At 69.7% G+C, this 53,649-nt stretch carries 58 protein-coding genes (1 of these 58 running past the window's edge); 29 read left to right on the top strand and 29 right to left on the bottom strand.

The features are described from left to right. The 3 genes from cysD to LRG10_RS07055 all read right to left on the bottom strand — a co-directional run. A protein-coding gene (gene cysD, locus LRG10_RS07065; protein ID WP_207190396.1) for a sulfate adenylyltransferase subunit CysD crosses the window boundary here: on the bottom strand, positions 1-9 show its 5' end (the start). 906 nt of this gene lie to the left of the window's left edge; 9 of the gene's 915 nt are visible here — the first part of the coding sequence; the start codon lies at positions 7-9; its stop codon lies off the left edge, out of view. 123 nt (positions 10-132) lie between these two features. Beyond that, positions 133-846 carry an RES domain-containing protein gene (locus LRG10_RS07060; protein ID WP_238635025.1) on the bottom strand — a complete coding sequence of 238 codons (714 nt, stop codon included), beginning with the start codon at positions 844-846 and terminating at the stop codon, positions 133-135. A 71-nt stretch (positions 847-917) separates the two neighbouring features. After that, the gene (locus tag LRG10_RS07055; protein WP_201173443.1) at positions 918-1,295 is read right to left on the bottom strand and encodes an antitoxin Xre-like helix-turn-helix domain-containing protein; all 378 of its coding nucleotides are present in this window, start codon (positions 1,293-1,295) and stop codon (positions 918-920) included. 162 nt (positions 1,296-1,457) lie between these two features. On the opposite strand from LRG10_RS07055, the gene LRG10_RS07050 reads away from it, so the two are divergent. Genes LRG10_RS07050 through csx17 form a run of 3 tightly spaced genes read left to right on the top strand, consistent with a single transcriptional unit; the run spans position 1,458 to position 3,620 of the window. Beyond that, a complete protein-coding gene (locus LRG10_RS07050; protein ID WP_201173441.1) occupies positions 1,458-1,697 on the top strand; it encodes a hypothetical protein in 240 nt (79 codons plus the stop codon). 23 nt (positions 1,698-1,720) lie between these two features. After that, the gene (locus LRG10_RS07045; RefSeq protein ID WP_238635024.1) at positions 1,721-2,599 is read left to right on the top strand and encodes a hypothetical protein; all 879 of its coding nucleotides are present in this window, start codon (positions 1,721-1,723) and stop codon (positions 2,597-2,599) included. Then, a complete protein-coding gene (gene csx17, locus LRG10_RS07040) occupies positions 2,592-3,620 on the top strand; it encodes a type I-U CRISPR-associated protein Csx17 (protein ID WP_238635023.1) in 1,029 nt (342 codons plus the stop codon). The genes LRG10_RS07045 and csx17 overlap by 8 nt, the downstream gene beginning before the upstream one ends. 204 nt (positions 3,621-3,824) lie before the next feature. Here the strand turns inward: csx17 and LRG10_RS07035 are convergent, their stop codons facing one another. The 7 genes from LRG10_RS07035 to LRG10_RS07005 all read right to left on the bottom strand — a co-directional run bounded on the left by LRG10_RS07035 (position 3,825) and on the right by LRG10_RS07005 (position 11,882). Beyond that, positions 3,825-4,238, bottom strand: a complete 414-nt coding sequence (locus tag LRG10_RS07035) for a hypothetical protein (RefSeq protein WP_238635022.1) — start codon at positions 4,236-4,238, stop codon at positions 3,825-3,827. Between the two features lie 62 nt (positions 4,239-4,300). Beyond that, positions 4,301-6,067, bottom strand: coding sequence for an SLC13 family permease (locus LRG10_RS07030; protein WP_238635021.1), 1,767 nt, complete (start codon positions 6,065-6,067; stop codon positions 4,301-4,303). A 4-nt stretch (positions 6,068-6,071) separates the two neighbouring features. Further along, complete coding sequence (cysC, locus tag LRG10_RS07025) at positions 6,072-6,671, bottom strand: adenylyl-sulfate kinase (RefSeq protein WP_201173434.1); 600 nt, start codon at positions 6,669-6,671, stop codon at positions 6,072-6,074. 20 nt (positions 6,672-6,691) lie between these two features. Continuing rightward, positions 6,692-7,612, bottom strand: a complete 921-nt coding sequence (locus LRG10_RS07020; RefSeq protein ID WP_201173433.1) for a branched-chain amino acid transaminase — start codon at positions 7,610-7,612, stop codon at positions 6,692-6,694. A gap of 100 nt (positions 7,613-7,712) precedes the next feature. Further along, positions 7,713-10,568 (bottom strand): bifunctional [glutamate--ammonia ligase]-adenylyl-L-tyrosine phosphorylase/[glutamate--ammonia-ligase] adenylyltransferase, encoded by a 2,856-nt coding sequence (gene glnE / locus LRG10_RS07015; RefSeq protein WP_201173431.1) that lies wholly within the window; start codon positions 10,566-10,568, stop codon positions 7,713-7,715. 39 nt (positions 10,569-10,607) lie between these two features. Further along, positions 10,608-11,300, bottom strand: coding sequence for a hypothetical protein (locus tag LRG10_RS07010; protein ID WP_201173429.1), 693 nt, complete (start codon positions 11,298-11,300; stop codon positions 10,608-10,610). A gap of 12 nt (positions 11,301-11,312) precedes the next feature. After that, entirely contained in the window at positions 11,313-11,882 is a 570-nt protein-coding gene (locus tag LRG10_RS07005) for an isoprenylcysteine carboxylmethyltransferase family protein (RefSeq protein WP_238635020.1), read from the bottom strand. A gap of 152 nt (positions 11,883-12,034) precedes the next feature. Between LRG10_RS07005 and folB the strand changes: the two genes are divergently transcribed. Next, positions 12,035-12,391 (top strand): dihydroneopterin aldolase, encoded by a 357-nt coding sequence (folB, locus tag LRG10_RS07000; RefSeq protein ID WP_238635019.1) that lies wholly within the window; start codon positions 12,035-12,037, stop codon positions 12,389-12,391. Further along, on the top strand, positions 12,388-12,876 hold the full coding sequence (folK, locus tag LRG10_RS06995) for a 2-amino-4-hydroxy-6-hydroxymethyldihydropteridine diphosphokinase (protein WP_201173417.1): 489 nt from the start codon (positions 12,388-12,390) through the stop codon (positions 12,874-12,876). The genes folB and folK overlap by 4 nt, the downstream gene beginning before the upstream one ends. Here the strand turns inward: folK and LRG10_RS06990 are convergent. The 3 genes from LRG10_RS06990 to groES form a co-directional block, all read right to left on the bottom strand. After that, a complete protein-coding gene (locus tag LRG10_RS06990) occupies positions 12,873-13,838 on the bottom strand; it encodes a lysophospholipid acyltransferase family protein (RefSeq protein WP_238635018.1) in 966 nt (321 codons plus the stop codon). The two genes, folK and LRG10_RS06990, sit on opposite strands and share 4 nt — an antisense overlap. 163 nt (positions 13,839-14,001) lie before the next feature. Beyond that, a complete protein-coding gene (groL, locus tag LRG10_RS06985; RefSeq protein ID WP_201173411.1) occupies positions 14,002-15,654 on the bottom strand; it encodes a chaperonin GroEL in 1,653 nt (550 codons plus the stop codon). Between the two features lie 75 nt (positions 15,655-15,729). Continuing rightward, the gene (groES, locus tag LRG10_RS06980; RefSeq protein ID WP_201173410.1) at positions 15,730-16,020 is read right to left on the bottom strand and encodes a co-chaperone GroES; all 291 of its coding nucleotides are present in this window, start codon (positions 16,018-16,020) and stop codon (positions 15,730-15,732) included. A 234-nt stretch (positions 16,021-16,254) separates the two neighbouring features. Between groES and cutA the strand changes: the two genes are divergently transcribed. The 6 genes from cutA to LRG10_RS06950 all read left to right on the top strand — a co-directional run bounded on the left by cutA (position 16,255) and on the right by LRG10_RS06950 (position 21,554). After that, the gene (cutA, locus tag LRG10_RS06975; RefSeq protein WP_238635017.1) at positions 16,255-16,575 is read left to right on the top strand and encodes a divalent-cation tolerance protein CutA; all 321 of its coding nucleotides are present in this window, start codon (positions 16,255-16,257) and stop codon (positions 16,573-16,575) included. A gap of 14 nt (positions 16,576-16,589) precedes the next feature. Continuing rightward, positions 16,590-18,419 carry a protein-disulfide reductase DsbD gene (gene dsbD / locus LRG10_RS06970; RefSeq protein WP_238635016.1) on the top strand — a complete coding sequence of 610 codons (1,830 nt, stop codon included), beginning with the start codon at positions 16,590-16,592 and terminating at the stop codon, positions 18,417-18,419. A gap of 187 nt (positions 18,420-18,606) precedes the next feature. Continuing rightward, positions 18,607-19,053 carry a type II 3-dehydroquinate dehydratase gene (aroQ, locus tag LRG10_RS06965; protein WP_201173403.1) on the top strand — a complete coding sequence of 149 codons (447 nt, stop codon included), beginning with the start codon at positions 18,607-18,609 and terminating at the stop codon, positions 19,051-19,053. A 20-nt stretch (positions 19,054-19,073) separates the two neighbouring features. Continuing rightward, the gene (gene accB / locus LRG10_RS06960) at positions 19,074-19,559 is read left to right on the top strand and encodes an acetyl-CoA carboxylase biotin carboxyl carrier protein (protein ID WP_238633302.1); all 486 of its coding nucleotides are present in this window, start codon (positions 19,074-19,076) and stop codon (positions 19,557-19,559) included. Between the two features lie 9 nt (positions 19,560-19,568). Then, positions 19,569-20,912: an acetyl-CoA carboxylase biotin carboxylase subunit gene (gene accC, locus LRG10_RS06955; RefSeq protein WP_238635015.1), complete on the top strand. Its 1,344-nt coding sequence runs from the start codon at positions 19,569-19,571 to the stop codon at positions 20,910-20,912. A gap of 69 nt (positions 20,913-20,981) precedes the next feature. Continuing rightward, a complete protein-coding gene (locus LRG10_RS06950) occupies positions 20,982-21,554 on the top strand; it encodes a YfaZ family outer membrane protein (protein WP_201173386.1) in 573 nt (190 codons plus the stop codon). A 1-nt stretch (position 21,555) separates the two neighbouring features. Here LRG10_RS06950 and LRG10_RS06945 read toward each other — a convergent pair whose 3' ends face one another. Then, entirely contained in the window at positions 21,556-22,422 is an 867-nt protein-coding gene (locus LRG10_RS06945) for a sulfite exporter TauE/SafE family protein (protein ID WP_238635014.1), read from the bottom strand. Positions 22,423-22,469: 47 nt separating this feature from the next. Between LRG10_RS06945 and LRG10_RS06940 the strand changes: the two genes are divergently transcribed. Further along, positions 22,470-23,432, top strand: coding sequence for a complex I NDUFA9 subunit family protein (locus tag LRG10_RS06940; protein WP_238635013.1), 963 nt, complete (start codon positions 22,470-22,472; stop codon positions 23,430-23,432). 3 nt (positions 23,433-23,435) lie between these two features. Continuing rightward, a complete protein-coding gene (locus tag LRG10_RS06935) occupies positions 23,436-24,701 on the top strand; it encodes a multifunctional CCA addition/repair protein (protein WP_238635012.1) in 1,266 nt (421 codons plus the stop codon). Here the strand turns inward: LRG10_RS06935 and LRG10_RS06930 are convergent. After that, on the bottom strand, positions 24,698-25,882 hold the full coding sequence (locus tag LRG10_RS06930; protein ID WP_201173369.1) for a class I SAM-dependent methyltransferase: 1,185 nt from the start codon (positions 25,880-25,882) through the stop codon (positions 24,698-24,700). The genes LRG10_RS06935 and LRG10_RS06930 overlap by 4 nt on opposite strands. Positions 25,883-26,023: 141 nt before the next feature. Here LRG10_RS06930 and plsY point away from each other — a divergent pair, with 141 nt between their 5' ends. The 3 genes from plsY to tsaD are packed head-to-tail and all read left to right on the top strand — an operon-like array spanning position 26,024 to position 28,237. Next, positions 26,024-26,617: a glycerol-3-phosphate 1-O-acyltransferase PlsY gene (plsY, locus tag LRG10_RS06925; protein ID WP_201173356.1), complete on the top strand. Its 594-nt coding sequence runs from the start codon at positions 26,024-26,026 to the stop codon at positions 26,615-26,617. Continuing rightward, positions 26,614-27,189, top strand: a complete 576-nt coding sequence (locus tag LRG10_RS06920; RefSeq protein WP_201173347.1) for an L-threonylcarbamoyladenylate synthase — start codon at positions 26,614-26,616, stop codon at positions 27,187-27,189. Before plsY ends, LRG10_RS06920 begins: the two co-directional genes overlap by 4 nt. Positions 27,190-27,229: 40 nt before the next feature. Continuing rightward, the gene (gene tsaD / locus LRG10_RS06915) at positions 27,230-28,237 is read left to right on the top strand and encodes a tRNA (adenosine(37)-N6)-threonylcarbamoyltransferase complex transferase subunit TsaD (protein WP_201173341.1); all 1,008 of its coding nucleotides are present in this window, start codon (positions 27,230-27,232) and stop codon (positions 28,235-28,237) included. Here the strand turns inward: tsaD and LRG10_RS06910 are convergent. From LRG10_RS06910 to dprA, 3 genes are all read right to left on the bottom strand, one after another. After that, positions 28,230-30,629, bottom strand: coding sequence for a DNA topoisomerase I (locus LRG10_RS06910; RefSeq protein ID WP_201173338.1), 2,400 nt, complete (start codon positions 30,627-30,629; stop codon positions 28,230-28,232). The two genes, tsaD and LRG10_RS06910, sit on opposite strands and share 8 nt — an antisense overlap. A gap of 105 nt (positions 30,630-30,734) precedes the next feature. Continuing rightward, on the bottom strand, positions 30,735-31,205 hold the full coding sequence (locus LRG10_RS06905) for a DUF494 family protein (protein WP_011815110.1): 471 nt from the start codon (positions 31,203-31,205) through the stop codon (positions 30,735-30,737). Continuing rightward, positions 31,202-32,323 carry a DNA-processing protein DprA gene (gene dprA / locus LRG10_RS06900; protein WP_370645239.1) on the bottom strand — a complete coding sequence of 374 codons (1,122 nt, stop codon included), beginning with the start codon at positions 32,321-32,323 and terminating at the stop codon, positions 31,202-31,204. Before dprA ends, LRG10_RS06905 begins: the two co-directional genes overlap by 4 nt. A 174-nt stretch (positions 32,324-32,497) precedes the next feature. Between dprA and def the strand changes: the two genes are divergently transcribed. Genes def through hemF form a run of 4 tightly spaced genes read left to right on the top strand, consistent with a single transcriptional unit; the run spans position 32,498 to position 36,142 of the window. Continuing rightward, the gene (gene def / locus LRG10_RS06895; protein ID WP_201173335.1) at positions 32,498-33,007 is read left to right on the top strand and encodes a peptide deformylase; all 510 of its coding nucleotides are present in this window, start codon (positions 32,498-32,500) and stop codon (positions 33,005-33,007) included. After that, entirely contained in the window at positions 33,007-33,939 is a 933-nt protein-coding gene (fmt, locus tag LRG10_RS06890) for a methionyl-tRNA formyltransferase (protein ID WP_201173333.1), read from the top strand. The genes def and fmt overlap by 1 nt, the downstream gene beginning before the upstream one ends. Next, the gene (gene rsmB, locus LRG10_RS06885; RefSeq protein WP_201173331.1) at positions 33,936-35,225 is read left to right on the top strand and encodes a 16S rRNA (cytosine(967)-C(5))-methyltransferase RsmB; all 1,290 of its coding nucleotides are present in this window, start codon (positions 33,936-33,938) and stop codon (positions 35,223-35,225) included. The genes fmt and rsmB overlap by 4 nt, the downstream gene beginning before the upstream one ends. Beyond that, positions 35,222-36,142, top strand: a complete 921-nt coding sequence (hemF, locus tag LRG10_RS06880; RefSeq protein ID WP_201173329.1) for an oxygen-dependent coproporphyrinogen oxidase — start codon at positions 35,222-35,224, stop codon at positions 36,140-36,142. Before rsmB ends, hemF begins: the two co-directional genes overlap by 4 nt. 49 nt (positions 36,143-36,191) lie before the next feature. On the opposite strand, the gene LRG10_RS06875 is transcribed toward hemF, so the two are convergent. Next, entirely contained in the window at positions 36,192-37,208 is a 1,017-nt protein-coding gene (locus LRG10_RS06875) for a class 1 fructose-bisphosphatase (protein WP_201173327.1), read from the bottom strand. Between the two features lie 151 nt (positions 37,209-37,359). Between LRG10_RS06875 and LRG10_RS06870 the strand changes: the two genes are divergently transcribed. After that, positions 37,360-38,628 carry a 6-phosphofructokinase gene (locus LRG10_RS06870; protein ID WP_201173325.1) on the top strand — a complete coding sequence of 423 codons (1,269 nt, stop codon included), beginning with the start codon at positions 37,360-37,362 and terminating at the stop codon, positions 38,626-38,628. On the opposite strand, the gene LRG10_RS06865 is transcribed toward LRG10_RS06870, so the two are convergent. From LRG10_RS06865 to LRG10_RS06855, 3 genes are read right to left on the bottom strand one after another with little or no spacing between them, the layout of a single operon-like run. After that, positions 38,625-39,893, bottom strand: a complete 1,269-nt coding sequence (locus LRG10_RS06865; RefSeq protein WP_201241829.1) for a 3-deoxy-D-manno-octulosonic acid transferase — start codon at positions 39,891-39,893, stop codon at positions 38,625-38,627. The genes LRG10_RS06870 and LRG10_RS06865 overlap by 4 nt on opposite strands. 4 nt (positions 39,894-39,897) lie before the next feature. After that, positions 39,898-40,869 carry an LpxL/LpxP family Kdo(2)-lipid IV(A) lauroyl/palmitoleoyl acyltransferase gene (gene lpxL, locus LRG10_RS06860; RefSeq protein ID WP_238635011.1) on the bottom strand — a complete coding sequence of 324 codons (972 nt, stop codon included), beginning with the start codon at positions 40,867-40,869 and terminating at the stop codon, positions 39,898-39,900. Beyond that, positions 40,866-41,531: a protein-L-isoaspartate O-methyltransferase gene (locus LRG10_RS06855; RefSeq protein ID WP_201173305.1), complete on the bottom strand. Its 666-nt coding sequence runs from the start codon at positions 41,529-41,531 to the stop codon at positions 40,866-40,868. Before LRG10_RS06855 ends, lpxL begins: the two co-directional genes overlap by 4 nt. Positions 41,532-41,687: 156 nt before the next feature. On the opposite strand from LRG10_RS06855, the gene rpmB reads away from it, so the two are divergent. From rpmB to mutM, 4 genes are all read left to right on the top strand, one after another. Then, complete coding sequence (rpmB, locus tag LRG10_RS06850; RefSeq protein ID WP_201173302.1) at positions 41,688-41,924, top strand: 50S ribosomal protein L28; 237 nt, start codon at positions 41,688-41,690, stop codon at positions 41,922-41,924. After that, positions 41,924-42,094: a 50S ribosomal protein L33 gene (gene rpmG / locus LRG10_RS06845; protein ID WP_011815098.1), complete on the top strand. Its 171-nt coding sequence runs from the start codon at positions 41,924-41,926 to the stop codon at positions 42,092-42,094. Before rpmB ends, rpmG begins: the two co-directional genes overlap by 1 nt. Before the next feature lie 159 nt (positions 42,095-42,253). After that, on the top strand, positions 42,254-43,525 hold the full coding sequence (locus LRG10_RS06840) for an EAL and HDOD domain-containing protein (protein ID WP_201173300.1): 1,272 nt from the start codon (positions 42,254-42,256) through the stop codon (positions 43,523-43,525). A gap of 18 nt (positions 43,526-43,543) precedes the next feature. After that, positions 43,544-44,356, top strand: coding sequence for a bifunctional DNA-formamidopyrimidine glycosylase/DNA-(apurinic or apyrimidinic site) lyase (gene mutM / locus LRG10_RS06835; protein WP_201173298.1), 813 nt, complete (start codon positions 43,544-43,546; stop codon positions 44,354-44,356). Positions 44,357-44,362: 6 nt separating this feature from the next. On the opposite strand, the gene LRG10_RS06830 is transcribed toward mutM, so the two are convergent. Genes LRG10_RS06830 through LRG10_RS06810 form a run of 5 tightly spaced genes read right to left on the bottom strand, consistent with a single transcriptional unit; the run spans position 44,363 to position 48,546 of the window. Further along, positions 44,363-44,743 (bottom strand): hypothetical protein, encoded by a 381-nt coding sequence (locus LRG10_RS06830; RefSeq protein ID WP_201173288.1) that lies wholly within the window; start codon positions 44,741-44,743, stop codon positions 44,363-44,365. 27 nt (positions 44,744-44,770) lie between these two features. Then, positions 44,771-45,265: a pantetheine-phosphate adenylyltransferase gene (gene coaD / locus LRG10_RS06825; protein ID WP_201173285.1), complete on the bottom strand. Its 495-nt coding sequence runs from the start codon at positions 45,263-45,265 to the stop codon at positions 44,771-44,773. A gap of 10 nt (positions 45,266-45,275) precedes the next feature. Beyond that, positions 45,276-45,863 carry a 16S rRNA (guanine(966)-N(2))-methyltransferase RsmD gene (rsmD, locus tag LRG10_RS06820; protein ID WP_201173270.1) on the bottom strand — a complete coding sequence of 196 codons (588 nt, stop codon included), beginning with the start codon at positions 45,861-45,863 and terminating at the stop codon, positions 45,276-45,278. Then, on the bottom strand, positions 45,860-47,215 hold the full coding sequence (locus tag LRG10_RS06815; RefSeq protein ID WP_201173255.1) for a pitrilysin family protein: 1,356 nt from the start codon (positions 47,213-47,215) through the stop codon (positions 45,860-45,862). The genes rsmD and LRG10_RS06815 overlap by 4 nt, the downstream gene beginning before the upstream one ends. Beyond that, positions 47,215-48,546 carry a pitrilysin family protein gene (locus LRG10_RS06810; protein WP_201173253.1) on the bottom strand — a complete coding sequence of 444 codons (1,332 nt, stop codon included), beginning with the start codon at positions 48,544-48,546 and terminating at the stop codon, positions 47,215-47,217. The genes LRG10_RS06815 and LRG10_RS06810 overlap by 1 nt, the downstream gene beginning before the upstream one ends. Positions 48,547-48,673: 127 nt before the next feature. Between LRG10_RS06810 and ftsY the strand changes: the two genes are divergently transcribed. The 4 genes from ftsY (at position 48,674) to rpoH (ending at position 52,371) form a co-directional block, all read left to right on the top strand. Beyond that, positions 48,674-49,621, top strand: coding sequence for a signal recognition particle-docking protein FtsY (ftsY, locus tag LRG10_RS06805; RefSeq protein WP_201173251.1), 948 nt, complete (start codon positions 48,674-48,676; stop codon positions 49,619-49,621). Then, a complete protein-coding gene (gene ftsE / locus LRG10_RS06800; protein WP_201173249.1) occupies positions 49,618-50,298 on the top strand; it encodes a cell division ATP-binding protein FtsE in 681 nt (226 codons plus the stop codon). Before ftsY ends, ftsE begins: the two co-directional genes overlap by 4 nt. Then, positions 50,298-51,344, top strand: coding sequence for a permease-like cell division protein FtsX (gene ftsX, locus LRG10_RS06795; protein ID WP_201241823.1), 1,047 nt, complete (start codon positions 50,298-50,300; stop codon positions 51,342-51,344). The genes ftsE and ftsX overlap by 1 nt, the downstream gene beginning before the upstream one ends. Positions 51,345-51,507: 163 nt before the next feature. Continuing rightward, a complete protein-coding gene (gene rpoH / locus LRG10_RS06790) occupies positions 51,508-52,371 on the top strand; it encodes an RNA polymerase sigma factor RpoH (protein ID WP_201173245.1) in 864 nt (287 codons plus the stop codon). A gap of 47 nt (positions 52,372-52,418) precedes the next feature. On the opposite strand, the gene radC is transcribed toward rpoH, so the two are convergent. Beyond that, complete coding sequence (gene radC, locus LRG10_RS06785; RefSeq protein WP_201173243.1) at positions 52,419-53,093, bottom strand: DNA repair protein RadC; 675 nt, start codon at positions 53,091-53,093, stop codon at positions 52,419-52,421. Between the two features lie 76 nt (positions 53,094-53,169). Beyond that, complete coding sequence (locus LRG10_RS06780; protein ID WP_238635010.1) at positions 53,170-53,559, bottom strand: hypothetical protein; 390 nt, start codon at positions 53,557-53,559, stop codon at positions 53,170-53,172. Positions 53,560-53,649 lie beyond the last annotated feature (90 nt).

The raw sequence follows: 53,649 nt of genomic DNA, 5'->3' as shown, positions 1-53,649 counted from the left end.
GATCTCCATACCCTTGATCACCTGACCGAAAGCCCGCGTTGGTCGAGTATTGTAAAGGATCGCTCGGCGGTCGCGTCAGAGCCGATGGCCATGTCCTTATGGTGTCCGTTCCGGGTCAGCGTGTCGCGTCGTCTATCCGGCCGGGCCGGGCATCTGGAAGACGGTCTTCGGAAAGGTTAGCTGCTCGTCCGGGTTGGCGAATGCTCGACGGGCGTTGGCCTCCTGTTCGCCCAGGTACAGATACCAGGCCTGCGGCGAGCAGTGGTGCCGTGGCTGGAACACCGCCGGGTCGAGGATCCCGACGTTGCGCCCCGCGCCACGGCCCTGGTCGTCTGTCCCGGGGGCACGCACAGATTCGTAGCGTACTGCCCCGATTCCGGCCTGGGCCGCTGTTTCTCCGAGGGACTGCGTCGCGGAGTAGTCGGTCGGATCGGTCCATAGGGCCCGATGCGTAGCCAGATTGCCGGCGGTGAGGTCGAGGCCCAGTGAGGTTCGGTAGCCTGCTGAAAAGACGGTCAGTTGAGCCTCCTGTGCCGGAGGCTCCGTGCCCTCGGAGACGAAGAAGAACCGGAAGCGGTGGAAGGCGAACTCCGCCAGGGCCGTGTGGATCGCTTCAGCCGCGTAGAACACACCGTAAGGCGAGAACGGTCGGCGGAAACGGCTGCCGTTGGGGTTGGGGGGGCGATAGCGGAAAGGGGTCTTGAGCAGGTAGTCCAGCTGTTCGGTGCCCGCCGGGTAAGCTGGCTTGCTCTGCTCCAGAAGGGCCTCCAGGCGCTCCTGATCGGAATGGCTTCTGACGAGTCTCCGCGTGGCGGGGTAGTGCTGGCTCTCAACAGCCCGCCACACCCAGCCACTGCGGGGCGCGGCTTCTTGGAGAAGGTCTTCGGTGTGGAGTGTCAGCGTTGGAGGCATGGCGTTCAAAGCACGGCACGGTGGGCATCAAGATAGTCGACGACTTCCACGAGGCCGTCCACGTGCTGAATCCTGGTTGACGGTACACAACCCAGATCGTGATTGGGGTGTTGCATCCACTGGCGCATGACCCGCTCGTCGCCAGCGCAAATCGCCCCGAGCGACCTCGCCACCCGGACAAGCAGCAGGCTCAGCTCCCACGCCTTGGTGCCGGGCTGGAGGTGGTAGGCCCCCCTTTGCATCCGCGAGACGGTCGACGCACTCACGCCAATCACCTCGGCGAGCTGGCGGTTGGACAAACCGAGGAGATCGGCGGCGTTGGTCACGGCTTCGGTCAGGACACGGCGGTCCGGGTCGGCTTCTTGCGGCGCTTGGGTAGCCATGATTGGCACCTCTTCGGTCCTTTCCTCAGACAACAATACGATAAATATTGTCTGAAGAAAGGGTGTCCCCAGCAAGTGTGCCCCGGCTCAGGGGACTTCCCGGCCGGCGCGCGGTGTGCCAAGTTTTGATGCAGGATCAGGTCAGAAACAGGAGAGGCCGTCATGACCGTGCTCGCACGCAAGACGGAGTGGAACGAGGTGCGCCTGCCGCCGGAGATCGCCGGGCAGTTCTCGGATGTCGATTACTTCGAGGTGGTGGTGACCCGCAAGGGCCGGCTGCTGCTCTCGCCGGTGAACCCGCAGGAGAAAGAGGAGCGGGTCAAGGAGGAGATCCAGGAGCTCGGCGTCGCCGAGGACGACCTGCGCGCCGCAGCCGCTGCGTTGCTGGGCAAGCGTTCTTAATCCCTGTGACGGTGGGTGGTAATGTGGATCCCACAGGGGGTTGGGTGCGGGTCGAGCAGACCGCCCGAAACATCCGGGACTGGCTCAGCCGCCTGGGCGTGCTCGGCGATGCCGGGGAACCGGATCGGGTGGCCGTGCATGCGCTGATGGGCGGTGAGGCGGATCTGCGCCGCGGGGCTTGGGCGGCCTATCCGGAGCAGGACGCCGTGCTGGTGGGCACCCAGGACATGCTCCTCTCCCGCGCGCTGATGCGCGGCTACGGCATGAGCCGTTACCAGTGGCCGGTCCACCATGCCCTGCTGCACAACGACGCCCTGTGGGTGTTCGACGAGGTCCAGCTGATGGGTCCGGCCCTGCCCACCACCGCGCAGCTGGAGGCATTCCGGCGCGATCTGGGCACGACCGGCCCGTCGCGCAGCATCTGGGTCTCCGCCACCCTGCAGGCGGAGTGGCTCGATACCGTGGACTTCCGCCGCCACCGCCAGGATGGGGTCGCGCTGGCCGACCATCTGGACCACGTCGCTGCGGCTGCGCGGGCGCTGGCCAAGGCCCTGGCGTGGCTCGGTTACCGACCAAGGGTGCCTGTGTCCATGGAAAGCTTTGCGGACCCGGTGCAGCGCGACGACTGGATCCAGAACAAACACATGCAGGTGTTCTCGCTCTTTAGCGATACCCACCCTGAAACCACCATCGATGTATTCGTTACGGAACCGTTCTCCTTCGAGGACGAGTACCAGCGGGCTGATCGTTACACCATCGAGTCGGGTGTCGAGATCCGCGCCGTCACCCCGGAAACACTGATCGCTATGAAGCGCATCGCTGATCGGGACCGGGATCGCGATGACATCCAGCACTTGCAATGGATCATCGAGGAGCGTCGCCAGGAGCCGGGTGATGACTAGGAATACGAAAGATCCCTGGGAGTCCGCCACCTTTGAAGGCGCCCGCCGCGCCCAGATCCGGCGGAGCATGCGGCTGTCTCCGCGGCGCCGTCTGGAAGCCATGATCGAGCTCGAACAAACGGCAAAATACCTGGCCGCTGTACCCCGCGCGAGCACAACGGAGGCAAGTACCTCACGGAGTGTCAACGAACCGTCTTCGGGTTATGACGGGATCTCTGTCTCGAGGGAGCATAGCCTTGTCCTCTCCGGCTGCACGCCGGTCCCTCTGGCGAGTTACCTCAAGGCCCTGGGCATTCTGCGCCTGGTCGTCGAGCAGGCGGATCCGGAGGCCCGCGGCTGCTGGCAGAACGAGCAGTTCGTCCTGGAGAGCCGGCTGGATGCGGAGGAACTGAAGCGGTTCTTTCTGGAGGAATATCGGCCGACGCCGCTGCTCGCCCCCTGGGGCGCCCGTTCGGGCTTCTACCCCGGGTCGGCGGAGTCGGGAGCGCGGAAGATCCTGGAAACGATCGAGGCAACCGAGGACGCCCGCCTGGAATTCTTCCGCCAATCTATTCAGGACGTCCGTGCCTTATTGAAGCGGTACGGGTTTTCAGAAAAGCCCGGCGACGATCGCAAGCTGGAGCTACTGCGTCTCTGCCGTGCAGAGCTTCCCGAAGAGCTCGTGCAGTGGTTGGATGCGTGCTACACGCTGACCGCTGACTGGCGCCGTTTTCCGCCGTTGCTCGAGACGGGCGGCAATGAGGGAAGCGGTAGCTACCTCTTCGGCTTTGGGCAGATGGTCGTGGATTGCCTGCACAAGCGAGTCCACGACACAGCGCTGGATGCGGCCCTGCTTGGAGCTAGCGTCCCGGATGCCCAGACAGACCAATTGCCAGGTCAGTTTGCCCCGGATATGGCTGGAGGCCCAAACCAGGGTGCGGGGTACTCCGGGGATCTTACCACTAACCCTTGGGATTGCCTGCTCGCACTGGAAGGGACATTGCTCTTTTACTCGGCAACCACGCGTCGGTCTGGGCGCTAACGCGCCTCTGGCGGGCGAGGGGTCAAGTGGTGGGCGATCCCCCGGGCAGCCCGGAAGAGTGTCGTATGCGGGACCGCTCGCAAGGCACCGCTGTAAACCGCCCAGTATGCGGGTCTCCAAGGGGGCTGAATTCCGTGGCTGAAAGCCACGGCCTCATTGAGCCTATTCTGAGTCCCGCCAATTACCCGGTGCGCAGGAGCGGATTCAGTCCTGCGCGAAGCCCGGCAGATGGAACGCCGCCGCCTCGGAGACCTCCTGCAGGCCGCACTCCCTGGGGATCGGGGGCGGGGCGCCGGCGAGCACCTCCAGGACGGTCCGGACGCCGCCGGCGAGGGCTTCCAGGTGGTAGCCCCCCTCCAGCACAAAGGCCAGTCGGCCCTCGCAGTGCCGGTCGGCGATCCCTTGTACCACACCGGTCGGGGCGCCGAAGCCGGCGAAGGTGGCGTTGAGGGCCAGGTCGAACTGGTGTGCGTCGAAGCCGGCCGAGACCTGCACCAGGTCCGGCTGGAACCAGTCCGCTGCGGGCACCAGGATGTCGTTGAAAGCGCTGAGCAGGGCCGCATCACCGGGGCCCGCCGGCAAAGGGGCCGAAGCGGTGCCGATCTTGCGAGTGGTCATAGGGCCAGTATATGACCAGCGAGCGGCGGGCGTTGGGACAGGGCGGCCGGCGTGAGGTCGGCTCAGAAGGGCCACACCCACGGGATCACGGCCAGCGCTACGGCGCCGGTGACCAGGTTCAGCGGCAGGCCGGCGCGCAGGTAGTCGGTAAAGTGGTAGCCGCCGGGGCCGTAAACCATCAGGTTGGTCTGGTAGCCCATGGGGGTGGCGAAGCTCGCCGAGGCGGCTAGCATGATCGCCACGGCAAAGGGGACCACGCTGACACTCAGATCCGCGGCGACGGACGCGGCGATGGGGACCATCAGAACGGCCGCCGCGTTGTTGGTGATCACGGAGGTGAAGAGCACGGTGACCAGGTAGACAACTGCCAAGTTGAGCCAGGGCACCTCGCCGGCAAGCTGCAGGAGGCCCCCGGCAATGACGGCGGCCAGCCCGGTCTGGTCCATCGCCGCGCCGATGCCGAAAGCGGCGGCGATGGTCAGGATCACGGACCAGTCCACCGATTGCCGCGCGGCGTTGAGCGTCATGCAGCGGGTGGCCAGCAGCGCGGCGCCGGCAGCCAGTGCCCCCTCCAGCATGCTTAGCCATCCGACGCCGACGACCCCGAGCATCACGCCGAGGATCCCCAGCGCCAGCCAAGCCCGGTCGTGGCGCGGCACGGCGGAGCCCTCGATGCCGCGGACGAGCAGAAAGTCGCGGGCGTTGCGCTGGCGCTCGACGAACCCCTCGCCGGCCTCGATCAGGAGGGTGTCGCCGGGGCGCAGGACGATGTCACCGATCTTGCCGTCGACCCGCTCGCCATTGCGGGCGACGGCAATGACCACGGCGTCGTAGCGGGTTCGGAAGCGGCCGTCACGGACCGTCCGGTTGGCCACCGGGCAGGTCTCGGAGACCACCACCTCGACGAGCCGGCGGTCGGAGCGGCGGCCGTCGAGCTTGAAGACCTGATCCGTGGCCGGTTGGAGGCCGCGTATCTTCTGCAGCTCCACCACCGAGTCCACCACGCCGACGAAGACCAGGCGGTCGCCGGCGCGCAGCTTCTCCCGGGGCGAGACCGCGGGCAGGATCTCGCCGCCGCGGTCGATCTCCATCAGGTAGCAGCCGGGCAGATGGCGCAACCCGGCCCGTTCGATGGTCCGGCCGACCAGCGGCCCGCTGGGCTCGACGATCATCTCGACCGTGTACTCGCGCGGATCTTCGAGGGTCTCCGCCGCCGGTCGGCGATCCGGGAGCAGCCAGCGGCTGGTGGCGAACATAAAGGCCAGCCCGACGATCAGCACCGGGATGCCGACCCAAGCGAGTTCGAAGAGCATCAGCCCCTCGCCGGTGCGTTGCTCCAGCGCGCCGTTGACCACCAGGTTGGTGCTGGTGCCGATGAGCGTGCAGGTGCCGCCGAGCATGGCGGCGTAGGACAGCGGCAGGAGGAGTTTCGACTCGGCGAGGTTGTGCTTGCGTGCCCAATCCCCCACCGCCGGGATGAGCATGGCCACCACCGGGGTGTTGTTGAGGAACGCCGAGAAGCCGGCCACCGGCAGGGTCAGCCGGCGCTGGGCATCGAGCAGGGAGCGCGGGCGACCCAGCAGGCGGGTGCTGACCCACTGGACCCCGCCGGTCTCGCGGATGCCGGCCACCACCACGTAGAGCGCGGCCACGGTGAGCACGCCGGGGTTGGAGAGGCCCTCGAAGGCCTCCCTGGGCCCGATCACGCTGCTGACCAGGAGCACGGTCACCGCCCCGAGGAAGGCCATGTCCGGAGCCAGGCGCGTTGTGATTAGGGTGGTCAGCAGGGCGACGACGACGGCGGCCGTCAGGTACGCCTCCCAGCCCATGGCGCTAGATCGCCCCGCGCTGCTGGAGGGCCTGCAGGAGGTGTGCGGTGGCGGTCTCGACGCTGTCCCGGTCGGTGTCGATGATCAGGTCCGGGTCGTCCGGCGCCTCGTAGGGGTCGTCGATGCCGGTCATCCCCTGGAGCTCGCCGCGCCGCGCGCGGGCGTAGAGGCCCTTGGGGTCGCGCTGCTCGCAGGTGGCCAGCGGGGCGCGGACGTGGACCTCCAGGAAGCGTTCGGCGCCGATGGCCTCGCGCACCCGGGCGCGGTCCTCGCGATAAGGCGATATGAAGGCGGTGATCACGATCAGGCCGGCATCGAGCAGCAAGCGGGTGACCTCGCCGATGCGGCGGATGTTCTCCTGCCGCCCGGCGGCGGAGAGGTCCAGGTCCCGATTGAGCCCGTGACGGATGTTGTCGCCGTCGAGCAGGAAGCTGTGGCGCCCCCGCTCATGCAGGGCGTGCTCCAGGGCGTTGGCCAGGGTCGACTTGCCGGAGCCGGAGAGGCCGGTCAGCCAGACCGCCACGGGCCGTTGCCCGAGGGCCGCGGCGCGGTCCTCGGGGCGGATGCGGGTCTGGTGCCAGACAAAGTGCGGCTGTTCCGGCATGGCGGTGACCGCTGCCAGGCTCAGACGAAGGTGAGCCAGTCGGTGTGTGCCGGGTCGCGTCCCTCCACCGCCGCGAAGTAGCGCGACTGCAGCCGCTCGGTGATCGGTCCGCGGTGCCCGGGGCCGATGGTGCGGCCGTCGAGCTCGCGGATCGGCGTGACCTCGGCAGCGGTACCGGTGAAGAAGGCCTCGTCGGCGATGTAGACCTCGTCGCGGGTGATCCGCCGCTCGCGCACCTCGATGCCCTCCTCGGCGGCCAGGCGCAGGATGGTGTCCCGGGTGATGCCCTCAAGCGCCGAGGTGAGCGCCGGGGTGTGGAGCACGCCGTCGCGGACCATGAAGAAGTTCTCGCCGGAGCCCTCGCAGACGAAGCCGTCCACGTCGAGCAGCAGCGCCTCGTCGCACCCGGCCCGGGCGGCCTCCTGCACGGCGAGCATCGAGTTCATGTAGTTGCCGTTGGCCTTGGCCCGGCACATGGCGATGTTCACGTGGTGGCGGGTGAAGGAGCTGGTCTGCACGCGGATGCCCCGCTCCCGGCTCTCGTCGCCGAGGTAGGCGCCCCAGTGCCAGGCCGCCACCATGGTGTGGGTCCGCAGGCCGTCGGCGTGCAGCCCCATGCCCTCGGAGCCGTAGAACGACATGGGCCGGATGTAGGCGCTGCTCAGGCCGTTGCGGCGGACCGCGTCGATGCATGCCTGGTTGATCGTCTCGGGCGTGTGGGCGATCTCCATGCCGAGGATCTTGGCGGAGTTGAAAAGCCGCCGGGTGTGCTCGTGCAGGCGGAAGATCGCCGGCCCCTGATCGGTGGTGTAGGCCCGCAGCCCCTCGAAGACGCCCATGCCGTAGTGCAGGGTGTGGGTCAGGCAGTGGACCCGGGCCTCGCGCCAGGGCAGCATCTCACCATCGAGCCAGATGGAACCGTCGCGATCGGCGAAGGACATGGAATGAATCTCCGTCGGTAGTCATCGGGACCTGGGTGCAGCGCCGCAGTTTGCCATACTTGCCCGGCCGATGCCGCCCGCTGCCGGCGCGAAGGCGCCTTTAACCCTCCATGATCCGCTCCCAGATTCCGCTTACGGCCGCCCGCTCGTCGGCGAGCTCCTCGCTGTCGACCGCGGCGTCCTGATCCTGCAGGGCGAGCTGGTGGACGCGGCGCCGGTAAGCGCGGTAGGCGCCGGCCAGGCGGTTGGCGTCCGCCTCGTCCAGCCGACCGGCCCGGGCGAGCTCGCGCAGCAAGCGGATGTTGTCCGGGTAGCGGGTCAGCTCTGGGTGGTCGTGGGCGGCGTCGAGGACGCCGTACTGGACGATGAACTCGATATCGGTCAGCCCGCCGCGGTCGTTCTTGAGGTCGAAGCGCCCGGCGCGGCGACTGCCTTTCTCCTTGCGCTGGCGCTCGCGCATGCCGGCGACGGCCTCGCGCAACGCCGCTGTGTCGCGTCCCTGGCAGAGCACCTCGGCGCGGATCCGCTCGAACGCCTCGCGTGGTCCGGGGTCGCCGGCGACGCCGCGGGCCCGCACCAGGGCCTGGTGCTCCCACGTCCAGGCACCCTCGTGCTGATACTGGCGGAAGGCGTCCAGGGTGGTGCTCATCAGTCCGGCATTGCCCGACGGGCGCAGTCGGGTGTCGACCTCGTAGACGATGCCCCCGGGGGTGACGGTGTTGAGGACGTGGACCACGCGCTGGGCCAACCGGGCGAAAAAGACCTGGTTGTCGATGGACCGCTCGCCGTCGGTATGCTGCGCCTCGCCGCGGCTGTCGTGGAGGAAGACCAGATCCAGATCGGATCCGTAGCCCAGCTCCAGGCCGCCGAGCTTGCCGTAGCCGGCCACGGCGAACCCGGCCTCGCGGCGCTTGCCGTCATCGGTGCACATGGGCCGGCCGTGGCGGTGGACCAGGTGGGCGCGGCAGATGGATACCGCTCGCTCCAAGGCGGTCTCGGCGATCTGGGTGAGGTAGTCGCTGACCACCATCAGCGGTGCGGCGCCGGAGACATCGGCGGCCGCCACCTTGAGTTGGTTGGCCTGTTTGAACTGGCGCAGCGCCTCCATCTGTTGCTCGAGGTCATCCTCGGCGATGCGCCGCAGGCGGCTGTCCAGATCCGTTTCCAGGGCCTCGCGCCCGAGGGGTTCGTAGAGGGTGCGGGGGTCGAGGAGTTCGTCGAGCAGCAGCGGGTGTGCCGCCAGGAAGCGCGCCACCCACGCCGAGGCGTCGCAGAGCTGGACCAGCTGCGAGAGCGCCATGGGGTGCTCGACCAGCAGGGCCAGGTAGGCGGTGCGCCGGGCCACCGTCTCGATCAGGTCGAGGATCCGCTCCAGGGCCAGATCCGGGCGGCGGGCGCGCACGCAGGCGTTGATCACCAGGGGCATCAACCGGTCCAGGCGGTGGCGGCCGCGGGCCGACAGCGCGCGCACCTCGGCGCCCTCGCGAAGGCGCTCAAGGCGTCGGGCGAGGTGTCCGGGCTCGGGGAAGCCAAGACCGTGAAGCCGTTCGGCGGCCTCGTCGGGGTCCAGGTGGCCGTTCCACAGCAACTCGGCGGGGTCCTCGTCGCCCTCGGCGTCCTCGGCCTGCGGGGCGGCGAAGACTTGGTCGAAGTGGTCGTGGATGTGCCGCCGGGTCGTTTCGAGCTCCGCCTCGAAGGTGTCGGCGTCGTCGTAACCGGCGGCCAGTGCCACCCGGGTACGGCCGATGGGGTCCTCGGGCACGGTGTGGCTCTGCTCGTCGGCGAGCATCTGCACGGCGTTTTCGACCCGGCGCAGGAACCGGTAGCCGCCGCGCAGCTCCTCGACCGCGTGCTCGGGCAGCAGCTGCTGATCGGCGATGGTCTCGAGGGTGGTCATCAGCCGCCGCGAGCGCAGCGCCGGATCGCGGCCGCCGCGGATCAGCTGGAAGGCCTGGGTAACGAACTCCACCTCGCGGATTCCGCCCAGGCCGGTCTTGATATTGCGTGCCGTCCCGCGCCGCTGCACCTCGCGGGCGATCATCGCCTTCATCTCGCGGATCTGCTCGAGGGCCCCGTAGTCCAGGTAGCGGCGGTAGACGAAGGGGCGCAGGCTGCGGGTCAGCTCGTCGCCGGCGGTGTAATCCCCACCGACGCAGCGCGCCTTGATCATGGCGTAGCGCTCCCACTCCCGCCCCTGGCTTTCGTAGTAGGTCTCGACGGCGGAGAAAGGCAGGGCCAGGGGGCCGGCGTCGCCGTTGGGGCGCAGGCGCATGTCGACGCGGTAGGGCTGGCCGTCGGGAGTGATCTCGCTGAGCGCGCCGATGAGCTGTCGGCCGAGCTTGACGAAGAACTCGTCGTTGCTGCGTGGCCGGTTGCCGTCGGTCTCCCCAGTCTCGGGGAAGGCGAAGATCAGATCGATGTCCGAGGAGAAGTTCAGCTCGCGTCCGCCGAGCTTGCCCATGCCCAGCACCACCAGGTGCTGGGGATCGCCGTCGGGGCTGCGCGGGGAGCCCCAGCGCTCGGACAGGGCGCGGTGGAGCCAGCCAAGGGTCAGATCGATGCACGCCTCGGCCAGGTCGCTGGTCTCCTCCAGGGTCTCTTCCAGTCCGGTCCAGCCGGCCAGGCTGCGGTAGGCGATGCGCACCATCTCGCGGCGCCGGAAGCGACGCAGGGCGCGGTAGAGCTCGGCCTCTTCGGTGGCGGCGTCGAGGCATGGGCGCAGGCGCTGCCGGTGTCCGCTCTCGCCGTAAGCGGTGAATAGGTCGCCGCTTTCGGCCAGGTCGTGGAGCAGCTCCGGCTGCCGTTCGGCGACGGCCTGGGCGACGAAGTCGCTGGCGGCGACGACCCGGGGCAGGCTGGCGGTGATGCGTTCGTCGTCGGGCACCGCCCCGGCCTCGTGCAGGGTGGCCAGGTGGCGCTCGGCGAGCTCGTGCAGGGAATCGGGTAGGGCATCCATGCCCGCAGTTTCGGCGCCGGGGCGGGGCGGTGTCCAGTCTCAGCGGCCCAGGCGGCCCAGGCGGCCCAGCTGGCGCAGCCCCTTGGCCACGCGCTCGATGACCGTTCGTCGCTGCAGCCGGGCGACGGCGGGGGGCATGCGGGCCGGATCCTTGCCCCATCCGTAGCGGGCCCAGGCGTTCCAGTCCTGCTGCGCCGCCCAGCGCCACAGCGGCCCGCCGCGGCGATCCGGGTCGCGCAGCAGGGCGGTGCCGAAGTCGATCACCACCGCCTCGTGCTCTGGGGTGAGGATGATGTTGTCGTGGCGCTTGAGATCGGCGTGGGCCACGCCGCGCGCGTGCATGCCGGCGATGGTCCGGCGCAGGCCGACCACCGCGGGGTGTGGGGTGGCAGCATCCGGTGTGCGCACGTAGGGAAAGCGGATCTTCCACCCCGGCTGGTACGCCAGGACCAGCCACGCACCTGCGTACAGGCCGTAGCAGTGGGCGATGCCGGGTACGCCCGCCAGGCGCTGGTAGATGCGGTATTCGCGGCGGATCGCCCAGCGGCTGGCCGCATACGCCAGCCCGGGTCGAGGTGTCTTGATCACCAGCGGCGGGTCGTGGTCCGCGAAGATATGGACCTGACTCTGATTGGCGGTGGTCCCCCGAGGCGCATCGCCGCCGCTGCGCAGCAGGGCGGCGATGCGCTCTTCGGTGAGCGGGGGCGTCGCGTCGGCGGGGGGCTCGGCCATGGCTGCGGGGCGTCAGCCGAGACGCAGCCCCATGATGATCAGACCGATGGTCAGCAGCGTGGCGATGATCGGCTCGCCGTTGGGCTGGAGGCTCTGGCGGAACGACCAGCTGGTGACGTTCAGCGGGCGATCCGGGTTGAGATTGGGGATCAGCGCCGAGGTCTTGGCATGCCACGGCTCCCACTGCTCGGGGAATTTCTTGCGCAGCTTGGCGTCTTCCTTCTGGATCGCCGGCGGGTAGTAGAGGATGGCGAAGGCGAGGGCGACCGGAACCAGCCACAGGACCTGGCCAGCCATGAGGAAGCCGCCGATGATCAGAAAGTTGCCCACGTACAGCGGGTGGCGGACCAGGGCGTAGGGGCCGTCCTGGGCCAGTTCCTTGTCCTTGCTCAGGTAGCCGGCCGCCCACAGGCGGAAGAGGATGCCGGCACCGGCGATGATCGCGCCGAGGGTGTACAGCCAGCCTACGGTGGGGGCGCTGACGACGACGATGACGATCAGCAGCAGGATGCCGAGCGCCTGGCGCGCCTTGTGCCGCTCATGGACGACGGAGTTGTAAAGGCTCTTGGGATGGAGGTTCATGCGCTTCTGCCAGCCGGGTGTCGGAAATGGCCGGAAGCGTACCATCGTCGCCGGGTGGCTTCTAGCCGGAACTGCCTGCTGCGGGTTGTTGCTGGGAGCGCCCCGGCGGGCCGGCTTGCAACTTGCCAGCTGCGGACGGAGACTGGGCGGCCATGGATACCGTCTTCATTCGCGGCCTGCAGGTCGAGACCGTTATCGGCATCTTTGAGTGGGAGCGGCGCATCCACCAGCGGGTGCGCATCGACCTAGAGATGTCCGCCGATATCGCCCGGGCTGCAGCGACCGACTCCATCGACGACGCCCTCGACTACAAGGCCATCGGCAAGCGGATCATTGGGTTCGTCGGGGAGAGTGAGTTCCTGCTCGTGGAGACGCTGGCCGAGGAAGTGGCGAAGATCGTTCGCGACGAATTCGGCATGGCGTGGCTGCGGCTTTCGGTGAGCAAGCCCGGCGCGCTGCGCGGCGCGGACGATGTGGGCGTGACCATCGAGCGAGGCGAGCGGATTTGAGACAGGCGTATCTGAGCATCGGCAGTAACATCGACCGCGACCGCAACATCCGCTCCGCCATGGCGGAGCTGCGCACGCGCTGGCCGGACATGGTGTTCTCCACCGTCTACGAGACCGCAGCGGTGGGTTTCGAGGGCGAGGACTTCTACAATCTGGTGGCGAGCTTCCGGGCCGAGGAGCCGCTGGAGAACGTCCTGGATACCCTGCGCGAGTTGGAGGATGCCCACGGCCGGCATCGGGCCGGCGAGAAGTTCTCCGCGCGGACCTTGGATCTGGATCTGCTGCTGTGGGGGGATGCAGTCCTCGAGGGCGATCCGGTGACCCTGCCCCGGGATGAGATCCTCCGCTTCGATTTTGTCCTCCGCCCCCTGGCCGAGCTGGCCCCCGAGGCCCGGCACCCGGTCAACGGGGAGTGCTTCCGCGATCTCTGGGCCGGTTTCACCGGCCACCCCTCCATCCGTCGTTCCGTGCCCCTGGCCGACTAGTCCCTGCGCCCGGCGCGGGCGTACGGGTTGGGGGCGTCCGGGTCGGGGCGCGTCTTGAAACGGCGGTGCAGCCACAGGTACTGCTCCGGGGCGTCGCGCACCTGAGCCTCGATGACCGAATTGATCCGCGTGGCGTCAGCGACGTCGTCGCCCGTCGGGAACGGCTCCAGCGCCGGCTCCAGGAAGACGTGCCAGCGGTTGCCGGCTAGGCGCCGGCAGTGCAGCGGCACCACCCGGGCGCCGGTGCTCCGCGCCAGGCGCGCGGTCATGGTTAGGGTGCTGGTCTCGACGCCCATGAACGGCGCGAAGACCGAACCCTGGCGGCCGAAGTCCTGGTCCGGGGCGTAGAAGACGACGTTGCCTTCACGCAGCACGCGCAGGATGCGACGCATGTCGGTATTGGGCAGCACATCGACCACGCCGGTGCGGCGCGCGCGCACCATGGCGGCGTTGAAGGCGCGGTCCTTGGCCGGCTTGTAGACCGGGTAGAAATCTGCCACGTGGGCACCGATGATCTTCCCGCACATCTCTACGCTGGTGTAGTGCGGCCCCAGCAGGATAACCCCGCGACCGTGCTCCCGGGCCGCTTCTAGGTGCTCCAGGCCATCGATGGTGTAGTAGGGCGCCAGGCGGTTGATGGGTGCCCACCAGGCCAGTGCGCCCTCCAGCATGCCGCGGGCGGCCGAGCGGAAGTGGCCGCGTTCCAGGCGGCGCCGTCCCCGTGTGCCCAGCTCTGGGAAGGCCAGGCCCAGATTGGTGCGCACGATGTGACGCCGGCTCGGCACGACCGCCCAGAGCAGCATGCCCAGCCCGTCCCCGAGCCGGCCGATCAGCGGGATGGGCAGCAGCGCCAGCAGGCGCAGCAGACCGAGTCCCAGCCAGGTCGGCCAGTACGCGGGGTGATAGATCTGGGTCGGCGGTTTCTTCTTCCGGCCCTTGCGGCGTTTTTTCTTATCGCTCACCAGCGGATTCGTGCTCTTTGCGGGTGAATGGGGCGGCTCGGGGCGTAGTTTGGGCCGCTGGCGGCCGGCTCGCAAGCTGCCCCCGTAGCCATGAAAAAACCCCCGCCGGGCGAGGCCCGACGGGGGTTCGGTTGCGGCGTCAGGGCGCCGGGAACCGGACGGCTTACATCATGCCGCCCATGCCCCCCATGCCGCCCATGCCACCCATGTCGCCGCCACCGCCTTCGTCGTCCTTCTTCGGCAGGTCGGCGACCATGGCCTCGGTGGTCAGCATCAGCGCGGCCACGGAGGCAGCGTTCTGCAGGGCCGAGCGGGTGACCTTGGTCGGGTCGAGGACACCGGCCTGCACCAGGTCCACGTACTCGCCGGTGGCGACGTTGTAGCCCTGGTTGCCGCTGCCCTCCTTGACCTTGTTGACGATCACGGAGGCGTCCTCGCCGGCGTTGGTCACCAGCTGGCGCAGCGGCTCCTCCATGGCACGGCGGACCAGCGCGACGCCCTGGGTCTGCTCCTCGTTGGCGCCGCTCAGGCCCTCGAGGGCGGCCAGGGCGCGGATCAGGGCCGTGCCACCACCGGGGACGATGCCCTCTTCCACCGCAGCGCGGGTGGCGTGCAGGGCGTCCTCGACGCGGGCCTTCTTCTCCTTCATCTCGACCTCGGTGGCCGCGCCGACCTTGATCACGGCAACGCCACCGACCAGCTTGGCCACGCGCTCCTGGAGCTTCTCCTTGTCGTAGTCGGAGGTGGACTCCTCCATCTGCGCACGGATCTGCTCGACGCGGGCCATGATGTCGTCGTGACGGCCGGCGCCGCCGACGATGGTGGTCTCCTCCTTGGAGATCTGCACCTTCTTGGCGGTGCCCAGGTCGTCGACCGTGGCGTTCTCCAGGGTCATGCCGACCTCGTCGGAGATGACCGTGCCGCCGGTGAGGATGGCGATGTCCTGGAGCATGGCCTTGCGGCGGTCACCGAAGCCGGGCGCCTTGACCGCGGCGACCTTGACGATGCCGCGCAGGTTGTTGACCACCAGCGTGGCCAGGGCCTCGCCCTCAACCTCCTCGGCGATGATCAGCAGCGGCCGGTTCTGCTTGGCCACGCCCTCGAGCAGCGGCAGCAGATCGCGGATGTTGGAGATCTTCTTGTCGTGGAGGAGGATCGCCGCGTCCTCGAGCTCCGCCTTCATCGTCTGCTGATCGGTGACGAAGTAGGGGGAGAGGTAGCCGCGGTCGAACTGCATGCCCTCGACAACATCCAGCTCGTTCTCCAGGCCGGAGCCCTCCTCGACGGTGATCACGCCTTCCTTGCCGACCTTGCCCATGGCATCGGCGATGATCCGGCCCACGGCCTCGTCGGAGTTCGCGGAGATGGTGCCGACCTGGGCGATGGAGTTGTCGTCCTCGCAGGGCTTGGACAGCTCGTTGGCCAGGTAGTTGGAGGCCGTCTCGGTGGCCTTCTCGATGCCCTTCTTGAGCTCCATCGGGCTCATGCCCGCGGCCAGGGACTTCATGCCCTCGCGCAGGATGGCCTGGGCCAGGACGGTCGCGGTGGTGGTGCCGTCACCGGCGACGTCCGAGGTCTGCGAGGAGACCTCCTTGAGCATCTGCGCGCCCATGTTCTCGAAGTGGTCTTCGAGCTCGATCTCCTTGGCGACGGAGACGCCGTCCTTGGTGACGGTGGGGGCGCCGAAGCTCTTCTCGAGGACGGCGTTACGGCCGCGCGGGCCGAGGGTGACCTTGACGGCGTTGGCCAGCTGGTTGACGCCGCTCATCATGCGCTGGCGCGCATCATCGGAGAAACGGATTTCCTTCGCAGCCATGGTTGGCTCCTCTGCTCGATTCGGTGTTCGGGTCTCGGGTGTCTGGCTCGCTGCGCGTTGGAAGTCGGCGCTGCGTCAGCCCTCGAAGACGGCCATGATGTCGTCCTCGCGCATCACCAGGTAATCCTGGCCGTCGATCTTGACCTCGGTGCCGGCGTACTTGCCGAACAGGACCTGGTCGCCGACGTTCACCTCGACGGGGCGACGCTCGCCGTTGTCGAGCATCTTGCCGTTGCCGACAGCGATGACCTTGCCCTTCATCGGCTTCTCGGCCGCGGTGTCCGGGATGACGATGCCGCCCGGGGAAGTGCGCTCTTCTTCAAGGCGCTGGATGACCACTCGGTCGTGCAGGGGACGGATGCTCATCGGTCCTCTCTCCCTCTCTCTTTGGTCGTGGACTCTGGGATCTGGTTCGCCGCGCTTCCCGCGGCCTGCTAGCTGTTAGCACTCGGTAACCGTGAGTGCTAATCATATCGTTCGGTTCTTCTCCGTCAAGGGCTTCCGACACCTGCTTCGGGTGACGTTCCCTGCCGGTACCCGGTGGATGAGGACGCCGATGGTAGAATTCAACCCCTGTTCAACGACCGAGGAGGTGCAGCCATGTCGAGTCGAGAACTGGTCGTCCTGTGCACCTGCCCCGATGAGGAGACCGCCCGCCGGCTCGCCGGCGAGGTGGTGGAGGCGCGGCTGGCCGCCTGCGTCAACATCGTCCCGGGGGTGACCTCCGTCTTCTACTGGGAGGGACAGGCGCAGGCGGAGACCGAGTGCCTGTTGGTGATCAAGACATCGGATTTTGCCTACACCCGATTGGAGGGGATGCTTGTGGAGCGGCATCCGTATGAACTTCCAGAGGTCATCGCGGTCGGCATCGAAAAGGGCCTGGCAGGCTTCCTGGACTGGATACGCGATGAAACCCGGTAGGAGGGTGTAAGCCGATGAAGGGCAGGATGCGTTACGACCGAGGCGGTCTGATCGCGGCGCTGTGGCTGGCGCTGGGTCTGCTGATTGCGGCCGCCCCGGCACAGGGAATGGTGGATCAGCAGGAGATCTTCCCGTTCACCGTCGAACAGGTGGGCGAGGATCGCCTGGTCGCACGCTGGGACGTGGCTGAGGACCACTACCTCTACCGCCACGCCTTCGACTTCGAGTTGCGCGACGGTGATAACGAGATCGTCGAGGTCGCGTACCCGAGCGGCGAGTCGTTCTCCGACGAGTTCTTCGGCGATGTGGTCATCTACCGGGGCACGCTGCAGGTGCACCTGGAGACCGCGGAGCCGATCGGCGAGGGGGCGCAGCTCTACGCCGAGTTCCAGGGTTGCAACGAGCCCGATTCCCTCTGCTACCCGCCAAGCAGCCTGGAGGCCGACCTCGGCTCCGGTGCCGTGCAGTACAGTGATGGCTCCGGCGGCCCCGCCGGCGGGGCCGGCAGTGGTCAGGGGCCCATGGGGGACCTGCAGGCGCTGCTCGGCGGCGGCAACCTCTGGGCCATCCTCGGGGGATTCTTCGTCGCCGGGCTGCTGCTCGCCTTCACCGCCTGCATCTACCCGATGATCCCGATCCTCTCGGGGCTGATCGTCGGCAGTCAGCCCGGCGGAGGCCGGCCCGGTACCGGGCGCGCGCTTTGGTTGTCCTTCGTCTACGTCCAAGGCATGGCGATTACCTACGCGCTGGCCGGCGCCCTGGCCGGGCTCTCCGGGCGCGCCATCCAGGCCGACCTGCAGGGGCCGGTGGTGACGGTGGCCTTCAGTGCCTTGTTCGTCGCCCTGGCGCTGGCCATGTTCGGGCTTTACAACCTGCAGATGCCGGCCTCGGTCCAGGGCCGGCTGCAGGCCGCTTCCAGCCGGTTGCCGGGCGGGCAGACGGCCGGAGTGGCGGCCATGGGTGTGCTCTCCACGCTGATTGTCGGCGCGTGCTCAGGGCCGGCACTGGTAGCCGCGCTGGCGTTCATCGGCAACACCGGCGAGGTGGTCCTCGGTGCCGGGGCGCTCTATGTCATGGCGCTGGGTATGGGGGCACCGCTGCTGGCCGTGGGCACGGCCGCGGGGCGCTGGATGCCGCGCTCCGGGCCGTGGATGGAGTCGGTCAAGCAGGTCTTCGGCTTCATCTTCCTGGGGGTGGCCTGGTGGATGTCCGCCCGTCTGATGCCGGACTGGCTGGTGCTGGCCGGCTGGGCGGCGCTGCTGCTGGCCGCCGCCGCGTGGCTCGTCTGGCGCCTGCTGCGCAGCCGTGATGGGGGCGGTTCGCTGCCCATCCGGGCGGCGGGGGCCACGCTGGCCGTTCTGCTGGCGGTGGCCGGCGGGGCGCAGGTCCTGGGGGCGGCTACCGGTGCCGGCGATCCGCTGCGGCCCTGGGTCGGGATCACCGGCGATCCGTACGCCCAGGCCCGGGCTCGCGTGCTGGAGGAGTGGCACCACGTCGAGACCCTCGACGAACTCGAGGCGCTGCTCGCCGAGGCCCGCGAGGATGGCCGGCCGGTGGTCATCGACTTCTCGGCCGAGTGGTGCGTCTACTGTGTCCAGCTCGAGGAACGCACGCTCCCGGATGAGCGGGTGCAGGAGGCCCTTGAGGGCGCCGAGAAGGTGCGCATCGACGTCACCGACATGAGCGACGCGGACCGCGAGCTGATGGAGGCGTACGGCGTCTATCTGCCTCCGGCCATCCTCTTCTATGACGGCGAGGGCGAGGAGCGCTCGGAGCATCGGGTGGCCGGCTTCAAGGATGCCGAGGCGTTCGCTGAGCGCACCCGCGAAGCCTTCGGCGGCTGATCGGCCGGCCCGCGGCTCCTTTGGAATCCGCGCCGGCCGGCAGGGTTCAGCGCCGGTCGGCGCGGGCAATACGTCGCAGCCATCCCCGGGGAAACGGCGGCGAATGTGTTGCGATCGCCGTAAAACTGGACAATCTTTCGGCGCTCAGTCAGAATCGCGGACGGTGCGAGTCGGGTGAGCGCGTCAGATGCCTAAGCTGCTGTTAATCCACGGGCCCAATCTGAATCGGCTGGGAACCCGCGAGCCGGAACGCTACGGACGGCTGACGCTTCAGGACATCGAAACCCGCTTGCGGTCCATCTGCGATGCGGCCGATGTACAGCTGCACAGCGCCCAGTCCAATCACGAGGGCGAGCTCATCGATCGAATCCACGCCGCGGCGGACGAGGGCGTCGAGTTCATCGTCATCAATCCCGCGGCCCTCACGCACACCAGCGTCGGACTGCGCGACGCGCTGCTCGCCGTCGCGCTGCCGTTCATCGAGGTGCACTTGAGCAACGTCCACGCCCGCGAGGCGTTCCGGCAACACTCTTTTCTGTCCGACATCGCCGAGGGGGTGGTCACCGGCCTCGGCGCGGACGGCTATGAATTCGCGGTCCGTGCAGCCATCCGGCGCATGGGCGGGCAGGCCTGAATACAGGGTTTCGTCGATCTATGGATATTCGCAAGATCAAACGTCTTATCGAGCTGCTCGACGAGTCCGGCGTCCACGAGATTGAGATCGCCGAGGGCGAGGAGTCGGTCCGGATCACGCGCAACGCGCCCAACCCGCCTCCGCAGCCGCAGCCGGCGTATGCTGCGCCGGCACCGGCGCCCGCCGCGGCCCCGCCGGCGGCTGCAGCCGCAGCGCCGGCCGCCGCCGGCGCCGCCGAGCCCGAGGAGGCCGGCGACGATGAGCCGGAGGGCGAGCCGATCCGCTCGCCGATGGTCGGTACCTTCTACCGGGCTCCGTCGCCGACGGCCAAGCCGTTCGTCGAGGAGGGGCAGCGGGTCAAGGCCGGCGACACGTTGTGCATCGTCGAGGCAATGAAGATGCTCAACCAGATCGAGGCCGACCGCGACGGGGTGATTACCGCCGTCCTGGTCGAGAACGGTCAGCCCGTCGAGTACGACCAGCCGCTGTTCCTGATCTCCGACTGAGTGAGCACCATGCAGAAGATCCTCATCGCCAACCGCGGCGAGATCGCGCTGCGCATCCTGCGCGCCTGCCGTGAGCTGGGCATCCGCAGTGTCGCCGTGCACTCGGCGGCTGATCGCGAGCTCAAGCACGTGCGCCTGGCCGACGAGTCGGTCTGCATCGGGCCGAACAACGTCCGCGACAGCTACCTCAACATCCCGGCGATCATCGCCGCCGCCGAGGTGACCGACTCCACCGCCATCCACCCCGGCTACGGCTTCCTCTCGGAGAATGCCGACTTTGCTGAGCGGGTGGAGCAGTCGGGTTTCGTCTTCATCGGCCCGCGCGCCGAGAGCATCCGCACCATGGGTGACAAGGTCTCGGCGATCCGCGCCATGAAGGAGGCCGGCGTACCGTGTGTGCCCGGCTCCAACGGTCCGGTGCCCGAGGACGATCCCGACGAGACGCTGCGTATCGCCTCGGAGATCGGCTATCCGATCATGATCAAGGCGGCCTCCGGCGGTGGCGGCCGCGGCATGCGCGTGGTGCGCAGTGAGGCGGCGCTGCTCAATGCCGTGTCGCTGACGCGCGGCGAGGCCGAGAACGCCTTCGGCGACGGCACCGTCTACATGGAGAAGTACCTGGAGAAGCCGCGCCATATCGAGGTGCAGGTGCTCGCAGACCACCACGGCAACGCCATCCATCTGGGCGAGCGCGACTGCTCCATGCAGCGGCGTCACCAGAAGGTGGTCGAGGAGGCGCCGGCGCCGGGGATCACCGAAAAGCAGCGCCAGGATATCGGCGAGCGCTGCGCCGAGGCGTGCCGGCAGATGGACTACCGCGGCGCGGGCACCTTCGAGTTCCTCTACGAGAACGGCGAGTTCTACTTCATCGAGATGAACACGCGGATCCAGGTCGAGCACCCGGTCACCGAGATGGTCACCGGCTGCGACCTGGTCGCCGAGCAGATCCGCATCGCCTCGGGCGAGCCGCTGAGCTGGCGCCAGGAGGACATCCAGGTGCGCGGCCACGCCGTGGAGTGCCGGATCAACGCCGAGGATCCGAAGACCCTGATGCCGTGCCCGGGCACCATCGACCACTTCCACGCCCCGGGTGGCCCCGGGGTGCGTGTGGACTCCCACGTCTACACCGGCTACGCCGTGCCGCCGTACTTCGACTCCATGATCGGCAAGCTGATCACCCATGGTCCGAGCCGGGACAGCGCGCTGGCCCGCATGCGCACGGCGCTATCCGAGATCGTGGTCAGCGGCATCGGCACCAATATCTCGCTGCAGCAGGAGATCATCGGGGATGCCGCGTTCCGCGCCGGCGGGACCGACATCCACTATCTGGAGAAGAAGCTCGCCCTCGATTAAGGCTTGCACCACGGTGCGGCGACGCCCTGTAATGGGCGCAGGCGGGCAGACCCCAGCGGGGAGACGAGCATGATCAAGCGGATCGCGGCGGTGGCGGCCCTGGCACTTTGGGCGACAGCCCCGATGGCGCGGGAGCTGGACATCAATCTTCACGACGACGCCGCGGAGGTCGGGTTCTACTTCCCGCCCACCGAGGAGATGTACGTCGAGGATGCCGATCTGGGCGGCAGCCTGTTCTTCAACGACGACGGGGATGTTGCCCTCAGCGGCATCGTCCACGTCACCGGGCCGCCGGCCGAGGGGTTCAGCCCGCTTCAGTTCGGGGCCGGGGCCAAGGGTTACATCATCTACGCCGACGAGCCCGAACGCACCGTCGGCGCCTTGGCTCTGGGCGGTTCCGCGCGATTGAGCATACCGGCCCAAGTGCCCCAGGCGCTGGTCATCCGCGGCCATGTGGCGCCGAACATCACCGCCTTTGGCCGCGCCAAGCGGGTCTTCGAGGGGAATATACGTTACAAGCTGGACTTCACCCCTCGGGCCAGCGCCTATCTGGGTTTCCGCTACCTTCGCCTGCACATGTCGAGCGCCAGCAACCAGACCCTGGACAACAACCTCCACCTCGGCGTGCGGGTTCGGTTCTAGCTCAGCTGAGCAGCAGGCGCAGGGCCACGAACAGCAGCAGGATCGCGAACAGTCGCCGCAGCCGCCTTGCCGGGACCCGGTGGGCCAGCCGCGCCGCCAGAGACGAGGCGAGCAGGCTGGCCGTGACGATCCCGGCGAATGCCGGCCAGTAGATGTAGCCGGTGGCTCCCGGGGGTAGCTGCGGCTCACCCCAGCCGACGACCAGGTAGCCCAGGGCCCCGGTCAGCCCCAGCGGGAGCGCGGTGGCCGATGAGGTGCCCACCGCCCGGTGCATGGCCAGGCCGCGCCAGACCAGATACGGGACGGTCACCGTGCCGCCGCTGACCCCGACCATGGCCGACAGGGTGCCGATGCCGCCCCCGACTCCGGCGAGCACGCCGTCCCCCCCGCCACCACCGCGCCGCGGTGGCTGCCAGCCGGAGAGCATGTAGAGCGAGACCGCCAGTAGGAAGGTTCCGAACAGTCGCTGCAGTGCGACACCGTCCAGGTAGCCAGCCAGCCCCGTGCCCAGCACCGCCCCGGCAACCATGCCGGCCCCCAGGCGCAGCAACAGCGGCATGTCCACGGCCCCCAGCCGGTAGTGGCCGCGTGCCGAGCCCAGCGAGGTGACCACCACCGTAGCCAGCGAGGTGCCGATGGCCAGGTGGGTGGCGACCGCCGGGGCGACCCCGAGTACCGGGAAGATCAGCAGCAGGACGGGGACCACCACGATCCCGCCGCCGACCCCGAACAGCCCGGCGGTCGCACCGGCCAGGCAGCCGGCACCGAGGTAGATCAGCAATTCGAGCACCGGCCGAGTGTCGGCGGGATCAGCCCGCGGTGCAAGGGGTGGCCCGGCGTCGTTGAAAAGTTGCGCATAAAAGGCCACGGTATCGCACCGTAGCGATCGTTATTCGGTTCTTCAGGAGACCGTTCATGGACGCGAAGACCGTCTGTATCGTCGGCGGGACCGGTTTCGTCGGGATGCACGTGGCCAACCGGCTCGCCGGGCGGGGGTACGCGATACGGGCGCTGACCCGCCGCTACTACCGTGGCCGCGACCTGCTGCCCTTCCCCGGGCTGCGACTGATCGAGGCCGACGTCCACGACGAGCGGCAGCTGGTGCGCCACTTCAGCGGTTGCCACGCCGTGATCAACCTGGCCGGTGCCCACACCGGCCGCAATGGCCCGCGCGAGGGTGCCTATCGCGAGGTCCACGTCGACCTGGCCCGGCGGGTGCTTTCCGCCGCTCGCCGGGCCAGCGTGCCACGCTACCTGCACATGAGCGCCGTCGGCGCGCACCCGGACGCCAACAGCCTGTTCCTGCGCACCAAGGGCGAAGGCGAGCAGCTGGTGCGGGCGGCGGATCCGGAGCAGATCGGTGCCACGGTGCTGCGACCGTCGGTGATCTTCGGCAGTGGCGATCGGTTCCTGAATCGCTTCGCCGGGCTCCTGCGCTTCGCCCCCGGGGTCTTCTTCCTGCCCACGCCGGACGCCCGCTTCCAGCCGGTCTTCGCCGGCGACGTGGGCCAGGCAGTGATCAACGCCATGGAGAATCCGCGTACGGCCGGGCGTGCCTACGAGCTCTGCGGACCGCAGATCTATACCCTGCGCGAGCTGGTGGAGTACGTCGCCGAGCTGCGCGGCCTGCGCCGCCGGGTGGTCGGCCTGAACGACAGCCTGTCCCAGGCCAGTGCCCGAGTGCTCGGCTGGATGCCCGGCAGACCGTATACCCTGGATCAGTACCGGCTCAGCGCCACCCCGAGCTGCTGCGCCGAGGACGGCCTGGCGGCACTGGGCATCCAGGCGAACGCGCTCGAGGCCATCGCACCAACCTACCTGGGCACGGCCGGGCGGCAGGCGCAGTATCAGCAAGCCCGGCGCGAGGCCGGTCGCTAGCCCGTGCAACGGTATCGTGTCGGCGGCGCGGTCCGCGATCGCCTCCTGGGGCGGTCGGTGGACGAGGTGGACTGGGTGGTGGTCGGAGCCACGCCCGAGGCCATGGAGGCGGCCGGCTATCGCCCGGTGGGCCGGGAGTTCCCGGTCTTCCTCCACCCGCAGACCGGCGAGGAGCACGCCCTGGCGCGCACCGAGCGCAAGACGGCGGTGGGATACCACGGGTTCGCCTTCCACGCGGCGCCGGATGTCACCCTGGAGCAGGACCTGGCCCGGCGCGATCTGACCATCAACGCCATGGCCGAGGATGCCGAGGGCAACCTCATCGACCCGTTCGGCGGCCGGGCCGACCTCGAGGCCCGTCGGCTGCGCCATGTCACCGAAGCCTTTGCCGAGGACCCGGTGCGCATCCTGCGCCTGGCGCGTTTCGCGGCGCGTTTCGCCGATGCGGGTTTCGTCGTCGCCGAGGACACTATGGCCTTGTGCCAGCGCATGGTCGATGCTGGCGAGGTCGACGCCCTGGTCCCGGAGCGGGTGTGGCAGGAGCTGGCTCGGGGCCTGATGGAGCCCGCGCCCAGGCGCATGATCGAGGTCCTGCGTGAGGCCGGCGCCTTGGCCCGCGTGCTGCCCGAAGTGGATGCCCTGTTCGGTGTGCCGCAGCCGCCTGCGTACCACCCCGAGGGTGATGCCGGCACCCACACTCTCAAGGCCCTGGACGCCGCGGCGGGCAACGGTGCGCCGCTGGAGGTGCGCTTTGCCGTGCTGCTCCACGATGTGGGCAAGGCGCTCACGCCGGCCGAGGAGCTCCCCCATCACCCGGGCCACGAGGCCGCCGGGGTCGAGCCGGCGCGGGAGGCCAGCGAGCGTTTGAAGGCGCCGCGGGCGTGCCGGGACCTGGCCATCCTGGTCACACGTTGGCACATGCGCGCCCACCGCGCGCCGGAGCTGCGCCCCGGGGCGCTGGTGGAACTCTTCGAGGCCCTGGACCTGTTCCGGCGCCCGGAGCGCCTGGAGCCGTTCCTCCAGGCCTGCCTGGCGGACTACCGCGGCCGTGCCGGCAACGAGGTGGCCGACTGGCCCGCCGGGGCCTTCCTTCGCGACGCCTTCGAGGCGTGCCGCGGGGTGTCGGCGCGCGTCTTCGTCGAGCAGGGCCTGCGTGGGCCGGAGGTGGGCGAAGCGGTGCGCGAGGCGCGCTGCCGGGCGATGGCACAGGTCCCGCGCCCGGAGCGCGGCGGGACGGCCGCCGGCACGCCGCCGGCGGATCCGGATTAGAGCGTGGCGCGTCGGTCGGCCAGGGTGAAGCCGCTCAACGGGCCATGGTAGCCGCGCCCCAGGGCCATCACCTTGAAACGCTCCCCCATGTCGCCGGGGTGGGTGATGCGCTGGACCTCGTTGCTGACGGCCACCTGGCCGGCCGCATCGGCGCCGTCGATGGCCGACTCGGCGACCTGGGCAAGGCCGGCGCCCATGAGAAACGGCCCCTGCGGTGCATAGCCGAGGATCTCCAACCCGCAGTCGAGGGCCGCGTCGGCCACCGCCGTGAAGTCGACGAAGGCGGTGATGTCCTGCAGCCCGGGGTGAAAAAACGGATCGTCGTGGGCCCGGTGGCGGAAGTGGCAGAGCAGGGTGCCGCGGTGGCGCTCGGCCAGATAGTACTCGCGGCGGGGGTAGCCGTAGTCGAGCCACAGCATCACGCCGTGCGGCAGCGCCTCGGACAGCCCGCGGAGGAAGGGCTGGAGGCGGGTGCAGACCTCAGAGACGTAGCCCTCGGGCAGGGGCGCGTCCAGGCGTGCCTCGATGGCGGCGACGGCCCGCTGCAGCTCGGTGTCGGCGGGCTGTTCGCTCCACGCAAAGCCGTCGCCGTCGGGCTGCACGCCGAGCTCGCGGATCCCGTCGCCGCGCTTGACGAAGCGGCGCACCGGCAGGGCGTCGAGGACCTCGTTGGCGACCCAGACCGCCCGCGGGCTGTCGGTGGGCAGCGTCTCGAGCCACTCGACGCGCTCGAGCAGGTGGGGGACGAGGTCGGCGAGGGTCTGCTCCTGCTCCTGGCGCAGGGCGGCGCTCACCTCGAGCATGCGCCAGCGCCGCGGCAGACGGCCGAGGTGCTCGAGTTCGGCCAGCGCAGCGGCCGCCAGGCGTCCGGTGCCCGGGCCGAGCTCGATGACGTCGCCGCCACCCAGGTGGTCGAGGATTTCCGCGGCCTGCCGGGCCAGGGTGCGGGAGAACAGCGCGCTGAGTTCCGGGGCGGTGGCGAAGTCGCCCCCGGCACCGAAACGGGCCGCGCCGGCGCGATAGTAGCCGAGGCCGGGCTCGTACAGGGCCCGGTCCATGAAGGCCTCGAAGGTCAGCGCACCGCCGGCCTCGTCCATGGCCGTACGCAGGCGCTGGCTCAGGCGGTGGCTGATCGCCAGGGCGGTCGGGTCGAGGTCCAGGGCGGGGTTGTCTCGGGTCATGCCCGAGAGTTTCAGGGGCAACGCGCCGCGTGGCAAGGCGTATCGTCCGTGCCGCGTTTCCGGTATACGGTGGAGGGCGGCAGCGCCGCCCGGAGCTGATTGAAACTTGCAACGCGCCACTGATCGACAGAGACTTGCGCCATGCTGGATGTCATCCTTGTAATCATCGGTTATCTCATCGGTTCCATCTCCTCGGCGATCGTGGTCTGCCGGGTGATGAATCTCGGCGACCCGCGCCAGGGCGGCTCCGGCAACCCCGGGGCGACCAACGTGTTGCGCCTGGCCGGCAAGGTGCCGGCGGGCATTACCCTGGTTGGCGACTGGCTCAAGGGGACGCTCCCGGTGCTGCTGGCCTGGCTGGCCACCGAGGATCCGGTGGTGGCCAGCGCCGCGGGTCTGGCGGCCTTCTTTGGCCACCTGTTCCCGGTCTACTTCCGGTTCCAGGGGGGCAAGGGTGTGGCCACGGGCCTGGGGGTGATCCTGGCCTGGTCTCCGCTGGCCCTGCTGGCCACTGCGGTGACCTGGCTGGCCGTGGCCGGCGCCTTCCGCTACTCCTCGCTGGCCGCCGTGGTGGCCTTCGCCATGGCGCCGATCTACATGCTCTGGCTCTCGGGCTCGCCGGTGCTCACCGCGGCGACGGCCATCCTCACGGTGGCCATCGTCTGGCGCCACCGCGAGAACATCGTCCGGCTCGCCGCCGGTGAGGAGAGCCGCATCGGCTCCTCGGGCTCATGAGCGAGCGTGCGGCCGGCAGCAGCCCGTTCCGGATCGGGCACGCGGCTGCCGTCCTGCGCCGCGGTGGGGTGGTGGCCTATCCCACCGAGGCGGTCTGGGGGCTGGGGTGCGATCCGCGGCGCGACGACGCCGTGGCGCGCCTGCTGGCGCTGAAGGGTCGTCCCGAGCGTCAGGGCCTGATCCTGATCGCCGCCGAGCCGGAGCAGCTCGGCGGCTTCCTGGCACCGCTGCCGGAGGAGCGGGCCGAGGAGATCCGCGCCAGCTGGCCGGGGCCGATGACCTGGGTGCTGCCGGCCTCGCCCCGGGCGCCGAGGTGGGTCAGTGGTGGACGCGACACGGTGGCCGTGCGGGTGACCGCGCATCCGGTGGCCGCGGCCCTGTGCCGGGCCTTCGGCGGTGCGCTGGTCTCCACCAGCGCCAACCCCTCGGCCGGGCGGCCCGCTCGGAGCGCACCGCAGGTGCGGCGTTACTTCGGCACGCGGATCGATGCCCTGGTGCCTGGTCGGCTGGGCGGGCTGGGGCGCCCCACCCCCATCCGGGACGGGCGCAGCGGGGCGTACCTGAGACGCTGAGCCGCCGTTTTCTGAATCCGTCCGGATCGGAGTCTCCCCTGTGCGCGTACTAGGTATCGAGAGTTCCTGTGACGAAACCGCCGCGGCGGTCTACTGCCGCCGCGAGGGTCTGCTGGCGCACGCCGTGCACAGCCAGGTGGTCGACCATGCCGCTTATGGCGGGGTTGTGCCGGAGCTGGCCTCACGGGATCACGTGCGCAAGTTGCCCGGGTTGGTCAACGGGGTGCTGCGTGACGCCGGCCTGACGCCGGCGGAGCTCGACGGCGTCGCCTGGACCCGCGGCCCCGGCCTGCCCGGGGCGTTGATGGTCGGGGCCGCCTTCGCGCGGACTCTGGCCTGGGCCCGCGGCCTGCCCGCCGTCGGCGTCCACCACATGGAGGGGCATCTGCTGGCTCCGCTGCTCGAGCCGGATCCGCCGGCGATGCCGCTGGTGGCCCTGTTGGTCTCCGGGGGGCATACCATGCTGGTGCAGGTGGCGGACTTTGGCCGCTACCGCGTCCTTGGGGAGTCGGTGGATGACGCCGCCGGCGAGGCGTTCGACAAGACCGCCCGGCTGCTGCAGCTGCCGTATCCCGGTGGTCCGTCCATCGCCCGCCTGGCCGCGGAAGGGACTCCGGGCGCGGTGCGCCTGCCGCGGCCGATGACCGACCGGCCGGGGCTCGATTTCAGCTTCAGCGGGCTGAAGACCGCCGTCCTGCATGCCGTCGAGGCTGCCGGGGACGACCCCCGGGGGCGGGCGGACATCGCCCACGGATTCCAGGAGGCGGTGGTGGATACCCTGGTGATCAAGTGCCGGCGTGCGCTCGAGCAGACCGGCGCGGGCCGGCTGGTGGTCTCGGGCGGGGTGGGGGCCAACGCCCGGCTGCGCGAGCGGCTCGACGAGGCCGGGCGCGCGAGCGGATTCACCGCCCACTACCCGCGCTTGGAGCTGTGTACCGACAACGCCGCGATGATCGCCTACACCGGCTTGCGTCGCCTGGAGGCCGGCCACCGCGACGATCTCGACTTCAGCGTGCGCCCACGCTGGCCGCTGGCCGAACTCAGGTAGTCGCCTTGCTGCGCCCGCGCCCGCCCTTGGAGGTGCCGCCGCGGCGCCCCTTGCGGGCCGGTGCCTTGGCGATCAGCTCCTGGCACTCCTCGTGGGTGAGCGAGTCCGGCTCCCGGTCCTTGGGCACCTTGGCGTTCTTCTCGCCGTTGGTGATGTACGGTCCGTAGCGCCCGCGCAGGATCTGAATCCCGTCGCCGAAGTCGTGGATGATCCGGTTGGCGTCGGCCTGTTTCTTCTCCCGGACCAGCTCGTGGGCCCGCTCCTTGGTAATGGTGTACGGGTCCTCGTCCTTGGGGATGGAGACGAACTTCTTGCCGTAGCGCACGTAGGGGCCGAAGCGGCCGATGCTGACCTGTACGTCTTCGCCCTCCTCGGTCTCGCCCATATCCCGCGGCAGCTTGAACAGCTGCAGGGCCTCATCGAGGGTGATCGTGTCGATGCTCTGACCGGGGCGCAGGCCGGCGAAGCGCGGCTTCTCGTCGTCGTCCCGGGAGCCGAGCTGGGCGAACGGCCCGTAGCGGCCGATGCGTACCGTCACCGGCTTGCCGGTCTTCGGGTCGGTGCCGAGTTCGCGGGCCTGGACGGCCTCCTGGCGCGAGACGTTCTTCTTCTCCTCGACCCGCTCGCGGAAGGGCTCCCAGAACGCCTCGAGGACCGGCACCCAGTCCTGCTCGCCGCGGGAGATGGCGTCCAGGTCGTCCTCGAGCCGGGCGGTGAAGTCGTAGTCGACATAACGGTCAAAGTGCTCGGTGAGGAACTTGTTAACCGTGCGCCCGATGTCGGTGGGGATGAAGCGCTTGCCGTCCATCTCCACGTAGTTGCGGTTCTGCAGCGTGGAGATGATCGAGGCGTAGGTGGACGGCCGGCCGATGCCGTACTCCTCCAGGGCGCGCACCAGGCTAGCCTCGGTGTAGCGCGGCGGCGGCTCAGTGAAGTGCTGCTCGGCGCGGATGGCGTGTAGCTCCACCTGCTCGCCTTCCTCGAGCTCCGGGAGGAACTTCTCGCCGGAGTCGTCCTTGCCGTCGTCACTGCCTTCGCGGTAGACGACCATGAAGCCCGGATCGGCCACCGTGGAGCCGGTGGCCCGCAGCAGGTGGCGGGCGTCGGCGTCCGCGGCCAGGTCGACGGCCACCGTGTGGATGGTGGCGTGCTTCATCTGCGAGGCGACCGCCCGCTTCCAGATGAGGTCATAGAGCTTGCGCTGCTCGTCGTTGAGGTAGGCACGCACATCGTCCGGGTGGCGTGCCGCCGACGTGGGCCGGATGGCCTCGTGGGCCTCCTGGGCATTCTTCGAGCGGGTCTTGTAGACCTGCGCCTTGTCCGGGAGCCTGTCGGCCCCGTAGCGATCCGTGATCGCCTGGCGCATCTCGGTGATCGCCTCGCCGGAGAGGTTCACGGAGTCGGTCCGCATGTAGGTGATCAGGCCGACGGCGCTGCCCTCGCCGACGTCGATGCCCTCGTAGAGCTGCTGGGCGATGCGCATGGTCCGGCTGGCGGTGAAGCCGAGCTTGCGCGATGCCTCCTGCTGCAGGGTCGAAGTGATGAACGGTGCTGCCGGATTGCGGCGGCGCTGCTTGCGCTCCACCGAGGCGACCCGCAGCGTCCCGATGACCTCGGTGTCGCCATCGCCGACGGGGCCCAGCCGGGACGGGTCCGCCTGGGCCCGGGCCGCCTCGCGCAGCGTGCGGTCCACTTCCTGCGCGTGGGCCTCGTCGGTGATGGTGAACTGGCGGACCTTCTCGCCGTGGAGTTGCGAGAGCTTGGCCACGAAGGGCTGCTGCGCCTTGGCCGCATCCGCCTCGACGCTCCAGTACTCCTGGGGCTCGAACTGCTCGATCTCGGTCTCACGCTCGCAGATCATGCGCAGCGCGGGGCTTTGCACACGCCCGGCGGAGAGGCCGCTGGTGATCTTGCGCCAGAGCAGCGGCGAGAGGTTGAACCCGACCAGGTAGTCCAGGGCGCGGCGGGCCTGCTGGGCGTTGACCAGCTCCTCGGAGATGTCCCGCGGGTGGTCCATGGCCTCCTGGATGGCGCCCTTGGTGATCTCGTGAAAGACCACCCGGTAGACCGGCTTGCCGTCCAGGATCCCCTTGTCGCGGAGCAGCTCCACCAGGTGCCAGGAGATGGCCTCGCCCTCGCGGTCCGGGTCGGTGGCCAGGTAGAGGGCATCGGCTTTCCGGGCCGCCTTGGCGATGGCATCGACGTGTTTCTGGTTCTTGTCGATGGGCGCGTACTTCATGGCGAAGCCGCTGGACGGATCCACCGCCCCCTCCTTGGGGACGAGGTCACGGACGTGGCCGTAGGAGGCCATGACCTCGTAATCGGAACCCAGGTATTTGTTGATCGTGCGCGCCTTGGCAGGCGACTCGACGATGACGAGGCTTTTACCCATGCAGAGCCGTTCGTGTATGTAGAGGAGGGCGGTCGGGTGGCGACCGAAGGGCGGTGCCGGGCCGTGGAACCGGCCGCCGCGCCGGGGCGCGGCGGCCACCCGTCGTCAGTGGACGAGGTGCGTCGGGACGTCGAACATCAGGTTCTCCATCCAGTTGTACGCCTCTTCCTCGCCGGGGCGATTGAACAGGACCATGAGGATGACCCATTTGACCGTATCGAGATCCACCTCGTGGTCATCCAGCGCCAGGATCCGGTCGAGCACCAGCTCGCGACTTTCCGCGGTGAGAATGCCGACCTGCTCCAGGTAGAGAATGAACCCGCGCGTCTCGGTGTCCAGGCGCGCCAGCTCGGGCTCGCCGAACAACCGAATCGACGACTTGCCCGACGGGGCGGCCGGCAGTACGCGGGAGTCGGCCAGGGCGTCGAGCCACTCGAACGCCTTGCGGATCTCCATCGCGCTGAAGCCGGCCTCGTGGAGCTCGCTCTCGAGCGAGTCCCGATCGCCGGGTTCCTCGTCGTTGTAGAGGTAGTTCTCGAACAGGTACATCAGGACTTCGAAAACGTTCTGCTTCATCTTAAGCCCTCTGGCCCGCGCCGCTGATACCGGCCCCCGGGTATCGCAGTCACCAGGCCTTTCAGCTCCATGGTTAGCAGAATGGATGAAAGCCTATCGAGCGTCAATCCAGACCGCTGCTGGAGGGTGTCGAGGGTGAGCGGATCGTGGCCGAGGGCCGCGAGGATGCGCGCCTCGTCCGGATCCGCGGCTGGACTGGTCGAATCCGAGGGGGCGTTCACGGGGGCGCTGCCGACCGTGCCCGGGAGTTCTTCCAGGATATCGTCCACCGATTCTACCAGCTTGGCACCCTCCCGCAGAAGCGCATGGCACCCGCGGGCCAACGGGTCGTGGATGGATCCGGGTACGGCGAAGACCTCGCGGCCCTGTTCGGCGGCGAGCCGGGCGGTGATCAGCGAGCCGCTGTGGCGGCCGGCCTGAACGACCACCACCCCCAGCGACAGGCCGCTGACGATGCGGTTGCGCCGCGGGAAGTGGGCCGCCAGCGGTCCGCAGCCGGGGGGCAGCTCGCCGAGGACGGCGCCGGAGGCGAGGATCCTGGCGTGGAGGCGGCGGTGGCGGGCCGGATAGATCCGGTCCGGGCCGGTGCCGACGACCGCCAGCGTGGTGCCGCCAGCCTCCAGGGCACCGCGGTGGGCAGCGGCATCGATGCCTGTGGCCAGGCCACTGGTGGTGGCGACCCCGGCTCGTGCCAGGCCTGCGGCCAGGTCGTGGGCCAGGTCGCGCCCGGCGGCGGTGGCGTGGCGGCTGCCGACGATGGCCACCTGAGGGTGGTGCAGGGTCGCCGGGTCGCCGGCGACGAACAGTAGCGGTGGCGGGTCGGGGATCTCGGCCAGCTGCCCCGGGTAGCCCGGCCGCGCCAGGCGCAGTAGGTGGCGCGCCCCCGGGTCGTCCAGCCAGCGGGCATCGGCCCGGGCGGCGGCCCAGTCCGGGGCGAGGATACCGGCCTCCGTGGTGGCGTCGAGACCCAGACTGCGCAGGGCGCTGCGCCCGGCCCGGAAGACCGCCTCCGGCCCGCCGAAGGCCGCCATCAGCCGGGACCAGGTGCGCGGGCCCACGCCGGGAACCCGCGCCAGGGCGAGGGCGTGGTAGGTGTCGTCGTCCATGTCGTTGCTCACCGTCCTTGGCAAGGGACCGATACGTTGCCCGGCGGCGGCGGGCGGGCGCAAGGGCGGGGTTGCTGCGGAAGCGGTTCTCGGATGCGCCGTAGAAGCATTCCAGGTTGTGGCTGCCCTCCGTGCGCCGGTGCGTTACAATCGATGCGTCACTCAACAATAGGCGCAGCATCGCTCATGGCCCTCCTCGATATCCTTGTTTACCCCGACCCCCGCCTCCGCGAGCGGGCCGAGCCCGTCGCGGAGGTCGATGACGCCGTCCGCCGTCTGGCAGACGACATGCTTGAAACCATGTACGAGGCTCGCGGCATCGGGCTGGCCGCCACGCAGGTGGGGGACCGCCGGCGGGTGGTGGTGATCGACGTCTCCGAGGAGCGCGACGAGCCGCGGGTGCTGGTCAATCCGGAAATCCTCGAGGCCACCGGTGAGGCCAGTGGCGAGGAGGGGTGCCTGTCCATTCCGGGCTACTACGACGACGTTGCGCGGGCAACGCGGGTGCGTTACCGGGCGCTGGAGCGCGATGGCCGGGTGGTCGAGGACGAGGCTGAGGGCACCCTGGCCGTCTGCCTGCAGCACGAGATCGACCACCTCGAAGGTCGGCTGTTCATCGATTACCTCTCCGAGCTCAAGCGCAAGCGGGTGCGCAAGCGTATGGAGAAGCGTGAGCGGTTCAGCGCGGCGGGCTGATGGCGGCACGGATCATCTTTGCGGGAACGCCGGAGTTCGCGGTGCCCGGCCTCGATGCTCTGGTCGAGGCCGGCGTGCCGCCGGTGGCTGTTTTCACCCAGCCTGATCGCCCCGCCGGTCGGGGACGCCGGCTGACGCCGCCGCCGGTCAAGCGTGCCGCCGACCGGCACGGGCTGACCGTTCACCAGCCCGAGCGCCTCGGCGACGAGGAGGCAGCGCGGATCCGTGAGCTGGCACCCGACCTGATGGTGGTGGTGGCCTACGGCCAGATCCTGCGGCGCAACGTGCTGGATGCACCACGCTGCGGGTGCGTGAATGTCCACGCCTCGCTGCTGCCGCGCTGGCGGGGGGCGGCGCCCATCCAGCGCGCCCTGCTCGCCGGCGACGAGCAGACCGGCGTGACCCTGATGCAGATGGACGAGGGCCTGGATACCGGACCGATGCTCGCCCGCGAGGGGACTCCCATCAGCGCCGACGAGACCGCCGGGTCCCTCCACGATCGACTGGCCCGGATCGGCGCCGACCTGCTGGTCGCGCACCTGGCGGACATCCTGGCCGGAGCCATCACCCCGGAGCCCCAATCCGAGGAGGGCGCCACCTACGCCGCCAAGCTGACCCAGGCCGAGAGCTGGCTCGACCCCGCCGAGCCGGCGGAACAGCTGGAACGCCGCGTGCGCGCACTGGCGCCGGTGCCCGGGGCGCGGATCCATCTGGGGGGGACGCAGGTGCGGGTGCTGGCGGCGCGGGCTTGCCCCGGCCGCCCCGACGATCAGGCCGGTACCGTGGCGGCGGCCAGTGGCAGTGGCATCGAGGTCGCCACCGGCGAGGGGCGGCTGTGTATCACGCGGCTTAAGCCAGCCGGTGGCCGTGAGCAGAGCGCTGCCGATTACCTCAACGGGCGCCGCCTGGCGCCGGGAGAGCGCGTTCAGTGAGTACCCCTCCGCGGGTGGCCGCGGTGCACGTCCTCGAGCGGGTGCTGGAGCGCGGCGAGACCCTGGACGAGGCCCTTGAGGGGCAGTTCACCCGCGTCGCCGAGCGCGACCGGCCGCTGCTCCAGGCGCTGGTCTACGGGGCGCTGCGCTGGCTGACCCGGCTGGAGGCCCAGGTGGCCACCCTCACCCCCCGCGATGACTGGCGACGGGATCCGCTGCTGCGCGCTCTGCTGGTGCTTGGTGCGTGGGAGGCCCAGGGGCTTGCCACACCGGCCCACGCGGCGGTCTCGGAGTCCGTCGACGCGGCGCGCAGGCTGCGTCGGGCCCGGGCCGCCGGCATGGTGAATGCCGTACTGCGCAAGCTGCACAAGGCCACTCCGCCCCTGCCGACGGACGAGGCCACGCGGTACGCACTCCCGGGCTGGCTGGCCGAGCACCTGCGTGGCGCCTGGCCGGAGGATTGGCCCGCGGTGGCCGAGGCCGGCAATGCCCACCCGCCGATGACCCTGCGCGTGGACCGCGCCCGTATCCCCCGCCCGGCGTGCCTGGAAGCGCTGGCCGAGCGCGGGGTCGCGGCACAGCCCGGGGCCGTCGCACCCACCGCGGTGATTCTCGACGATCCGGTACCTGTGGCCCGCCTGCCCGGGTTCGCCGAGGGGTGGCTATCGGTGCAGGACGAGGCCGCGCAGCTCGCTGCCCCCCTGCTCGACCCGCAGCCCGGCGATCGCGTGCTCGACGCCTGTGCCGCCCCCGGCGGCAAGACGGTGCACCTGCTCGAACACGCCCCGGCGGCGACGGTGACCGCACTCGACCGCTCGGCGCGCCGGCTGCGGCAGGTGCGCGACAACCTCGCCCGCGCCGGCCACGAGGCCCACTGCGTGGCCGCCGACGCCGCCAATCCCGATGCCTGGTGGGACGGCGAGCCGTTTCAGCGCATCCTCCTCGACGCTCCGTGTACGGGCAGCGGCGTGATCCGCCGCCACCCCGATATCAAATGGCTGCGCCGGGCCGACGATCCGGCGCGCATGGCCCCGGCGCAGCGCCAGCTGCTCGACGCCCTTTGGCGGGTCCTGGCGCCGGGCGGGCGGCTGGTCTACGCCACCTGCTCGATCTTTCCCGAAGAGAACGAAGCGGTGGTGGCCGGGTTCCTGGCCGAGCAGCCCGACGCCTCGCGGGGACCGTTGCCGGCGGTTGGCCGCCGCACCGGCGCCGGGTGCCAGATCCTGCCCGGCGAACAGGGCATGGACGGTTTCTTCTACGCCTGCCTGGAACGGAGCGTGGAATGACGGATGCGATGCCGGCTGACGGCCTGCAGCGTGTGCACGATTGGCTGGTGACCTGGCAGGGGCGGGTCTGCAGAGCCATCGAGAGCTGGGACGGACGCGGTGCCTTCCACGCCGACCGCTGGCAGCGCCCCGGAGGCGGTGGCGGCGAGAGCCGCGTGCTCAAGGGCGGGCGGGTGATCGAGCAGGGTGGGGTGAATTTCTCCCACGTCCGGGGCGATGCGCTGCCCGATACGGCCACCGAGCGACGCGCTGATCTGGCCGGCCAGCCCTACGAGGCGGTGGGTGTATCGCTGGTGCTGCACCCGTGGAACCCGTATGTGCCGACCACCCACGCTAACCTGCGCCTGTTCGTCGCCGGCGAGCCGGGTTGCGGCGCCCAGTGGTGGTTCGGCGGCGGCTTCGATCTGACCCCGTACTACCCCTTCGACGACGACTGCCGCCACTTCCACCGCCAGGCCCGGGCGGCCTGCGAGCCGTTCGGCGAAACCGTCTATCCGACGTTCAAGCGCTGGTGCGACGAGTACTTCCGGCTGCCCCACCGCGATGAGCAGCGCGGCATCGGCGGGCTGTTCTTCGACGATCTCAACGACTGGGGGTTCGAGGCGAGCTTCCGCTTCGTGCAGGCGGTAGGTGGGGCGTTCCTGGACGGCTACGGTCCCATCGTCGAGTCCCGCCGCGACCATCCCTACGGTGAGCGCGAGCGGGAGTTCCAGCTCTACCGGCGGGGCCGGTACGTGGAGTTCAACCTCCTGCAGGATCGCGGGACCCGGTTCGGGATCCAGTCGGAGGGGCGGACCGAATCGATCCTGATGTCGCTGCCGCCCCGGGTGCGCTGGGAGTACGGCTTTGAGCCAGAACCCGGGAGTCCGGAGGCCCGTCTGACGGAGGCGTATCTGGTCCCCCGCGACTGGGCGTGAACGCCCTGCGCCTCCGGGCGGGGCGCAGGGCGTCCGGTTCGGGCGCGCGTCAGCCCTCCCGGTGGTAGCTAGTAACCTGCTCCACCTCGTTTTTGGAGCCGAGGACCACCGGTGCCCGCTCGTGGATGTCGGTCGGATCGAGCTCAAGGATCCGCTGCCGGCCGGTGGTCGCGGCGCCGCCGGCCTGCTCGACGATGAGGCTCATGGGATTGGCCTCGTACATCAGGCGCAGGCGGCCGCTTTGTCCCTTGGCCTTGATCTTGGCGTCGAGCGGGTACATGAACACCCCCCCGCGGCAGAGGATGCGGTGGACCTCGGCGACCATCGAGGCCACCCAGCGCATGTTGAAGTCCTTGCCCCGCGGCCCCTCCTTGCCCTGGAGGCACTCATCGATGTAGCGCTGGACCGGTTCCTCCCAGTGACGCTGGTTGGAGACGTTGATGGCGAATTCCTTGGTGTCCTCCGGGATCTGCACGTCCTTGCGGGTAAGGATGAACTCGCCGAAGTCGCGGTTGAGCGTGAACATCTGCACGCCCTGGCCCTTGACCGCGAGCACCAGGATCGTTGACGGCCCGTAGAGGCAGTAGCCGGCGGCCACCTGCTCCGTGCCGCGCTGGAGGAAGTCCCCGGTCGAGGGCTTTTCGCTGCCCTGCGGGGCGCGGACGATGGAGAAGATCGTGCCCACGGAGACGTTCACGTCGATGTTCGACGAGCCGTCGAGCGGATCGCACAGCAGCAGGTAGCGGCCCCGCTGGGACGGGTTGGGCAGGGGGTAGATGTCGTCCATCTCCTCGGAGACGAGCCCGGCGATGTGGCCGTTCTGGGTCAGGGCCTCGATGAAGACCTCGTTGGTGACCACGTCGAGCTTCTTCTGGGTCTCGCCCTGGACGTTCTCCGAGTCCGCCGACCCAAGCATGCCGACCAGGTCGCCCTTGTTGACCAGGTCCGCGATGCGCTTGCAGGCGACGGAGATGTCGTTGAGCAGGCCGGTGAATTCGCCGGTGGCCTCCGGCAGGTTGCGCTGCGTCTCGATGATGTAGTTGGTCAGAGTCGTACCGATGTGCATGGTTTTCTCCCCTGGCGTGCGGTTTCCATGGCTTCTTTAATATCAACCGAGGACATCCGCCGCCGATGGCGCGGCGGCGGCAAGCGTTCGGCGCATTCCTCCGGTACATTGGTGCGCAAGCCCATAAGCGTCAACACACAAGTCTGATCGCATGCCAAAGAACGCACTATATGCTCAGTCCGGCGGCGTCTCGGCGGTCATCAACGCCAGCGCCTGGGGCGTCATCGAGGCGGTGCGCGGCCATCCGGCCCATTTCGGCACCTGCTATGCGGCCCGCAACGGGATCCTCGGGGTGCTCGAGGAGGAGATCATCGACCTCGACGAGGAGGATCCGCTGACTCTCGCCGCGCTGCGCCACACGCCCGGTGGCGCGTTCGGGTCGTGCCGCTTCGACCTCGGCGATCTCCACGCGGACCGGGCGCAGTACGAGCGCCTGGTGGAGGTCTTCCACGCCCACGACATCGGCTACTTCTTCTACAACGGCGGTGGCGGCTCCATGGATACCGCCCACAAGGTCGCGCGCATCGGCGACGAACTCGGTTACCCCATCACCGCCGTCGGTGTGCCCAAGACCATCGACAATGACCTGGGCATGACGGATACCAGCCCTGGGTTCGGGTCGGCGGCGAAGTTCATCGCCACCGTGGTCCGCGAGGCAAGCCTCGACGTCGAGTCGGCCCACACCACCTCGACCCGGGTCTTCATCCTCGAGGTGATGGGGCGTCACGCCGGGTGGTTGGCGGCGGCGGCGGCACTGGCTCAGGAGTATGACGGCCGGCCGCCAATGCTGATCCTCTTCCCCGAGAGCCCCTTCGATCTGGGTGACTTCCTGACCCAGCTGCAGATGGCGATCCGCACCCACGGCTACTGCGTGGTGGTTGCCTCGGAGGGGCTGAAGAACCCGGATGGCTCCCTGTTCTCGGTGGCGCAGAGCCATGACATCTACGCCTATACGCAGCTCGGCGGCGTGGCGCCGCGGCTCGCCGAGATCATCCGCCAGGAGACGGGGCACAAGCTGCACTGGTCGGTGGTGGACTACATTCAGCGGGCGGCCCGGCATCTGGCCTCGCGCACCGATGTCGAGCAGGCCTACGCCGTCGGGCGGGCTGCCGTGGAAGGGGTGGTGGCCGGCCGGCATGGCTTCATGCCGGTGATCCGCCGTGAATCGGACCAGCCGTATCGCTGGTCCATCGACCGGGTACCGCTCGAGGAGGTGGCGAGCATCGAGCGCGGGTTGCCGCCCTCGTTCATCTCGCCGGACGGCTACGGCATCACCGCCGCCTGTCGCGACTACCTGCGACCGCTGATCGAGGGCGAGGACTATCCGCCGTTCGAGCGCGGACTGCCCTGCTATCCGCGTATCCGCGGGGTACTACGCCCCCAGCGCTGCCCGCCGTTCCGCGCCGAACCGCCGGGTTAGTCCCCGGTCGGCGGCGCTCCGGCGCGCGACTCAACGTGGGCGAGGATGGCGTCGGCGTAGAGGCCGGCGGTGTCCTGCGCCGCCTGCACCGTGGCTGCCGCCTGCTCGCCCATCTCCCGGCGGGTCCGGGGATCCTGTGCCAGCTCGGCGATGGCGTGGCGCAGGTCGGTCTCATCGAAGAACCGCTGCGCCCCGCCGGCGGCCAGCAACCGCTCCGACTCTTCGGCAAAGTTGCTCATGTGCGGCCCGAACAGGATGGGCTTGCCCAGCCGGGCCGGCTCCACCAGGTTTTGCCCGCCGCGGCGGATCAGCGAGCCGCCGATGATCACCGTCTCCGCGCCGGCCATAAAGGCCTCCAGCTCCCCCAGGGTGTCGGCTACGTAGATGTCGGCCCACTGCCAGTCCTCGCCGGCCGAGCGCAGCGCCACCCGGAAACCGGCCTGCTGCAGCGACTGACGGATCGCCGGCCCGCGCTCTGGGTGGCGCGGGACGATGACCAGCAGCTGCGGCACGTCCCGCTCCCTGCGCGCCTCGGCCCAGCAATTGGCGATGCGGATCTCCTCATCATCATGGGTCGAGGCGGCCACCAGTGCCGGGCGCCGGAAGGCGAACGGCTCCGGGGGTGGGGTGATCGGCGGGGCCAGTTTCAGGCTGCCGAGGGTGTGCAGACGCTCGGCGGGGACGCCGAAGCCGGCGAAGCGCCGGGCGTCCAGGGTGCTGCGGGCCAGGATGAGATCGACGTGGGCCAGGGCCTTGCCCTGCAGTCGCCGGATCACCGCGGCCCCCTCGACGGTGCGATCGGAGAGCCGGGCGTTGGCCAGCAGCAGCGGGATGCTTCGCCGTGCGGTGGCGGCATAGAGATTCGGCCAGATCTCCGTCTCCAGGATCACCGCCGCGCGCGGCTGGAAGGTGTCCAGAAAGCGGCGCACCGCCCCGGGCCAGTCCAGTGGCAGGTAGGCGTGGCGGGTGGCGGCGGGCAGTACGTGGGCAGCGGTCTCGGCGCCGGTGGCGGTGGCCGTGGTGACCAGCAGTGGCAGCCCGGGTCGGCGCGCGGCGAGGGCGTGGACCAGCGGGGCTGCGGTGCGCACCTCGCCCACCGAGGCGCAGTGCAGCCACAGCGGCTGGTCCGCCTCGGTCAGTCCGTAGTATCCGCGGCGCTCGCGGCGCATGCGGGCGCCGCCGCGCTGGCGAGTGCTGCGCACCAGCCACAGCCAGATCAGCGGTGACAGGCCGTAGAGCAGGGCGGTATAGACGGGTTTGAGCATCGGTTCAGTAGCGCGGGGGCTCACCCTCGGGTCGGGATTTGAAGCGTTTACGTACCCAGAAGTACTGCTCCGGCTGGTGCCGGATCCATTGCTCGATCAGTTGGTTGATGCGCGCGGTGTCGGCGTGGATGTCGCCGCTGGGGAAGGCCTCCAGTGGCGGCTCGAAGACCAGCCGGTAGCGCCCACCCGGCAGCCGCTGCGGGTAGTAGGGCAGCACGATGCAGTCGGTGCGCTCGGCCAGTCGCGCGGTGGCTGGTGTGGTGGCCGCCTGGATGCCGAAAAACGGCGCGAAGATGCCGCCGCGCCGCGGGGCGATGTTCTCGTCCGGCGCGTACCAGATGATGTCGCCGCCCTTGAGCGCGCGGATCATGCCGCGCATGTCTTGGTTGGAGATCACATCCTCGATGCGGCGGCGCCGATTGCGCCGGATCAGGGTGGCCACCAGCGGGTTGCGGTCCTCGCGGTAAAGGGCCTTGAACGGCGTGATCTGACGCACCCGGGCGCCGCTGAGCTCCAGGCCAAGCATGTGGCAGGTCAGCAGCAGGACGCCGCGACCGCTGTCGCGTGCGGCCTCGAGATGCTCTTGGCCGTGGACCTCGAAGAGCTCGGCGATGCGCTCCATGGGCAGCCACCAGCCCATGGCCGTCTCCACCACGCCGATGCCCATCAGCCGGAAGTTCTCCCGGGCGATGGTCTGCCGGCGCTGGGCGGAGAGTTCCGGGAAGCTCAGCTCCAGGTTGCGCAGGGCCAGCCGGCGCCGCTCCCCCGCCAGATGCCAGGCGAGTTCGCCGATCGCGGCGCCGATGGCCATGCGCGCCCGGTGGGGCAGGGCCACCACGCCCCGCAGCAGACCCAGCTGCAGCCACACCCCCCAGAAGCGCGGATGGAGGAAGCGCAGCTGCAGCAGGCGGTCGTCCTTCGGGGTGGGCCGGGCCCCGCGGCGCCGGCCCTTGGGGGCGGTCACGGTGTCGCTCAAAGCTTGAATGGGTTCCTCTTGGTCAGGCCGCGCAGCGGCGGTACCGCGGTATCGAAGACGCTCTGGGTGGACCAGGCGTTGGGCCCGGTGCGCGTGATGCGCAGGGCCTCCATCATCGGGCCGCTGCCGACGATGACGAACAGACGCCCGCCGATGGTCAGCGAGCTGTGGAAGCCGTCGTGGAGCTCCGGCAGGGAGCCAGTGACGGCGATCACGTCGTAGTGCTGGCCATCGTGCCAGCCGCTGGCAGCGTCGCCCTGGGCCAGCTCGATCTGCTCGCCCAGCCCGGCGGCCCCGAGCCGCTGCTGCGCCTGCCGGTGCAGGTCGGCTTGGAGCTCGACGCTGGTTACGTGGCCGCACAGGTGGGCCAGACAGGCGGTGACGTAGCCGCTGCCGGTGCCGATCTCCAGCGCCTTCTCGCCCGGGGCCGGGTCCAGTTCCTGGAGCATCCGCCCCTCCAGGCGGGGCTCCATCATGACCTCGCCGTTGCCCAGTGGCAGCTGCAGGTCGCTGTACGCCATCCCGCGCAGGTGCTCCGGCACGAACGCTTCTCGGGGGATCTCCTCCAGCACCTCCAGCACCCGCGGCTCGAGCACGTTCCACGGGCGGATCTGGCGGCGGATCATGTTGTCGCGTGCCGAATCAGTCACGCTTTGTGTCATTATAATCTCCTCCCCTCATCCCTGGAGCGATGGGCAGGGCAATCGTAGGGGGTCTGGTCGGGCGCGGCAAGCACTCCTTGCGTTGTCCGCCGGATGCTGGTATAAAAACCGCCTTTTCCGGCGGCTGCCGGCGAGCTGGGATTGAGGAGCGTAGTTATGTCCAAGGTCTGCCAAGTCACCGGCAAGCGTCCGGGTACGGGAAACAACGTTTCCCACGCCAACAACAAGACGCGCCGGCGTTTTCTGCCCAATCTGCACGATCACCGCTACTGGGTGGAGAGCGAGAATCGCTGGGTACGGCTGCGTGTCTCCGCCAAGGGCATGCGGATCATCGATAAACGCGGCATTGACGCGGTGCTCGCCGACATGCGGGCCCGTGGGGAGAGGGTCTAATGGCCGGGAAGAGCGCACGCGAAAAGATCAAGCTGGTGTCGAGCGCCGGCACGGGCCACTTCTACACCACCGACAAGAACAAGCGGAACACCCCGCACAAGCTTGAGATGAAGAAGTACGATCCGGTGGTGCGCAAGCACGTGACCTACCGCGAGACCAAGCTCAAGTAACACCGACGGTGTCCCCATGCGCCGTGTGGCGAACGGGCCCGGCTGCCTTCGGCACCGGGCCCGTGTCGTTTCGGGGTTCCGATCGCGCTTGACCGGTCCGCCTGGCTCGAAGACCCTTGCAGCCAGCCCCCCAACGCTGCATCGTGGAGAGTCCCTGCCATGTCGGAGGTCTTCCTGGCTCGTCAGCCGGTGTTCGACCGCGAACTGCGAGTCTGCGGCTACGAACTCCTCTACCGCGGAGGGCGCGAGGACTCGGCCCGCTTTGTCGACGGCGACGCCGCCACTGCCACGGTCATCCTCAACGCCTTCATGGAGATCGGGCTCCGCGCGGTCACCGGCGGGCAGCCGGCGTATCTCAACCTCACCCGACGATTCCTCCTGCAGCAGCCCGTCCCGTTCCCGCAGCACGAGGTGGTCCTTGAGGTCCTGGAGGACATTGAGCCGGACGCCGAGCTGAGGGGGGCGCTGTGCCGGCTGTCACGGCAGGGCTACCGCATTGCCCTGGATGACTATTTGCTCGACGGCTCGGGGCGGGAGCGCCTGCTGCCCTGCGTGGACATGGTCAAGGTGGACGTGCTCGGTATGGCGCCGCAGGAGATCGTCCGCCACGCTCGGACTCTGCAGCGCCAGGGGGTGCCCGCCCTGCTCGCCGAGAAGATCGAGAGCCGGGAGGTTATGGAGCTCTGCCGCGCCGCGGGGTTCGATTACTTCCAGGGCTTCTTCCTGTCGCGGCCGTCGACCCTCTCGCGGCGCTCGGTGCCGCACAACCGCCTGCCATTGCTGCGCCTGATCGCCTCGCTGCAGCGCCCGGAGCTGGATGTCCGCGAGATCGAGCGGATCATCGGCCAGGACGTCTCGCTGTCGTACAAGATCCTGCGTTACCTGGCCTCGCCGCTGTTCCCCACGCGGGATATCGACAGCATCCGTGCCGCCGTGCTCTATCTGGGGCGGCGGCAGCTGGCCAACTGGGCCGTGCTGCTGGCCATGACCTCCTACGGCGATCAACCCTCCGAGCGCATCGTGGCCCTACTGGTGCGTGCGCGCACCTGCGAGCAGCTCGTCCGGCACCGCCACGGTGGCTCGGACCCCGGAGCGGCGTTCACCATCGGTCTGTTCTCGGGGCTCGATGCGGTGCTCGATGCGCCGCTGTCGGTCATCTGTGCCGAGTTGCCGCTGAGCACCGAGGTGCGTCAGGCTCTGCTCGAGCTTGAAGGCCCTTACGGCGGCATCCTCGCGGCGGTGCTGGCCCAAGAGCGCGGCGACTGGGAGCGCCTGGCCGGAAGCGGTATCGAGCCGCTGCAGGTCAATCACCACTACCTCGAGGCGCTGCGCTGGGCGGACGCCCAGTGGGCCTGGCTGGCCCATCTCTCCCGGGCCGAGCGCGCCGATCGACTCCCGCCGCGGCGGCGCGGCTCGCCGTCGTCGTCGTGATTCGGGTGGAGACGCCGCGTGCCTGAGCTGCCCGAGGTGGAGACCATCCGCCGTGGCCTGGAGGAGCACCTGGTCGGACGGGCGCTGCAGCGCGTCGTGGTGCGCCAGCCGCGGTTGCGCTATCCCGTCCCGGCCGGGCTGGAGGCCGCTGTTGCCGGCGAGCCGGTGGTGGCCCTGGAACGCCGCGCCAAGTACCTGCTCATCCGCCTCGCCGGTGGCGCCTGGCTGCTGCTGCACTTGGGCATGTCCGGGAGCCTGCGCTTGGTGGCGGCGACCGATGCGCCCGGGCGGCATGACCACGTCGATCTGGTGCTCGACGACGGCCGCGCCCTGCGGCTGACCGACCCGCGGCGTTTCGGCTGCCTGCTCCTCGGCGAGGGCGACCCCGAGGCCCATCGGCTGCTCTCCCGCCTGGGGCCCGAACCGTTGGGGCCGGCGTTCGACGGCGCGTATCTGCACCGCGCCGCCCGGGGGCGCCGGGTGGCGGTGAAGGCCTTCCTGATGGATGCCACCGTGGTGGTCGGGGTCGGGAACATCTACGCCAACGAGGCGCTCTTTCGTGCCGGGATCCGCCCGGATCGCGCCGCCGGGCGCATCGCGCGGGTGCGGTACGAGCGCCTGGCCGGGGCCGTGCGGGAGGTTCTGGAGGCGGCGCTGGCGGCCGGTGGCACCACCCTGCGCGACTTCACCGACGGCGCGGGGCGGCCGGGGTATTTCGCCGTCGATCTGTCGGTCTACGGCGGCTCCAGCTGCCCGTCCTGCGCCAGTGCGCTGCGCCAGCTCCGGGTGGCGCAGCGCGGGACCTGGTTTTGCCCCCGCTGCCAGCGCTGAGCGTGCTCAGAGCGCCGGCTGCCCCAGCCACAGGCCGATGGCGAACAGGGTCATGAACAGCAGGATGATGAACACGTCGCGCAGCATCCGGAACAGGTCGTCGAGCTTGGGGACCGGGGCCCGGACGCCGTAGTCCCGTGGGTCGAGGGTCCCTTCGTCGGCCCGGGCGATGATCTCCCGGGCCAGTTCCCGCGCCCACGGTGGGGTGCGGTCCTGGTCGCGCATGTACAGCCCGAAGAGACGGTCCAGGTCCTCGCGCCTGGCAATGCGCCGGAACTGGTGCCAGTGGGCGAGGGCGAAGAAGTCGTACTCGGAGATCTGCAGCAGCTGTGCCGCCTCGAGCACGCTGTTGTCGTAGACCAGCGGCTTGAACCACGACCAGGCCATGGCGCCCTCCTTTTCGCGGGGTGCGGGTCAGGGAACGCGGCGGACGCGCAGGCGCAGCGCCTCCGCCACGGCCGGGTGGACGAAGCGCGAGACATCGCCGCCCAGGGCGGCGACCTCACGGACCAGGCTCGAGGAGATGAACGCGTACTGCTCCGCCGGGGTGAGGAAGACAGTCTCGACGTCGGCGCGCAGCTGGCGGTTCATGCTTGCCAGCTGGAACTCGTATTCGAAATCGGAGACGGCCCGCAGGCCCCGGACGATGACTTGTGCCTCGTGGTGCGCTACGAAGTCCACCAGCAGGGAGGTGAAGGCCTCCACCTGGACATTGTCGACGCCGGCCAACGCGGTGCGGGCCAGCTCCAGGCGTTCCTCCACGGCGAAGGTGGGGGTCTTCGAGGGGCTGGGGTTGGCGGCAACGCCGACGATCAGGCGGTCGAACAGTCGCGCCCCGCGCTGGATCAGATCGGTGTGCCCGTGGGTGATCGGGTCGAAGGTCCCCGGGTAGATGGCGGTTACGCCCATCAATGGCTCCTCAGTCCTCATCTCGGTTGGTTCCGTCCGCGCGCAGCAGCCGAAAGCGGCAGCGTCCGGCCTGGCCTTCCCGGTGCACGGACCAGCTGGCGGGCAGTTCCGGTGTCGGCGCATTCCGATCGTCTTCAATATAGATCTGCGCCCCGGGCGTCAGCCATCCCGCCGTGGCTAGCCGCTGGCAACACACCTCCAGAAGCCCGCTGCCGTAGGGCGGATCCAGGAAGACGATCTCAAAGGGCGCTGCAGGAGGCCCCTGCAGGTAGTCGGCGCCGTCGGCCACCTCGATGCGGGCGCCCGTCGCCGCCAGGGTGGTGAGGTTGCCCCGCAAGCCGTCGGCGATGCGCCGGTCACGCTCGACCAGGACCACCTCGGCGGCGCCACGCGACAACGCCTCCAGGCCCAGTGCCCCGGTGCCGGCGAACAGGTCCAAGCAGCGCGCCCCCGGCAGCATCGGCGCGAGCCAGTTGAACAGCGTCTCGCGGACCCGGTCGCCGGTCGGCCGGACCCCGGCCTGGGCCGGGATCGGAAGGCGTCGGCCCCGCCACTGCCCGGCGATGATGCGCAGCTCGCTCCCGCGTCGGCGGCTCACGGCGGATCCATCTCCACGTCGGCGTCCTCCACCCCCGGGCCGACCAGGACGGTGACCATCCGCGCCAGGTCCAGCCGCTCGTCCAGGGCCCGGCGGATTGCCTGCTCATCGACGGCCTCCATGCGCGGGATGTAGCGCGCCAGGTGATCGGCGGGCAGGCGGTTTGCCGCCAGGACGCTGAGCTGCCCGGCCAGGGCCGAGTTGTTCGCCACGCTCAGCGGGAAGGCGCCGGTTAGATGGCGCACCGCCGCGTCGATCTCCTCGCTGTCCAGCCCGTCCCGGGCCAGGCGCTCGATCTCCCCGCGCAGCACCTCCAGGGCCTCCTCGCTGCGGCCAGCCTCGACGGTGGAACGGATCAGCCACGGGCCACGCTGCGGCATGATGTTGAGACTCGAGGAAGAGGCGTAGGAGAGGCCGCGCTCTTCGCGCATGCTCTGGTAGAGCCGCGAGACCAGGCCCCCGCCGCCGAGGACGTGATTGGCAACCCGCAGCGGGTACTCCAGCTCCTCCTCGCCGCGGGCGATGGCGGGCAGGCCCATCATCAGCGCGGTCTGCGAGGCGGGGAAGTCGATGCGGACCTCCGTCTCTTTCGGCTCGCTCGGGGGGGCGGGTAGCGAGGGCGCGGGTTCGCCGGCCTCCATGGCGCCGAGGAGCCGGGCGGCCAGCGCTTCGGCCTCCTCGCGGTCGAGATCACCAACGATGGCAACGCTGGCGTTGGCGGCGACGTAGTGCTCCGCGTGGAAGGCCGCCACGCGCGCCGCGTCCAGGCTGTCCAGCCCCGCCTCGGTGCCCGAGGCCGGAGTGGCGTAGGGGTGATCGCCGTACATGGCCGCGTAGAGCGAGCGCAGGGCGATGCGCGAGGCCGACTGCCGCTCGGCCCGCAGGGCCTGCTGCATGCGCCTGCGCTCCCGCTCGACGGCGGCGTCGTCGAAGCTCGGCGCGCCGAGCACTTGCTCGAGCAGCTCCGTTGAGGCGTCCAGGGCAGCGCTTTCGGAGAGGCTGCGCAGATGGACCTCGGCCTGGTGGCGGCCGGCGGAGGTGTTCAGCCGCGCGCCGACATCCTCCAGGCGGCGGGCCAGTTCGCCGGCGTCCATGTCGCCGGCCCCCTGGTCCAGGGTGCGCGCGGTGAGCCCGGCCAGGCCCGGTGTGCCGCGGTCGCGGGCACTGCCGGCGTCAAGGATCACCCGGACGTCCACCATCGGGAGTTCGCGGGCTTCGATGAAGTAGACGGCAGCCCCCTCGCGGCCGTCCCAGCGTTGCACCTCAGGTCCGAACGGATCGGCCTGCGCGGGGACGGCCAGCAGGGTGGTGGCGGCCACGGCAGCGGCGCGCAATCGATCCAGCAGACGCATCACTCCTCCTCGCCGGGCAGCAGGCGGCCCACGGTGAGCCGTTCCGGTTCTAGGTAGGTGCGGGCGACGCGCTGGATGTCCTCCGGCGTGACCGCGCGCACCCGCTCCTCGAAGCGCTGCGCCTCCTCCCAGCCGATCCCGGTGCTGGCCAGTCGGCCCAGGCGCTGGGCGCGCCCCATGGGGGCGTCTTGGGCGTAGACCTCGGCCGCGAGCAGGCGGGTGATGGCGCGCTCGAGTTCCGAGTCCTCCACCGGATCGTCGCGGAGCCGGCGAACCTGCTCGCGCAGGGCGGATTCCAGCTCGTCCAGGTCGTGGCCCTCGGACGGCCTCGCCACCAGCGAGAACAGCGTGTCGAGGCGTGCTACCGGGGAGTAGCCGACTGAGGCGCTGGTCGCCAGGCCGGGGCCGCGCACCAGTTCCTCGGGCAGCCGGGCGGAGCGTCCGCCATCGAGCAGCTCGGCGGCGAGCAGCAGGGCGTAGGCGTCGCTGGGCTCGGCTGCCGTGGCCAGCGAGGGGACGTTGTAGCCGAGGAAGAGCAGCGGCACGCGGGCATCCTCGAAGCGCACCTCGATGCGCCGCTCACCGGGGCCGGTCGCGATCTCGCGCCCTTCCGGCGGCGGCTCGACCTCGCCCGCGGGGACCGCGCCGAAGTGGCGCTCGGCCAGCTCGAAGACCCGCTCGGGTTCCACGGCACCGACCACCACCAGGGTGGCGTTGCCCGGCGTGTACCAACGCTGATACCAGGCCTCGAGCTCCTCGAGACGCAGGCGGTCCAGGTCCTTGCGCCAGCCGATGATCGGGTGGCGATACGGGCTGGCCATGTGCGCGGTGGCGGTGAAGCGCTCGAAGGCCCGGGCCTCGGGCGGGTCGTCCACGCGCTGGCGGCGCTCCTCATGGATGACCTGCATCTCGCGCTGGAACTCCTCGGAGTCGAAGACCAGCCGGTGCATGCGCTCGGCCTCGAGCTCCAGGGCCAGTTCCAGGCGGTCGGCGGCCAGCAGCTGGAAGTAACCGGTGAAGTCGCGGGCGGTGAAGGCGTTGGTCCGCCCGCCCTCGCGGGCGATTAGGCGTGCAAACTCGCCGGTCCCGCGCACCTCAGTGCCCTTGAACATCATGTGTTCGACGGCGTGGGAGATGCCGGTGATCGGTCGATGCTCGTGTCCGGAGCCGACGTGATACCAGAGCATCGAGGCGACCACGCCGCCGCGGTGGTCCTCCTGAACAAGGACGGTCAGGCCGTTGTCCAGCTCGTGGTGGTGGATCCGGTCCGCCGCCGCGGCGGACGCCAGGCCGAAGAGTAGGAGGGTGGTGAGCAGTCTGAGCGGGGCCATGGCTCCTCTGGGTCGGGTCGCCGCCGGGTTCCGATCCAATGGTAGGATACCCGACAGCACAAGTCGCGGGCGGCCGTTGCCCATCGAACCCCGCGGCATCCCTGAGACCACAATCGTGCCGAAGGCCATGAGCGAAAGCGAGAAGACCGAGAAGCGCCCCGGACTGATGGGGCGGCTGCGCAACGGGCTGCGGCGCACCCGCAGCGGGCTCACCGAAGGGCTTGCGACGCTGTTCGTCGGCCGCCGTGAACTCGACGACGAGCTGCTCGAGGAACTCGAGATGCGGCTGCTCCAGGCCGATGTGGGCATGGAGGCGACGCAGAAGGTGCTCGATGGGCTGGTCGAGCGCCTCGGCGGCTCCGCGGGTGGCTCCGGCGAGACGGTGCTCGAGGCCCTGCGCGGCGAGATCGTCAAGGTGCTTCAGCCGGTGGAGCAGCCGCTGCAGGTCGATCCGGCCAAGCGCCCTTACGTCATCCTCACGGTCGGGGTCAACGGCGCCGGCAAGACCACCACCATCGGCAAGCTGGCGGCCCGCTTCCAGAGCGAGGGGCAGTCGGTGATGGTCGCCGCCGGGGATACCTTCCGGGCTGCTGCGGTGGATCAGCTCCAGCAGTGGGGCGAGCGGGTTGGCTGCCCGGTCATCGCCCAGCCCACCGGCTCGGATCCGGCCTCCGTGGTCTACGACGCCCACCAGGCGGCGCGGGCCCGGGGTGTGGATGTGCTCATCGCCGACACCGCCGGTCGCCTGCACACCCAGGACAACCTGATGGAGGAGCTGCGCAAGATCCGCCGCGTGCTCGGCCGTCAGGACAATGAGGCGCCCCACGAGACCCTGTTGGTCCTCGACGGCGGGAATGGCCAGAACGCCCTGGCCCAGGCCGAGCAGTTCGGCCGGGCGGTGGATGTCACCGGCCTGGCCGTGACCAAGCTGGACGGTACCGCCCGCGGTGGCGTGCTGCTGGCGCTGGCCGAGCGGCTGCAGGTGCCGGTGCGCTATATCGGCGTCGGCGAGAGGGTTGAGGACCTGCGCACCTTCCGCGCGGCCGATTTTGCGGAGGCGCTGACCGCGGAATGATCCACTTCGACCGGGTCAGCAAGCGCTACCCGCGCGCTGGCCAGGACGGCTTGCGCGGCGTCAGCCTGGAGATCGGGCAGGGGGAGCTGGTCTTCATCACCGGTCACTCCGGCGCTGGCAAGAGCACCTTGCTGCGCCTGATCCCCCGCCTGGAGCAGCCCAGCGGAGGACGGGTGGTGGTCGCCGGCGTCGATGTGGGCCAGCTGCCCCGGCGCAGGATCCCGCTGCTGCGCCAGCGGGTCGGGGTCACCTTTCAGGATCACCGTCTGTTGGCCGACCGCAGCGTCTTCGGCAACGTCGCCCTGCCCCTGGAGATCGCGGGCGTGCCCCGCCGCGAGGCGGCGCGCCGGGTCCGGGCGGCCCTGGATAAGGTCGGCCTCCTGCACAAGGAGTCGAGCGCTCCTGAAGCCCTCTCCGGTGGCGAACAGCAGCGGGTGGGCATCGCCCGCGCGGTGGTCAACCGGCCCCCGGTGCTGCTGGCCGACGAGCCCACCGGCAATCTGGACCCGGGACTCTCCGAGGAGATCATGCGGTTGTTTACCTCGTTCGTGAGCATCGGCACCACGGTGCTGATCGCCAGCCACGACCTGGAGCTGGTCGAGCGCCTCGGCCGCCGCACCCTGACCCTGCGCCAGGGCGAGCTGGTCGGTGACCGGCCGGCCCGCGAGGCAGCCTGATGGCGCGTCGTCCAGAGCGCGGGGCGACGCCCCGGCGTCGCCAGAGCCGGGCCGAGGCACGCGCGCAGCGCAAGGCGGTGCGTGCCAGCCGGCGCAGTGACGCCGGTGCCGGCGCACAGCTGCTGGCGGGCCCCTTGCTCTATCTGTTTCGCCATGCTCAGGCGTTGACGGCGGCGCTGCAGCGGACCCAGGGGGCGCCCCTGCACAGCCTGCTGACCAGCGCCGTGGTGGGGATCGCCCTGGCGCTGCCGGCGGCCTTCATGCTCAGTCTGGAAAATGCCGAGCGCGTGGCCGGCGGCTGGGAAGACGGGGCGCCGCAGATCTCGCTTTTCCTGGCCCGCGATGCCGGGCCGGAGACTCTGCGTGAGCAGGCCGAGGCGGCGGCCGAACGCTCGGGCGTGACCGGCGTGGAGCCGGTGACACCGGATGCGGCGCTGGAGGAGTTTCGGGCCGGCACCGACTTCGATGCCGCGCTGGAGTTGCTTGACGAGAACCCGCTACCGCCGGTGCTCGTGGTGACCGCTGACCGCGGCCTCGATCCCGGGGCGGTGGCCGAGCTGGCCGAGTCGCTGGCCGACGACCCGGCCGTGGTGCGCATGCGCCTCGACCAGGAGTGGGTGGAGCGTCTGCACGCCATGATGACCCTGGCCGAGCGGGCGCTCTGGTCGGTCGGGGTGCTGCTGGCGCTGGCGGTGATCCTGGTCATCGGCAACACCATCCGCCTCACCATCGAGAGCCGGCGCCACGAGATCGAGATCATCAAGCTCATCGGCGGGGGGGACGGTTTCGTGCGCCGGCCGTTCCTCTACGAGGGCCTCGGCTACGGAGTGCTCGGCGGGGTGCTGGCCTGGGTGCTCACCGAACTCGGTCGTTGGGCCCTGGCCGGGCCGGCCAGCCGGCTGGCGGCCGCCTACGGCACCGAGTTCACCCTCAGTGGGCTGGGGCTGGCCAACGGCCTGCTCCTGCTGCTCGGCGGCGCCGTCCTCGGCGTACTGGGGGCGTGGACCGCCGTGGCCCGCCACCTGAGCGCCATCGAACCGCGGTGAATCGTCATGGCCCGCTGAATGCTTTATAATATGCGGCATCCGGTCGCGGGGCCGTCCCTTGAAATCCTCCGGTCCCGACCCCAGTTGCCCCAAGAATGGTGCGGGCAGCGAAACCCGGCAAAACAAAAGAGGAGACTCGGTCAGGTTGGAGGAGAAGGCGCGTATGAGCACGGCACTGGTTACGGCGGGTAACGCGAATCTGCCGCTGCCGACGAGCAGCGAAGACGCGTACATCCAGGCGGTGAGCCAGATCCCGGTGCTTGATGCCGACGAGGAGTACGAGCTGGCGCGGCGCTGCCAGTACGAAGGGGATCTCGAAGCAGCGCGGCAGCTGGTGCTCTCGCACCTTCGCTTCGTCGTCCACGTGGCCCGGGGTTACCGGGGCTACGGATTGGCCCTCGGCGACCTGATCCAGGAGGGCAACATTGGCCTGATGAAGGCCGTCAAGCGCTTCGATCCGGACGTCGGTGTCCGCCTGGTCTCCTTCGCGGTCCACTGGATCCGGGCCGAGATCCACGAGTTCATCCTGCGCAACTGGCGCATCGTCAAGGTGGCCACCACCAAGGCGCAGCGCAAGCTGTTCTTCAACCTGCGCGGTGCCAAGAAGCGGCTGGGCTGGATGAACCGCGACGAAGTCAATGCGGTGGCCCGTGATCTCGGCGTGCAGCCGGAGACGGTCCTCGAGATGGAGTCGCGCCTCTCGGGGCAGGACCTCGGCTTCGACCCGCTGGTCTCCGAGGACGAGGAGGAGCAGGTGCGTGCCCCGGTGGCCTACCTGGAGGACCGCCGCTTCGACCCGGCCGAGGTGGTCGAGAGCAGCGACTGGGGGACCCACCAGGACGACACCCTGCATCAGGCGCTGGCGCAGCTCGACGAGCGCAGCCGGCACATCCTGCGTGCCCGCTGGCTGGAGGAGGAGCGCCAGACCCTGCAGGAACTGGCCGACCACTACGGCGTGTCCGCCGAGCGCATCCGTCAGCTCGAAAAGAACGCCATCGGCAAGCTGCGCGGGGCGGTCAGCGCCTGAGCCGTCGAGCTCCGGAGCCTCCCGCCCCGCGGCACCTCGTCCATCCGCTAAAGCACACCCCGCTCGGCGAGGGAGACCGGCTCGCCGTCCCCTACCACGAAGTGATCCAGTAGACGGACGTCCACCAGTCCCAGGGCCTCGCGCAGGCGGTGCGTCAGGGCTTCGTCCGCCGCGCTCGGCTCGGCGACGCCCGAGGGGTGGTTGTGGGCGACGATCACCGCTGCCGCGTTATGGGCCAGGGCGCGTCGCACCAGCTCGCGCGGATAGACGCTGGCGCCGTCGATGGTCCCGCGGAAGAGTTCCTCGTAGCCGATCACCCGGTGGCGGTTGTCCAGGAACAGCCCGCCGAAGACCTCGCTGGGGTGGTCGCGCAGCAGTGCGGTGAGGTAGGTGCGCGTCTGCGCCGGGCTGCTGAGGGTGGGGCCACGCTGTAACGCTTGGCCCAAGTGGCGCCGGGCGATCTCCAAGGCCGCCTGCATCTGCGCGTACTTGGCGTCGCCCAGTCCGGGCCGGGCGGCGAAGGTCTCGCGATCGGCCTCGAGCAGGCCGCGCAGGCCGCTGAACGCAGCGAGCAGCTCGCGGGCCAGCTCCACCGCGGACTGGCCGCGGCGCCCGGTGCGCAGGAAAATGGCGAGCAGCTCCGCATCCGAAAGCGCCTGGGGTCCGCGCTGGATGAGCCGCTCGCGGGGCCGCTCGTCCCGCGGCCACGAACGGATCGACATGACACTGCCCTCCCTGGCGGCGTCGTGTGAACGAATTGTCGGCGGGCGCCGCCGCGGCGCGGCGACGCCCCCGCGGCTATTCCGCTGCCCAGTTGTCGCGTACGCGCTTGAGGCGCCGCGCCTGGTAGCGGTTGATGTTGGCCGTCATCATGAAGATCGCCACGATGAAAAGCACCGGGAAGGCCAGGGCGATGGCCAGCTGGTGGGCGCCGACCAGATGCAGGCCCAGCAGGACCACCATGGCCGCCGCCGGTGCGCCGATCAGGCGCACCATCGCCGCGGACTCCGTGCGCTTGATGTGGGCATCCAGTTCCTCGTAGCTGTCGAAGGCGTTCTCGTCCGTCGCCCCGAACATTCGCCCCAGGGCGCTGCCTTCGGCCTCCTGCCCTTGTGCGGGCGCGGTGCCGACCTCCGGTGAATGGTCGTCTTGTTGGGTCTGCTCAGCGTGCGCGTGCTCTCGACTCATGGTGCCTCCTCGGGTTAATCCCCTGTCCCCACTGGGATGACACTATAGAATGCGGGTCGGGATTCAACCCCGCCCGCTAGCGGTGTAGCG

The organism is Halorhodospira sp. 9628, assembly GCF_022228075.1.
In the GTDB taxonomy this organism is placed as follows: Bacteria; Pseudomonadota; Gammaproteobacteria; order Nitrococcales; family Halorhodospiraceae; genus Halorhodospira; species Halorhodospira halophila_A.
Note: the sequence above shows the minus strand (reverse complement) of the source record. Positions and strands in the feature narration are given on the sequence as shown.

What these genes read in the sequence shown, in the direction of transcription:
- folB (WP_238635019.1), top strand. Translation starts at nt 12,035, where the DNA reads ATGGATACCGTCTTCATTCGCGGCCTGCAGGTCGAGACCGTTATCGGC.
- LRG10_RS06780 (WP_238635010.1), bottom strand. Translation starts at nt 53,559, where the DNA reads ATGAGTCGAGAGCACGCGCACGCTGAGCAGACCCAACAAGACGACCAT.
- rpmG (WP_011815098.1), top strand. Translation starts at nt 41,924, where the DNA reads ATGGCCGGGAAGAGCGCACGCGAAAAGATCAAGCTGGTGTCGAGCGCC.
- LRG10_RS06810 (WP_201173253.1), bottom strand. Translation starts at nt 48,546, where the DNA reads ATGGCCCCGCTCAGACTGCTCACCACCCTCCTACTCTTCGGCCTGGCG.
- LRG10_RS06905 (WP_011815110.1), bottom strand. Translation starts at nt 31,205, where the DNA reads ATGAAGCAGAACGTTTTCGAAGTCCTGATGTACCTGTTCGAGAACTAC.
- LRG10_RS07030 (WP_238635021.1), bottom strand. Translation starts at nt 6,067, where the DNA reads ATGGGCTGGGAGGCGTACCTGACGGCCGCCGTCGTCGTCGCCCTGCTG.
- LRG10_RS06950 (WP_201173386.1), top strand. Translation starts at nt 20,982, where the DNA reads ATGATCAAGCGGATCGCGGCGGTGGCGGCCCTGGCACTTTGGGCGACA.
- LRG10_RS06830 (WP_201173288.1), bottom strand. Translation starts at nt 44,743, where the DNA reads ATGGCCTGGTCGTGGTTCAAGCCGCTGGTCTACGACAACAGCGTGCTC.
- radC (WP_201173243.1), bottom strand. Translation starts at nt 53,093, where the DNA reads ATGTCGATCCGTTCGTGGCCGCGGGACGAGCGGCCCCGCGAGCGGCTC.
- LRG10_RS07035 (WP_238635022.1), bottom strand. Translation starts at nt 4,238, where the DNA reads ATGACCACTCGCAAGATCGGCACCGCTTCGGCCCCTTTGCCGGCGGGC.
- groL (WP_201173411.1), bottom strand. Translation starts at nt 15,654, where the DNA reads ATGGCTGCGAAGGAAATCCGTTTCTCCGATGATGCGCGCCAGCGCATG.
- LRG10_RS06920 (WP_201173347.1), top strand. Translation starts at nt 26,614, where the DNA reads ATGAGCGAGCGTGCGGCCGGCAGCAGCCCGTTCCGGATCGGGCACGCG.
- LRG10_RS06910 (WP_201173338.1), bottom strand. Translation starts at nt 30,629, where the DNA reads ATGGGTAAAAGCCTCGTCATCGTCGAGTCGCCTGCCAAGGCGCGCACG.
- LRG10_RS06870 (WP_201173325.1), top strand. Translation starts at nt 37,360, where the DNA reads ATGCCAAAGAACGCACTATATGCTCAGTCCGGCGGCGTCTCGGCGGTC.
- LRG10_RS06865 (WP_201241829.1), bottom strand. Translation starts at nt 39,893, where the DNA reads ATGCTCAAACCCGTCTATACCGCCCTGCTCTACGGCCTGTCACCGCTG.
- cutA (WP_238635017.1), top strand. Translation starts at nt 16,255, where the DNA reads ATGTCGAGTCGAGAACTGGTCGTCCTGTGCACCTGCCCCGATGAGGAG.
- glnE (WP_201173431.1), bottom strand. Translation starts at nt 10,568, where the DNA reads ATGGATGCCCTACCCGATTCCCTGCACGAGCTCGCCGAGCGCCACCTG.
- LRG10_RS07050 (WP_201173441.1), top strand. Translation starts at nt 1,458, where the DNA reads ATGACCGTGCTCGCACGCAAGACGGAGTGGAACGAGGTGCGCCTGCCG.
- LRG10_RS07055 (WP_201173443.1), bottom strand. Translation starts at nt 1,295, where the DNA reads ATGGCTACCCAAGCGCCGCAAGAAGCCGACCCGGACCGCCGTGTCCTG.
- groES (WP_201173410.1), bottom strand. Translation starts at nt 16,020, where the DNA reads ATGAGCATCCGTCCCCTGCACGACCGAGTGGTCATCCAGCGCCTTGAA.
- LRG10_RS07005 (WP_238635020.1), bottom strand. Translation starts at nt 11,882, where the DNA reads ATGAACCTCCATCCCAAGAGCCTTTACAACTCCGTCGTCCATGAGCGG.
- plsY (WP_201173356.1), top strand. Translation starts at nt 26,024, where the DNA reads ATGCTGGATGTCATCCTTGTAATCATCGGTTATCTCATCGGTTCCATC.
- LRG10_RS06815 (WP_201173255.1), bottom strand. Translation starts at nt 47,215, where the DNA reads ATGCGTCTGCTGGATCGATTGCGCGCCGCTGCCGTGGCCGCCACCACC.
- LRG10_RS07020 (WP_201173433.1), bottom strand. Translation starts at nt 7,612, where the DNA reads ATGTCCTTCGCCGATCGCGACGGTTCCATCTGGCTCGATGGTGAGATG.
- hemF (WP_201173329.1), top strand. Translation starts at nt 35,222, where the DNA reads ATGACGGATGCGATGCCGGCTGACGGCCTGCAGCGTGTGCACGATTGG.
- accB (WP_238633302.1), top strand. Translation starts at nt 19,074, where the DNA reads ATGGATATTCGCAAGATCAAACGTCTTATCGAGCTGCTCGACGAGTCC.
- ftsX (WP_201241823.1), top strand. Translation starts at nt 50,298, where the DNA reads ATGGCGCGTCGTCCAGAGCGCGGGGCGACGCCCCGGCGTCGCCAGAGC.
- rpoH (WP_201173245.1), top strand. Translation starts at nt 51,508, where the DNA reads ATGAGCACGGCACTGGTTACGGCGGGTAACGCGAATCTGCCGCTGCCG.
- aroQ (WP_201173403.1), top strand. Translation starts at nt 18,607, where the DNA reads ATGCCTAAGCTGCTGTTAATCCACGGGCCCAATCTGAATCGGCTGGGA.
- dsbD (WP_238635016.1), top strand. Translation starts at nt 16,590, where the DNA reads ATGAAGGGCAGGATGCGTTACGACCGAGGCGGTCTGATCGCGGCGCTG.
- rpmB (WP_201173302.1), top strand. Translation starts at nt 41,688, where the DNA reads ATGTCCAAGGTCTGCCAAGTCACCGGCAAGCGTCCGGGTACGGGAAAC.
- LRG10_RS06875 (WP_201173327.1), bottom strand. Translation starts at nt 37,208, where the DNA reads ATGCACATCGGTACGACTCTGACCAACTACATCATCGAGACGCAGCGC.
- LRG10_RS06930 (WP_201173369.1), bottom strand. Translation starts at nt 25,882, where the DNA reads ATGACCCGAGACAACCCCGCCCTGGACCTCGACCCGACCGCCCTGGCG.
- fmt (WP_201173333.1), top strand. Translation starts at nt 33,007, where the DNA reads ATGGCGGCACGGATCATCTTTGCGGGAACGCCGGAGTTCGCGGTGCCC.
- LRG10_RS06940 (WP_238635013.1), top strand. Translation starts at nt 22,470, where the DNA reads ATGGACGCGAAGACCGTCTGTATCGTCGGCGGGACCGGTTTCGTCGGG.
- accC (WP_238635015.1), top strand. Translation starts at nt 19,569, where the DNA reads ATGCAGAAGATCCTCATCGCCAACCGCGGCGAGATCGCGCTGCGCATC.
- LRG10_RS07010 (WP_201173429.1), bottom strand. Translation starts at nt 11,300, where the DNA reads ATGGCCGAGCCCCCCGCCGACGCGACGCCCCCGCTCACCGAAGAGCGC.
- LRG10_RS06840 (WP_201173300.1), top strand. Translation starts at nt 42,254, where the DNA reads ATGTCGGAGGTCTTCCTGGCTCGTCAGCCGGTGTTCGACCGCGAACTG.
- ftsY (WP_201173251.1), top strand. Translation starts at nt 48,674, where the DNA reads ATGAGCGAAAGCGAGAAGACCGAGAAGCGCCCCGGACTGATGGGGCGG.
- cysC (WP_201173434.1), bottom strand. Translation starts at nt 6,671, where the DNA reads ATGCCGGAACAGCCGCACTTTGTCTGGCACCAGACCCGCATCCGCCCC.
- def (WP_201173335.1), top strand. Translation starts at nt 32,498, where the DNA reads ATGGCCCTCCTCGATATCCTTGTTTACCCCGACCCCCGCCTCCGCGAG.
- coaD (WP_201173285.1), bottom strand. Translation starts at nt 45,265, where the DNA reads ATGGGCGTAACCGCCATCTACCCGGGGACCTTCGACCCGATCACCCAC.
- csx17 (WP_238635023.1), top strand. Translation starts at nt 2,592, where the DNA reads ATGACTAGGAATACGAAAGATCCCTGGGAGTCCGCCACCTTTGAAGGC.
- ftsE (WP_201173249.1), top strand. Translation starts at nt 49,618, where the DNA reads ATGATCCACTTCGACCGGGTCAGCAAGCGCTACCCGCGCGCTGGCCAG.
- LRG10_RS06855 (WP_201173305.1), bottom strand. Translation starts at nt 41,531, where the DNA reads ATGACACAAAGCGTGACTGATTCGGCACGCGACAACATGATCCGCCGC.